36 protein-coding genes and 8 pseudogenes are annotated in these 44,729 nt (G+C 67.8%); 24 read left to right on the top strand and 20 right to left on the bottom strand.

Annotated features, from left to right (window positions below):
- Positions 1 to 599: 599 nt before the first annotated feature.
- Together OG257_RS37165 and OG257_RS37160 are read right to left on the bottom strand one after the other, a co-directional pair.
- Complete coding sequence (locus OG257_RS37165) at positions 600 to 1,187, bottom strand: hypothetical protein (protein ID WP_329203799.1); 588 nt, start codon at positions 1,185 to 1,187, stop codon at positions 600 to 602.
- 3 nt (positions 1,188 to 1,190) lie between these two features.
- Positions 1,191 to 2,540: a helix-turn-helix domain-containing protein gene (locus OG257_RS37160; RefSeq protein ID WP_329203801.1), complete on the bottom strand. Its 1,350-nt coding sequence runs from the start codon at positions 2,538 to 2,540 to the stop codon at positions 1,191 to 1,193.
- A gap of 612 nt (positions 2,541 to 3,152) precedes the next feature.
- On the opposite strand from OG257_RS37160, the gene OG257_RS37155 reads away from it, so the two are divergent.
- On the top strand, positions 3,153 to 4,091 hold the full coding sequence (locus OG257_RS37155) for an SMI1/KNR4 family protein (protein ID WP_329203803.1): 939 nt from the start codon (positions 3,153 to 3,155) through the stop codon (positions 4,089 to 4,091).
- 316 nt (positions 4,092 to 4,407) lie between these two features.
- Here the strand turns inward: OG257_RS37155 and OG257_RS37150 are convergent, their stop codons facing one another.
- The 3 genes and pseudogenes from OG257_RS37150 to OG257_RS37325 all read right to left on the bottom strand — a co-directional run.
- The gene (locus OG257_RS37150; RefSeq protein WP_329203805.1) at positions 4,408 to 5,001 is read right to left on the bottom strand and encodes a hypothetical protein; all 594 of its coding nucleotides are present in this window, start codon (positions 4,999 to 5,001) and stop codon (positions 4,408 to 4,410) included.
- Positions 5,002 to 5,056: 55 nt separating this feature from the next.
- On the bottom strand, positions 5,057 to 5,524 hold the full coding sequence (locus OG257_RS37145; RefSeq protein ID WP_329203807.1) for an HIT family protein: 468 nt from the start codon (positions 5,522 to 5,524) through the stop codon (positions 5,057 to 5,059).
- Positions 5,525 to 5,640: 116 nt separating this feature from the next.
- Positions 5,641 to 6,838 (bottom strand): annotated as a pseudogene (locus tag OG257_RS37325) (hypothetical protein); the annotation flags it as partial.
- Between the two features lie 655 nt (positions 6,839 to 7,493).
- Here OG257_RS37325 and OG257_RS37130 point away from each other — a divergent pair.
- From OG257_RS37130 to OG257_RS37115, 4 genes are all read left to right on the top strand, one after another.
- Complete coding sequence (locus tag OG257_RS37130) at positions 7,494 to 7,997, top strand: GNAT family N-acetyltransferase (RefSeq protein WP_329203809.1); 504 nt, start codon at positions 7,494 to 7,496, stop codon at positions 7,995 to 7,997.
- Positions 7,998 to 8,452: 455 nt separating this feature from the next.
- Positions 8,453 to 8,947 carry an NUDIX hydrolase gene (locus tag OG257_RS37125; RefSeq protein ID WP_329203811.1) on the top strand — a complete coding sequence of 165 codons (495 nt, stop codon included), beginning with the start codon at positions 8,453 to 8,455 and terminating at the stop codon, positions 8,945 to 8,947.
- 354 nt (positions 8,948 to 9,301) lie between these two features.
- Entirely contained in the window at positions 9,302 to 9,850 is a 549-nt protein-coding gene (locus OG257_RS37120) for a DUF4262 domain-containing protein (RefSeq protein ID WP_329203813.1), read from the top strand.
- 520 nt (positions 9,851 to 10,370) lie between these two features.
- Positions 10,371 to 11,885 (top strand): APC family permease, encoded by a 1,515-nt coding sequence (locus tag OG257_RS37115; RefSeq protein WP_329203815.1) that lies wholly within the window; start codon positions 10,371 to 10,373, stop codon positions 11,883 to 11,885.
- A 202-nt stretch (positions 11,886 to 12,087) separates the two neighbouring features.
- Here OG257_RS37115 and OG257_RS37110 read toward each other — a convergent pair whose 3' ends face one another.
- The 3 genes from OG257_RS37110 to OG257_RS37100 all read right to left on the bottom strand — a co-directional run bounded on the left by OG257_RS37110 (position 12,088) and on the right by OG257_RS37100 (position 14,393).
- Positions 12,088 to 13,083 carry a hypothetical protein gene (locus OG257_RS37110; RefSeq protein WP_329203817.1) on the bottom strand — a complete coding sequence of 332 codons (996 nt, stop codon included), beginning with the start codon at positions 13,081 to 13,083 and terminating at the stop codon, positions 12,088 to 12,090.
- Between the two features lie 507 nt (positions 13,084 to 13,590).
- Positions 13,591 to 14,142 carry a trypsin-like serine peptidase gene (locus tag OG257_RS37105; protein WP_329203819.1) on the bottom strand — a complete coding sequence of 184 codons (552 nt, stop codon included), beginning with the start codon at positions 14,140 to 14,142 and terminating at the stop codon, positions 13,591 to 13,593.
- Positions 14,139 to 14,393: a hypothetical protein gene (locus OG257_RS37100; RefSeq protein ID WP_329203821.1), complete on the bottom strand. Its 255-nt coding sequence runs from the start codon at positions 14,391 to 14,393 to the stop codon at positions 14,139 to 14,141. The genes OG257_RS37105 and OG257_RS37100 overlap by 4 nt, the downstream gene beginning before the upstream one ends.
- A 566-nt stretch (positions 14,394 to 14,959) precedes the next feature.
- Between OG257_RS37100 and OG257_RS37095 the strand changes: the two genes are divergently transcribed.
- Positions 14,960 to 16,177, top strand: coding sequence for a CoA transferase (locus tag OG257_RS37095; RefSeq protein ID WP_329214832.1), 1,218 nt, complete (start codon positions 14,960 to 14,962; stop codon positions 16,175 to 16,177).
- A gap of 62 nt (positions 16,178 to 16,239) precedes the next feature.
- Here OG257_RS37095 and OG257_RS37090 read toward each other — a convergent pair.
- Together OG257_RS37090 and OG257_RS37085 are read right to left on the bottom strand one after the other, a co-directional pair.
- Positions 16,240 to 16,527, bottom strand: a pseudogene (locus OG257_RS37090) (transposase); the annotation flags it as partial.
- Between the two features lie 188 nt (positions 16,528 to 16,715).
- Positions 16,716 to 17,891, bottom strand: coding sequence for an LUD domain-containing protein (locus tag OG257_RS37085; protein WP_329203823.1), 1,176 nt, complete (start codon positions 17,889 to 17,891; stop codon positions 16,716 to 16,718).
- Positions 17,892 to 18,041: 150 nt separating this feature from the next.
- Between OG257_RS37085 and sigJ the strand changes: the two genes are divergently transcribed.
- The 3 genes and pseudogenes from sigJ (at position 18,042) to OG257_RS37320 (ending at position 20,093) form a co-directional block, all read left to right on the top strand.
- Positions 18,042 to 18,998, top strand: a complete 957-nt coding sequence (sigJ, locus tag OG257_RS37080) for an RNA polymerase sigma factor SigJ (RefSeq protein ID WP_329203825.1) — start codon at positions 18,042 to 18,044, stop codon at positions 18,996 to 18,998.
- Between the two features lie 186 nt (positions 18,999 to 19,184).
- Positions 19,185 to 19,439: pseudogene (locus OG257_RS37075) on the top strand (hypothetical protein); the annotation flags it as partial.
- Between the two features lie 534 nt (positions 19,440 to 19,973).
- Positions 19,974 to 20,093 (top strand): DUF5709 domain-containing protein, encoded by a 120-nt coding sequence (locus tag OG257_RS37320; protein WP_443054541.1) that lies wholly within the window; start codon positions 19,974 to 19,976, stop codon positions 20,091 to 20,093.
- A 102-nt stretch (positions 20,094 to 20,195) separates the two neighbouring features.
- On the opposite strand, the gene OG257_RS37065 is transcribed toward OG257_RS37320, so the two are convergent.
- Complete coding sequence (locus OG257_RS37065) at positions 20,196 to 21,515, bottom strand: S1 family peptidase (RefSeq protein WP_329214830.1); 1,320 nt, start codon at positions 21,513 to 21,515, stop codon at positions 20,196 to 20,198.
- 230 nt (positions 21,516 to 21,745) lie between these two features.
- On the opposite strand from OG257_RS37065, the gene OG257_RS37315 reads away from it, so the two are divergent.
- From OG257_RS37315 to pyrE, 10 genes are all read left to right on the top strand, one after another.
- The gene (locus OG257_RS37315) at positions 21,746 to 22,489 is read left to right on the top strand and encodes a transposase (protein WP_443054540.1); all 744 of its coding nucleotides are present in this window, start codon (positions 21,746 to 21,748) and stop codon (positions 22,487 to 22,489) included.
- Positions 22,377 to 26,306 carry a protein kinase domain-containing protein gene (locus tag OG257_RS37055; RefSeq protein ID WP_443054599.1) on the top strand — a complete coding sequence of 1,310 codons (3,930 nt, stop codon included), beginning with the start codon at positions 22,377 to 22,379 and terminating at the stop codon, positions 26,304 to 26,306. Before OG257_RS37315 ends, OG257_RS37055 begins: the two co-directional genes overlap by 113 nt.
- An 80-nt stretch (positions 26,307 to 26,386) precedes the next feature.
- On the top strand, positions 26,387 to 26,632 hold the full coding sequence (locus OG257_RS37050) for a hypothetical protein (protein ID WP_329214826.1): 246 nt from the start codon (positions 26,387 to 26,389) through the stop codon (positions 26,630 to 26,632).
- Entirely contained in the window at positions 26,629 to 28,983 is a 2,355-nt protein-coding gene (locus OG257_RS37045; protein WP_329214823.1) for an ATP-dependent Clp protease ATP-binding subunit, read from the top strand. The genes OG257_RS37050 and OG257_RS37045 overlap by 4 nt, the downstream gene beginning before the upstream one ends.
- The gene (locus OG257_RS37040) at positions 28,983 to 30,323 is read left to right on the top strand and encodes a protein kinase domain-containing protein (protein ID WP_329214821.1); all 1,341 of its coding nucleotides are present in this window, start codon (positions 28,983 to 28,985) and stop codon (positions 30,321 to 30,323) included. Before OG257_RS37045 ends, OG257_RS37040 begins: the two co-directional genes overlap by 1 nt.
- Before the next feature lie 920 nt (positions 30,324 to 31,243).
- Positions 31,244 to 31,774, top strand: coding sequence for a WhiB family transcriptional regulator (locus OG257_RS37310; protein WP_443054539.1), 531 nt, complete (start codon positions 31,244 to 31,246; stop codon positions 31,772 to 31,774).
- 134 nt (positions 31,775 to 31,908) lie between these two features.
- Positions 31,909 to 32,349, top strand: a complete 441-nt coding sequence (locus tag OG257_RS37030; protein ID WP_329214819.1) for a hypothetical protein — start codon at positions 31,909 to 31,911, stop codon at positions 32,347 to 32,349.
- A gap of 276 nt (positions 32,350 to 32,625) precedes the next feature.
- Positions 32,626 to 34,140: an outer membrane protein assembly factor BamB family protein gene (locus OG257_RS37025; RefSeq protein WP_329214817.1), complete on the top strand. Its 1,515-nt coding sequence runs from the start codon at positions 32,626 to 32,628 to the stop codon at positions 34,138 to 34,140.
- A gap of 156 nt (positions 34,141 to 34,296) precedes the next feature.
- Positions 34,297 to 34,512 carry a transposase gene (locus tag OG257_RS37020; protein ID WP_443054538.1) on the top strand — a complete coding sequence of 72 codons (216 nt, stop codon included), beginning with the start codon at positions 34,297 to 34,299 and terminating at the stop codon, positions 34,510 to 34,512.
- Between the two features lie 158 nt (positions 34,513 to 34,670).
- Positions 34,671 to 35,195 (top strand): orotate phosphoribosyltransferase, encoded by a 525-nt coding sequence (gene pyrE, locus OG257_RS37015; RefSeq protein WP_329214813.1) that lies wholly within the window; start codon positions 34,671 to 34,673, stop codon positions 35,193 to 35,195.
- Between the two features lie 26 nt (positions 35,196 to 35,221).
- Here the strand turns inward: pyrE and OG257_RS37010 are convergent.
- The 3 genes and pseudogenes from OG257_RS37010 to OG257_RS37000 all read right to left on the bottom strand — a co-directional run.
- Positions 35,222 to 35,392, bottom strand: a pseudogene (locus OG257_RS37010) (ISL3 family transposase); the annotation flags it as partial.
- A 65-nt stretch (positions 35,393 to 35,457) separates the two neighbouring features.
- Entirely contained in the window at positions 35,458 to 36,003 is a 546-nt protein-coding gene (locus tag OG257_RS37005) for an SMI1/KNR4 family protein (RefSeq protein WP_329214811.1), read from the bottom strand.
- An 879-nt stretch (positions 36,004 to 36,882) separates the two neighbouring features.
- Positions 36,883 to 36,988, bottom strand: a pseudogene (locus OG257_RS37000) (IS5/IS1182 family transposase); the annotation flags it as partial.
- Between OG257_RS37000 and OG257_RS36995 the strand changes: the two are divergent.
- Positions 36,986 to 37,533, top strand: a pseudogene (locus OG257_RS36995) (transposase); the annotation flags it as partial. The pseudogenes OG257_RS37000 and OG257_RS36995 overlap by 3 nt on opposite strands.
- 15 nt (positions 37,534 to 37,548) lie before the next feature.
- Here the strand turns inward: OG257_RS36995 and OG257_RS36990 are convergent.
- Entirely contained in the window at positions 37,549 to 37,875 is a 327-nt protein-coding gene (locus OG257_RS36990) for an ankyrin repeat domain-containing protein (protein WP_329214809.1), read from the bottom strand.
- Between the two features lie 240 nt (positions 37,876 to 38,115).
- Here OG257_RS36990 and OG257_RS36985 point away from each other — a divergent pair, with 240 nt between their 5' ends.
- Together OG257_RS36985 and OG257_RS36980 are read left to right on the top strand one after the other, a co-directional pair.
- Entirely contained in the window at positions 38,116 to 38,475 is a 360-nt protein-coding gene (locus OG257_RS36985; RefSeq protein ID WP_329214807.1) for a hypothetical protein, read from the top strand.
- Between the two features lie 85 nt (positions 38,476 to 38,560).
- A complete protein-coding gene (locus tag OG257_RS36980; RefSeq protein ID WP_329214805.1) occupies positions 38,561 to 39,061 on the top strand; it encodes a hypothetical protein in 501 nt (166 codons plus the stop codon).
- Positions 39,062 to 39,064: 3 nt separating this feature from the next.
- Here the strand turns inward: OG257_RS36980 and OG257_RS36975 are convergent, their stop codons facing one another.
- On the bottom strand, positions 39,065 to 39,220 hold the full coding sequence (locus tag OG257_RS36975) for a hypothetical protein (protein WP_329214803.1): 156 nt from the start codon (positions 39,218 to 39,220) through the stop codon (positions 39,065 to 39,067).
- Positions 39,221 to 39,258: 38 nt separating this feature from the next.
- The gene (locus OG257_RS36970; protein WP_329214801.1) at positions 39,259 to 39,609 is read right to left on the bottom strand and encodes a hypothetical protein; all 351 of its coding nucleotides are present in this window, start codon (positions 39,607 to 39,609) and stop codon (positions 39,259 to 39,261) included.
- Positions 39,610 to 39,725: 116 nt separating this feature from the next.
- On the opposite strand from OG257_RS36970, the pseudogene OG257_RS36965 reads away from it, so the two are divergent.
- Together OG257_RS36965 and OG257_RS36960 are read left to right on the top strand one after the other, a co-directional pair.
- A pseudogene (locus OG257_RS36965) lies at positions 39,726 to 40,814 on the top strand (IS630 family transposase).
- Positions 40,815 to 40,857: 43 nt separating this feature from the next.
- Positions 40,858 to 41,696 (top strand): annotated as a pseudogene (locus OG257_RS36960) (IS5 family transposase).
- Between the two features lie 15 nt (positions 41,697 to 41,711).
- Here OG257_RS36960 and OG257_RS36955 read toward each other — a convergent pair.
- The 3 genes from OG257_RS36955 to OG257_RS36945 form a co-directional block, all read right to left on the bottom strand.
- The gene (locus OG257_RS36955; RefSeq protein WP_307516914.1) at positions 41,712 to 42,083 is read right to left on the bottom strand and encodes a hypothetical protein; all 372 of its coding nucleotides are present in this window, start codon (positions 42,081 to 42,083) and stop codon (positions 41,712 to 41,714) included.
- A gap of 1,020 nt (positions 42,084 to 43,103) precedes the next feature.
- Positions 43,104 to 43,760 carry a transposase family protein gene (locus tag OG257_RS36950; protein ID WP_329214796.1) on the bottom strand — a complete coding sequence of 219 codons (657 nt, stop codon included), beginning with the start codon at positions 43,758 to 43,760 and terminating at the stop codon, positions 43,104 to 43,106.
- A gap of 161 nt (positions 43,761 to 43,921) precedes the next feature.
- A complete protein-coding gene (locus tag OG257_RS36945; protein WP_329214794.1) occupies positions 43,922 to 44,677 on the bottom strand; it encodes an IS3 family transposase in 756 nt (251 codons plus the stop codon).
- Positions 44,678 to 44,729: the final 52 nt, after the last annotated feature.

Below are 44,729 nucleotides of genomic sequence, written 5' to 3'. Positions count from 1 at the left end.
TGACGCGACGGCCCTACGGGCCGTCAAAGACTCCGGGCGCTCCGCGCCCTCAAGGGCCTCCGGCCCTGATGCCTCATCACCTTCGGTGATGAGGCTGGGCCTTCGGCCCAAAGGTCCGGCCTCCGGCCGGCCCTTGGCTGGCTACAAGCAAGGGTGACGGGTCATCTGTTCGATTTGCTCTGTCGGGTGTTACTGGTGATCTTGTGTTCATTCTCAATTTCAGTGTCCGCGGTCCAATCCCACCGCTGGTTCGTGCCGCGCAGCGTGGTTCCGCGTCTGACGTATCGTCAATTTCCTGCTCTTCAAGGACCGTTACCTCCTCCGGAGGTACGTTTCCCGGTGGAGCAAGAGAGGTACGGCAAAGGGAGCCGAATTCCACGCGGACAGATGCGGAAAATGCATTCGGTGGCGCAGCATCGTTCCTCCAAATAGGGTTTCCGGCCTTTGGGCGTGTCCGGTATCCGTACTCGATGAAGGATCGACCTCGATAAGGACGGGTACACCGTCTGCCTCCGCCCGATCACCGACGCAAAGTTGAAAATAATGGCCTTCCGATGACTGGAAAGCCACAGTATTTATGCGTCAGCCCTGTGCGAGTTTCACGCGCCGACTCCGATGGAACCCACATATGCGTAAGCCGCATAGTCGGAGTCGAGGTCGGTGATGATGTCGTCCCAGATTTCGTCCAACGTTTCGAGGTCGCGCTTGGCCCAGGCTTCGACCATGTCGTCCCAGACGTAACGGGCTTGTACCGAGCGTTCGCTGAGGTTGGGCCTGCGGTACTGCTCGGGTACCCGTGACTGGTCGACGGGATAGACCTCGATGCGCCGGCCGCGTCCTTCGTTGTCCAGGAGCCGCTTCAGGGCGCCGGAGCGGACGAGGTTGTGCCGGCGCCGCTCCTGGTATGCGCGGTCGACCGCTTCGAGCTTGCGTCGGCTGGGGCGTGCCCCGTTCTGCCAGGAGCGCAGCAGGCGTGCGCTGATGCCGTGTGAGCGCAGGACTTCGCGGCCTGCGCTGCTGGAGAGGTAGCGCAGGCGGGCGGAGAGGCCTCGTTTGGTGGTGACGGGTGAGGTGATTCCGCCTTCGCGGGCGATGCGGTCGAGTTCGGCGGCGAGGGCTTGGGCTCCGCTGATTCCCTGGGCGCCGTGTTTTTGCCACTCGCCCCACAGGTCTGTTGCTCCGGTCATGGCCTACTCCCCCAGTGTGTAAAGGGACTTGGCTTTGACCTGGGCGAGGTCGCGGCCTTCGGGGAACACCTGCTGCCAGTCCCCGGCGATGTGGAGTTCGTCGGTTCCGGAGATTTGAACCACTGTCAGTCCGGCGGTGTGTGCCTTATAGGCTTTCAGCCATAGGTTCGCGAAGGCTTGGGAGCGGATGATGTGCATCCAGTCTGGGCGCCGGATTTCGCGATTCGCGCTGCTTTCGCCGATGGTGGACACGAACTTAGAATACATGGATTTCACGTATTCGGTGGTTAGTTCGTCGTTCTGGGTTGTAGCTTCCCGGCGTACTTCGGTGAGTGCGCGGCGCATTTTTTCGAGGAGTCCTTCGGATGCGCCGGATGTCAGTGATTCGTGAATGACGGGCGCTTCGCAGAACCCGAGTTTTGCGCAGCGCAGCAGGAGGCGGAGGGTGGGTTCGGTGATCCATAGGGGTCCCGGCTCTTTTCGTGCGCCGAGTGGGGAGGGGAGATCTGGTTCGTTCCATGGTGCGGGGGTGACTCGGTGGACTCCGGAGCGCTTGGGGTCGTGCGGGTGGCCCTCGGTGTGGACGAGTTTGCCGATCGGTAGCCACGCTTTGAGTGCGGAGAGGTAGGCCGCGTTCATGTCGAGGACTGTCACCTCGATCGTGACGTGTCCGCTTCGTGCTGCGCGGTACAGGTCCTCGGAGCGCCACTTGGGTCGGCCTTCCCAGATTTGGTCTGCTCCTTTCTGTGAGGTTTTTTTGAGGATGTCGGCGGTGGGGGGGAATTCGGAGTGTTCGTAGCGGCCGCCGACCCGGGAGGCTGCGAAGAGTGCCATCACGTCGGGCACTGCTCGTTTGATGAGCGTGGCCCGCGTTGTCTCCAGGTCTCCTCCGTGCGCGGCGAGTTCCTGTTTGACGCGCTTGCGGATCTGGTCGGCCAGTGGGCCGGCGGGTGCGGTGACGCGTTTTGGTGCGGCCGGTGGGCCGGGCGTTGTGGGTGCCGGGGTTTCGGCCGGCTCGGCGGGAGCGGGTTCGGGCTCTGGGGTCGGGGGGGCTGTGGGTGGCGGGGTGTCGATCGGGATGAGGGTCTGCGTTGCGTGGGTCGTGACCCGGTCGGCGTGCAGTTTCGCCAGGGCGTGTGTGGGCCCTGCGAGGAGGTCGAGTACGGGCATGCCCCAGTGGGCGGCGAGGCGGTCACAGTCCTGGAGGGTCCATGCGGCCCTTCCATGCTGCCTGCGGCTGATCTGGCTTTGCGTCAGCCCGAGGGCTGCTGCGAGGTCTGACTGTTGTTCACCGGTGCGGTGTGCGATGGCGGTGACTGTCACTCGCAGCATTTCTTCGGTGCTCATCGGCATGAACACATACTAATAGGGGATGCGGTTTCCGCATATTCAATGCGAGATTCGCATGCCGTGAGCGGGTGTCGCAACTTTGCCCATCGCTAGACGGAGACGCTGGCGCCCTATGAAGCAATCGCTTCAGTCACGGGCTCCGCGTCGCCGGACGGCAGCCGCAGGGTCAGCAGGCCTCGGCCGCTGGTCCCCTCGATCTCGACCTTTTCCAGGAAAGCGATACGAACGTCTTGGCGCTCTCCAGCCGGTCGACGTCCTGCACGGTCTGCTTGGCCTGCTTGGCAATCATGTGCAGGTCGACCGTGAGGGTTTGTACGCTGCGGCCCAGGAGGCTTCCTCGCCGGGCTGGCACGGTCCTGCGGCCTGGGCAGCGGCGATCACGAGGCTGTAGTCCACGCATCCCTCGTCGCCTGTGCTGCTGACTCCGTTACGATCCATAACATTCTGGATGAAACCATGACCGGTCTCAAGGTGCGCGCCGCGCAGACCGGCGAGTCCCTCCAGGAATACCTCCTCGAGCTCATCACTCCACGAGGCGCAGCAACGCACCCTGTGGGAAACGGCCGAACGCACCCAGCGGTAAGCCCGAGTCCTACGCAAGGAGCACGCTTCCCAGTGACCGTCAGTGTTGACCTGCCCGACCGCATACGCGCTCGCTGCACGGAGCTCGGCGACGGTGTCCTGTATGCGGTCAAGACCCTGGCCCGGCAGTTGGCCGGCGATCCACGCCTCGGCGAGCGCGCCGGCAGGCTCGGCCTGTACGCGGCGACGATCGACAGCGACACCTTCGATGCGTGCCCGCCCCTGATCGTGCGTTACGCCTACGGTCCGCCCCTGCTGGACGTAGACCGGATCGAGATCCGGGACATCGAGGCGACCGGGCCGCTTCCCGACGCCGGCGACGAGCAGGCTCCCGCGGCCATGCCGGATCCCCGCCTGCAGCAGATCGCCGCGCGGCAGGTGACCGAGGCATGGCGGCGGGTCACCAGCTGGCTTGAGCAGCACGCGCCCGCTACCCATGCGGCGCTGCTGCCGGGCGCGTCCACGTACGAGATTGCCGCGCTGGAGCATTCACTTGGGGTGTGTGTATCCGTGGAGCTGCGGGCGTTGTGGCTGCTGTGCGCGGGGGGCAAAGACACCCCGGGGGCGGGTGTGATGCCCGACTACGGCTGGGCGTTGATGCCGCTGGGCACGGTGGCTACGTCCTACCGGTGGCATGGGGAGAACCAGCGGGAGCTAGGAGGCGGGTGGGGCGTTGGCGATGCGATGGTGTGGAAGCCGTCATGGATTCCGTTCTGTTCATGGTCGGTGACCGACACGAGCTATGGCCTGTTCGTCGACGCCGAGACGGGCAAGGTCGGGCACTGGGACGACACGTCCGTGCGGACTGTCGGGGACCAGACGTTGAGCATGCTGCTGGAGGAGACGGCCGACAAGCTGGAGAATCCGCACCTGGCCACCGGCCGCCTGCCGGGGCTGATCGGCGGCAGGCTGGTGTGGGGGCCGCCGCTCGCCGCGGATGAGGCTGCCCTGTGGGAGCGGTTCGCGGGCTGACGTGGGGGCGGACAGGTTGAGGAGATGCAGCCGATCCTGGCCGAGGCGGCTTCGAGCCGGGTGAGGGTGTCGACGGTGGATGGCAACGCTGGAGTCTCCGTACCTCGTCTCCTCGTCCGTCGGAGGCGTGCCGCGTAGGCGTGGGCAAGCTGGCGGCTGGGGAATGCTGTCGTCCCGTCCGACGAACTCGCCTCCGTCGGTAAGCGCCGCTCTGGCAGGTGCGTAGGCCCTTGTCTGGCCTCCCGGCGTCCCTGCGGGTTCTGCCCTGTCCGTCTGCCGTCCCCTTCGCCCGTTGTCCCGCTGTCCTGCTGTCTGCTCAGTCGTCAAAGTGGAGTTCGGGCCGGGTCCAGAGGGTGAGGTCGCTGCTGGTGGCGACCGCCAGGGTCAGGCCGGAGGGCGAGAAGCCGGCTGCGCGGAGTTCTGAGTACTCGGAGTGGAAGACGTGCCACCATGTCCCTCCCGCCGGCCCTGTGTGGGACCCGCCGTCGGCGGAGAGGATGACGCGGTCGTGGGGCCACTCGGGGCTGACGACGTCCAGGGTCCAGCCGTCCGGTGTGGTGCTGTGCAGGCCGCCGCCGAAGAGCCCGGCGATACGCACCGGCCCGCCTTCGACAGGGCCGAGCCCGGGGCAGGTGAGCTCCGGCGACGCGTCCGGAGTGCTGGTGTCGGGGTCTGGGTCCCTGTCGCGGGCGATCTTCTCGCCCGTGACCGCGTCGAAGAGTCCGTGCCCGTCGCTGGACACGACCATGACGAGGTCGTGCCCGCTGTCGGGATGGACGGCGAAGCCGATGCCGAGCAGACCTCCGATGGGGGTCCTGTGGTCCAGCACCGGCTGCCACGGTTGTGGGGCAGGCATGACGGTGGCGGCGATATAGCGCTCGCGCCGCTTCTGCTGGTACTCGGTGGTCAACTCTTCTCCCTTGGGCTGTCTGTGTCGAGGGTCGAGCTCGGATTCCGTGATCTGGTTACTGAGCGTTCGGGTGCCCATGAAGTTGAGCTCGGAGCGAGTGGGCTATTTGGTCTGCCCGGTCAGCCGTTACTCGCTCCTGCTCCGGTCGCCGAAGCAGCTCGAAAATGCCCGGCCCACGATGCTCTGGTTGTAGATCTGCCATGCGCGGAACGATATGGAAGTGCACGTGCGCGAAGCCTTCGGCTTCGGCGAATTGGATGACGTAGGTCTTGGCACAACCAGTCAGGCTCTGGAGAGCCCGGGAAAGCTTGACCTGCCACACCCCTAGGGCAGATGCCTCAGCGTTGGTGAGGTCATGAACCGCGGCAACGTGGCGCCGAGGCAGCAGCACCAGCCAGCCGGGCACTGCGGTGTTGAAGGCGTGGGCCACCCGCCAGTGCTGGTCATATACCACGCACTCGCGTGGTGGGAGGTTGTCGAAATCTGCTTCCTTGCTGCATGTGTAGCAGTCGGGAGTCGTCATGAACTGAGATCGTAGAACTGTCTCTCGAAACGCCTGTCGGCCTCAGTCACCAGTCGCCTGTCACCAGTCACCCAGTCACCCAGTCACCCAGTCACCCAGTCACCCAGTCACGCCAGGAGAACTCTCTTCCGAAAGAGCTGGAACCCGGCACGTCCGATCATCTGGCGCTTGAACATCATGATTCGGTTGACGTGTCCCTCCACGACGCCGGAGTTCCTGGGCAGGGCGAGAGGCCGCCGATGACGACGTCGCGGTCTCGGTCGATGCCTGCGGCGAGGGTATGGAGGCCGGGCAGGTCGTCTCGGCGGACCGCGTCGAGCCACTCAGGGAGCCGGTGGCCCTGGCGCTCGGTGAGAATCTGGGCGAAGGACCGGGCCTGTCCGGTGAGCGCATCCAGATCGGGACAGTGGGCCAAGACGGCCTTGAGGCGGAGCTGTTCCACCTCGGTGAGAGAGTCGGGATGCCTCAGTATCCAGCCGACGACGGTGCGCGGCGATGGCGGGGACGCGGGGAGCGGGACTGCCGAGAGACGCTTGGCGCGGAAGGAGGCGCGAACTCACTGGTAGCTACCGGTGTAGCCGAGTGGCACGATCTCCTCCCATACCTTCCAGGCGTTGGTGCAGCCATGGTTCCAGCGGTCGTCCAGATAAGGCTTGAACTTATCCAAGACCGAGGGGCGGCCCTGCCCCTGGCCGTGGAAGAGGTCTTCCGGGGTGGCAGCGTCAGCGAGGAGCTTGACGGTGCGGTAGGTCGTGCCGAGCCGGCGTTGGATCGCGCGGCGGCTGTGGCCGTCGGCCAGCAGCGCGTGAACGGCGGCTGATTGGCTCTTGTTCCGGTCGGCCGAACCGGTGGCCGGTCGGCACGGGGAGCCAGGTTCGTGGGTTCTGCTCCTGGACCTGCCCGGGTGGCTCGGGCGCCCTGTTCAGTAGACGGCCGCGGTGGTCTGCAACGCACCGCTCGGCGGCTTCGCCAAGGTTGTTCCGCAGATGCCCAGCGATCAGCGACCTGCACCGTCTTGGGCGCCCCAATGGTGGCGCCCTCGGCGAAATACGGCGCCCGGTCCCTACAGGCCACCTCGATGCCTGGCGGCTCGGCCAGCCAAGCCGCCAGGCTCGACGCCTCCCGGTCGGGCAGCAGGTCCGCGGGTCGCCGGGTCTCGACGTCGACCAGTAACGTGCCGTAATGACGGCCTTTGCGAGTCGCGTTCTCATCGACGACGACCACTTGCGGCGCTGGTGAGTCCGGTTCGGGCAGTGCCGCGACCAGGCGCAGCACGGTGCTGCGGCTGACGGACACCTCGAAGACGCTGGCCATCCGTGCACGCGCCCGGCCAGCGAGCGTGAGGCCCACCGCTGCCAGCGTTGATCGCAGGCGCTCGGTCCACTGGCTGTGCAGACAGAGCAGCACCCGCAGCCCCGCGCTAGGCGTCTGGTGGAAACCGCTGGTAGGAGCTTTGGACCCGGGTGGGCCAGCTTCCGCGACCCGGACAGGCCGAGCCGCCCGTAGTACTACAGGCCTCGGTCCGTGCCGTCTTGTTCATCACGCCCACCGCCAGCACCGACACTGTCCGCGGTCGGCGGGAACAGCAGCTCCTCCAGCCGGAGCACCATCTCTTCCACGGACCCGGACTGTCAGCCACTCGAGATCGCCGCTGGTCGATTTCGGGCGACTTCCCGAAGGGCCGCACGACGGCCAACTGTCACTCACCGTGGCGATGTCACGGAATCTGAGCCGGAACTCGTTCTCGTGGACTAAGCCAGGAGGACGGAGTCGGGGCAGTTGTCGGGTGACGGGTTCCGCACTCAGGCACATCGACCTCGGTACCGGGAGCGGCCACCTGCTCAACAGCGCCCCTGTATCAGCCGCCGGTCTCAGCAGGGTCGTGTGCCGAGGTTTTCGGGTCGGTGGCTCTGCTCGCCGTTGCTCCTCCGGCTGTGGTTCGTGATGATGCGTGGGGCAAAGTGGGAGCATGACTACGTTCGCGACGATGCCGTTCCACCTGGAGACTGAGCGGCTGATACTGCGGCCGTGGGCCGAGTCGGACGCCGCTGAGTTCTGCGCCCTCCTCTCCGAACGCGGCAAGGGAACCCCCACGGTTGAGCACATCCGGACGTCCATCGCGGAGCTGCTCACCGCGACGGCGACCACGGGGATCGCCCTGTTGCCCATCCAGCGCCGTGACGAGGGCGACTTCATCGGCTACTGCGGGCTGATCATCGGCCGCTCCACTGTGGAGGAGCCTGAAATCGCGTATGAGCTGTTCCAGCGTGCTCATGGGCGTGGCTATGCCACCGAGGCGGCCGGCGCGGTGCTCGATGCCGCTGCGGCGACCGGGCGGAAGCGGCTGTGGTCGACGGTCGGTGTGTGGAACACGCCGTCGCTCCGTGTCCTTGAGAAGGTCGGGTTCGTGCGGGATCACGTTTCCATGGAGGAGAACGGTGAAGTGGTCTGGCTGACACGCTCGTTGCTGTGACGCGGGAGTGTGCTGCCGGGGCTTCGTGCTCAGGGTGATCGAGTGCGTTGCGGCGGAGCGCCGGGCGTGCCGGGGTCGGTTGGTGGTCCGGGTGCAGGTCGTGATCTTCGTGTCTGGCCTGCGGCTTGTCGGGGGTGGTGGCTGGCTGGCTACGTTGATGTCTCGTGGTTCTGGCACACATTTCGTGAACGCTCCCGAGTTCACGTCGTCGGGCTCGTGCAGACTGCGATCCGTGCCGGTAGCGCGCCTGGCTCCTCACCTCGACGCAGGGCCGGCAAGGTCATTCACGGAATGTGCCCCGAACCTGAGTTTTGACAGCACTCCGGTTCCTGCCAGGGCAACGTCGAGATGTTCCAGGTGAAAGGTGCTGGTCATGCCGCAGATGTAGGGCTGTCTGCGGCGATCCGGCGTGACCACCGTGCTGGCGAGGTGATTCGGGCCTCTAGTCTGGCGCGGTGACGATACCGGACGAGAGGCTCCCGCTCCGCCTGAGCGCGCGTGTGGTGTTGCTGGACGATGCCGATCGCCTGCTGCTCTTCTCCGCCAGGAACCAGACGGACGGCTCTCTGCGCTGGTTCACCGTGGGCGGTGGGCTGGGGCCGGGCGAGACCCATGAGCAGGCGGCCTTGCGCGAGCTGCGGGAGGAGACTGGGTTGGCCAATGTCGACCTGGGCCCCGAAGTCTGGCGCGGGCGTCCTTGGACCACGACCCGAGACGGCATCACTTACGAAGTCCGCCAGCGCTACTACCTGGCCCGGGTGCCTTCCTTCACGGTCGACACCTCTGGGTTCGAGGAAGTGGAGAGAGCCGCCATCACAGGACACCGATGGTGGACCGCCGAGGAACTGGCCACCACGACGGACTTGCTGAGACCGGCGGGGCTTCCATCGCTGCTCGGTGCACTCATAGCGGACGGCTCACCAGCTCGGCCGATCACCGTTGCCGGCTAGGCAACGGACCGCGGAAGGCACATCTTCCAATGCACGGGGCTGGGCCAGAACTCGTTCACCAATCCGGGGCCTTGCAGTCTTCGATCGGTGCAGGTGGCGCGCCTCGCTCCTCACCCTGACGCAGGACCATGAATATCGTTCGCGGAATGTGTGCCAGAACCTGTCTCGTGACAGCACTTGTGCGCGAGTTCCGGGCGGCTGCCGGTGATCAGCTCACTCCGGATTGTTGACGAGAATTGGGTTCTGGCACAGCTCTTGGGGAGCGGTCGCCGAAGGTGACGATGTTGTTCGATTGAGAGGGTGGCCGTGAACCCCGACTGCCGGACTCAAACGCTCACCTCGTAGCCTCCGCACATGCTTGATGATCCGTTCCAGTGCCGCTGTGTCCTCTGTCATGACTACGGTGACCGGGACGAAGCGGACCGCGTGGATCTGACGATCATCGAGAATGTGCAGCAGCACGGATGGCACGTCGTGATGGTCCCCGAGGACGACATCGGTCCTGGATGCGCCTACACGATCGGCCTCGCGCACACTCACGGCGCGCCTGAACTCGCCATGTTCGGACTCGATATCCATGCCATGCACCGCATGCTCAACAGCCTCGGAGCGAAGTCCGCCGCGAGCTCTGTACTGACTGATGGCCAGAGGCATCCTGACGTTGTCGACGGTCACCAAGTCGCGCTCAGACAGGTCGATCTTCGCTGGTACCGGACCTTCTTCGGGCAGGCCATCGGATTCTACCGGCGGCCTCCTTTCCCTGTGCTGCAAGTTGCGTGGCCCGACGCGGATGGCCGCTTCCACTGGGAGGAACAGGCTGAGGAGAGGTATCGGGAGTCGCAGCCTCAGTTGTGGCTGCCACCGGCTGAGCACCCTGTCGGGGTCTGGTCGACCGAACTGTGACCCCGTGCCGACCAGCGATGGAGCAACACCGTCGCGAAAGCTACTGAAGCAAGATCATTTCTGTGGGCGCTGCAGCGCCGGCGCGCTCGGACAGCGGTCGGCCCAGCTGCGGCCAGTGGTCGTGTCGTGGTGGCTGAGGGCCCTCGTGTGGACCTGGGCGGGGGTTTGGGGGCGGCAGGGTGGCGGGCCGCGGAGGTCCTACTGTGCTGGGGAGGAAGGCCGCTCTCGCGTGGAGTGCTTCCAGTGGGGCTCGGCCGGGGCCGTGAGGATCTCCGGGTTCCGGTAGGGGGCGTAGCGCCGCACCGTCTGGTTGGGCACATCGTTCGTTCGAGCCGGGGGGAGGTGGCGCCGGCTGACCGGGCCGGTGCCGGTCGACGGTGTCCGCGACGGCGGCGTGGTGGGGGCGGGTTGGCATTCGTACGGGTAATGGTGTGAGCCGGGCGGGGGCAAAGGTGTGGAAGATGGTGGAATTGGTGCACTGATCGGTCTTTGCCTGCCGTGGCCGCGGCACTGAAGGGCCATGGAAGGTGAGGTGACCGCGGTGGTGGAGTCCTCGTCCGGTACCCAGGGCGATGCGGGGGCCGTGGAGGCGGGTGGCTACCGGCAGGAGTTGAAGCGGACGCTCGGCTCCTTCCAGGTGTTCGCGATCTCGTTCGCGTTCATCTCGGTGGCGGTGGGTATCTTCGCGACATTCGACGAGGTGCTGCTGACTGCCGGGCCGGTCGGGATCTGGTTGTGGATCGTCGCTGCGGTGGGTCAGACGCTGGTGGCGCTGGTGGTCGCGCAGTTCGCGGCCCGTATCCCGCTCAGCGGTTCCTCGTATCAATGGGCCTCGCGGCTGGCCAGTCCGAAGATCGGCTGGTGGTTCGGCTGGCTGACCTTCTGTTACCTGGCGATCGGTGTGGTGGCGGTGGACAATGCGCTGGCGAGCCAGGCGTTCATGCCGCTCGCCGGGGTTGAGCCGGACGAGGGCACCGCGCGTCTGATCACACTCGTGGTGCTGCTGGTCCAGACCGTGCTGGCCGTGGCCTCCACACGTATCGTCAGCCTGATCAACAGTGTCGCGGTGGGGCTCGAGCTGGCGCTGGTCGTGGTGGTGGCGGTCGCACTTGTCATCGCTGTGGCGGTCACGGGCGACGGCTCGGTGGGCAACCTCACCTCGCGCGGTGTCGTCGAGGACGCTCCCGACTACTTCGCGGTCGGCGGCGGGTTGATGCTTGCGATGATCATGGGGCTCGCGACACTCGTCGGTTTCGACTCGGCGGCGAATCTGGCCGAGGAGGCCAAGGATCCGTTCCGCACGGTTCCCCGCGCGATCGTGGGATCGGTGGTGGCGGCCGGTGTCCTTGGAATGCTGTTCCTGATCACGCTGACGGTCGCTATCGACGACATCCCCCGTGTCAGCGCCGACGGGTCGCCGGTCGCTGCGATCATGCGTGACCACCTCGGTCCGGTGACGGAGAAGATCCTGCTGACCGCCATCACCGTCGCGTTCTTCGGCGCCGGGATCGTGGTGATGGTCGCGTGCTCGCGCCTCGTCTTCGCCATGGCGCGCGACGGGCGTTTTCCTGCCCACCGCCTGATGCGGCGGGTGAACCCCCGTACGAGGACGCCGATCCCGGCAACGGTGCTGGTCTTCGTCCTCGGTCTCGTCCTGATGATCGCGCTGCCGGGGTCCGCGCTGCTGGAGCTGGTCACTGCATCGACGATCCTGCCCGCGGTGACCTACGGTTCCACGATCGTGCTCTACCTGGCGGTACGCGGGCGCCTGAGCCGTAAGAAGGGTGCTTTCGATCTCGGACGGTTCGAGCTGCCGGTCGCGGTCTGCGCCCTGGTATGGACACTCATCGCGTTGTTCGTGCTGGTGGCCCCCGAAGAGGCGTTCGTCTCCGTCGTGATCGTCGTGGGCCTCCTGTTCCTGGGCGGCCTGTTCTTCATCGTGATGCTGAGGCTCAACCGCCAGGTCCTGGAGACGGAACCGGGTGAGGGAGACTCCTTCACCGACACCACCGACCCCGCCGGCCTCAAGGACTGACACCGGGAAGCGCCGCCTCTCCCCGGAACGGCCTGCCGGACTCTGTTCGCGCGGCTCGGTGGCTTTGTCCACGAGAACGGGTTCTGGCTCAGATTTCGTGCAGCAGCGACTGAGGGTTGCGAGCCGGGAGGCGGCTGCGTCGGTGGTCGGGGCTGGATTTGATACGAGTGCCGTCCGTACGGGGCCAGTTCCGGGTAGACGGTCAGTAACGCCGACGGCGGCGTCGGAGAGGCTCTGTCCGGGCCGCCGCCTCGAGAGGCGCGAGGCCCTCCAGGAGCCGTCGGTAGGCGTCCGGGTCCCGCTCGAAGTCCGTCCCGGCCGCGAGGGCGGCCCGGTCGGTGTCCTGCCCCCGGAGCAGGTCGACCGATGCCTGCGCGAACCGCTCCCACAGGCCGTGCCGTTCGGCGTCGGCCAGCAGCCGGCGCAGCTCGATGACCGCCGCCTCGGCGTCGGCCCGGGCGGCCGGTCCGGCCTGGAGCCTGTTCCGCAGCCCGGCGGCGGGGGCCGCCTCCCTAAGCAGCGGGCGCAGCCGGTTCGCGAGGTCCCGGGCGTCCGCCGCCGCCCTGTGTGGCTGCGGCCCGGCCTCCCGCAGAACCCAAAGGGAGCGGACCAGTTCGGGGTCAGGTGCCGCGTCGAGCGACCCGTGGCGCCCGGCGTCCCGCACCGCGTCCACCGCCCGCGCGTAGTCCTCGGCTGCCCACCTGGCAGCCTGGGCCAGCCGGGTCGCGCGACGCACGAGCCGCGCCTCCACGCCAAGGACCCGGGGGAGGGCGCGGAGGTTGCCGCCGACCAGCCCGATCAGGATGAGCAGTACCCCCAGTAGCAGGAGGGTGTCCGAGGTGGTGAAGTCCTCCTCCGAGAAGGCTTCGAAATCGTACAGGTCCCCCCGGTTCGGCCCTTTCGTGAACATGAACCCGGACGCCCAGCCGTAGCCCCGGCTGTCCGGGTAGTTCGGCGCCTTGAGGCTGTCGCTCCGGCCGGCGTCGCAGTGGTACGGCCCCTCCCGCGTCTTCTTCTCGTACGGGTCGCTCCACCGGACCCGGCAGGTGCCGTCAGCCTTCTCATCGACCACCGCCATGTCGATCTGGCGCGTCGCGGGCAGCTCCGGCCCCGACTCGATCGCGTACAGCCCCGCCGAGCACGCGAAGAGCATGAAACCGGCCGTCAGAACCCAGCGAAAGAAAGGTATGTGCTTCATGTCGTCATCCCCCACCGTCAGCCTCGCACGGCGCCTGCAGGTGAGCTAGAGGCCAGCTCCGGCAGCGTGTCTCCGCCGTCCCTGCCCGGGTCCGGCAGGGCGCCGCGTCCGGTCCGCCTCGCTGGCCCTGTCCTGACCTACTGAGCCTGGCCGTCCCTTACGCCGACCACTGCGACTTTCGCGACAGTGGCTGCCGCACCACATGCGCACCAGATAGGGCAGGGAACATCGGTCAACCACGGTCACAACGGCAAGCCGCCATTAGCCACAGACAGGACCGTTGTCACAGGTCAAGCAGGCTTCAGGTACCCAAGTCCCCGTGATTCCCAAACTCAGAGCGCGAGTTCGATTCTCGTCACCCGCTCCATGAAGAACCCCCAGGGCCAGCGGCCGGGGGCTTCCCTATCGTCTGGGCCGGCTAAGCGTCGCGCACCACAGAACCTGCCTGCCCCTGCGCAATTTCCCGTCTTCTGCGGTGTAGGAACTGCACGCTCCCGGCGGCATCGCTCAACAATCTCGCGAGCAGTTCTCAGATTGCGCGTAGAGGCGTCGGGCGAACGAGCCTAGGGATGTTCCGTAACTGACGGTCTCGTCGCCACTGATGTTCACCGCGACGACACTGCCGGCCTCGGCCGCGTCGAGGTCGACGATGTAGGGGCCCCCGCTCGACCCGACGCCCATGACGCAGGGGATCCGCAGCAGGGCACTACCGCGGTAGTCACGCCCACTGTCGCCTTCGCAGTGCAGGAGCCGGTTCGTGTACGGGTAGCCGAAGAAGTGGGTGCGCGTACCCGATTCAGCCGTGAACGAGATCCGCTGGACGCCGGTCACTTCGGAAATGGTCCGTCCGTCGTCGCCTGGGTTCATCTCCAGCACGGCGACGTCCAGGCCCTCGTCCTGCCACTCCTCGGCCATCCGCACCCGGCGCACAGTGAAGCCGCCGTAGGGGCTCTTGCCGTCGTGGTAGCCAGGCACGAAGTAGAGCTGCTGGTCCCACGTCGCCGACCGGGCGGGCTCTCCGGCCTCCGATGTTCTGACGCAGTGCGCGGCGGTTATCACCGTGTGCGGGTGCCGACCACAGTCGCCGTGCAGGCGCCCAAGTCGCCTCCTGCGTTCTGGGCATACAGGCGGCCGACAGTACGGGCGGTGACACCGCCCTCCGTCCATTCGGGCTGCACGTGGTCGCCAATGGCGTCTTCGTGGGCCACGTCCGCGATGCCCGTGCCGGTCCAGTACGTCTCCACCAGCCTGCGATCCTGTTTCGTGACCGCTGCGTCATGAAAAACGATCTCCGGCCCGGCCGTCGACACACCAACACTCCTGTGGCTGTGGCCGATCGTTCCTAGCGTGATCAGTACAACCGCGACCGCACCGGCCCACGCGAGTCTCTTCCCCCTGCCGCTGCCCAGCAGATTCATCGGTCTGTCCGCACCAGCCACAAAAACCCCGCAGGTCAAGAAGTCAAGCCCCTGATCCCCGTGACCTGGCGGCTGACGGATCTTGCACCACCAGCCCATCCCCAAGCAAGGGCTTCACAAGTTCGCCCACCGTCGCCCCGGCACGAGAAGACTGCATCTATGAACAGCACGAGTAAGGGTGTCCTGGCTCTGCACACGAGAACGGGTTCTGGATCAATTTCTGTGGTCGATTACGTTGCGTGATCCTTCAGGGGGCAGCCAAGATGCCGGCCAGCAGCGTCATCCTGGTGGTGTCGCACAATGAGCGGATGACGTATACGGAGGATGCGGCCACCGCACACGCCTGGGCGGCCCTGGGGGGCCGGAGCCGACTGGTTCAGAGCGTGTCCTTCGAGGGGGCGGGTGCTGTCCTGCCGTCGCGTCTGCCGGTGAGGGAACTGGCGCGGGCCAGCGTCGGAGTGGCCTCGCTGGCAGCGGCGGAACTGCTGGCGCTGCGCAACCGCGTGCCGGTGCCCGCAGTGCGGGTGAACGAGGCGGCGGTGGCCACCGCGTTCGTCAGCGAACGCCACCTGCGAATCGCCGGCCGGGCCCCGACGTCTTTCGCCCCGCTGTCCGGGTTCTGGCAGGCGGCCGACGGCTGGGTTCGCACCCACGCCAACTACCCGCACCATCGTGCCCGGCTGCTCAGCGCCCTGGATATCGCAGACACAGGAGGGGACCAGGTGCTGGTGGGTGTGCTCTCGAAGGAGCTGGCATCGCGACCGGCCGGGGAGGTCCAGGAGAGCGTCTACGCGGCGGGCGGCCTTGCCGTGGCCGTGGCTTCCGCGCCCGCTGCGGCCGGACCCGCCCTGGTCGAGACGCGGCACGTGGGTCAGAGCAGCCCTCGACTGCTGGCGCCCGCATCCGTACCGGCCCAGGACGTGCGGGTCCTGGACCTGACCCGCGTCCTCGCCGGCCCCGTCGCCACACGCACACTGGCGCTGCTGGGCGCCGACGTGCTGCGCGTGGACGCCCCCCAACTCCCCGAGGACCCAGATACTCACACCGACACCGGCATGGGTAAACGCTCCACGTTGCTGGACCTCAGCAGCCCCGGTGACCGGCACGCCTTCGAGGACCTTCTCAGCCAGGCGGACGTCGTGGTGACCGGCTACCGCCCCGGCTCCCTGGACCGGCACGGACTGACCCCAGACGTGCTCATGGACCGGTACCCGGGTCTCATCGTGGCCCAACTGTGTGCCTGGGGGTGGTCCGGCACCTGGGCCGAGCGTCGCGGCTTCGACAGCCTGGTCCAAGCCGGTACCGGTATCGCCGCAATCGAGGCCACGGCCGACGGCCGCCCCGGTGTGCTGCCCGCACAGGCGCTGGACCACGGAACCGGGTACCTGCTCGCCGCCGCCGTCCTACGTGCACTGAGCGACCGTCAGACCACTGGCGGCGGACGGCATCTTCGCCTTTCCCTGGCAGGAACGGCCTCCTGGCTGCTGCACGATATCCACCCCACCTCCGGGCAGGGCGAAGCCGACCTCTACGACCCCAGATCCTGGCTCACCGAGACCGAATCGCCCTACGGTCTGCTGCGTCATGCCCTGGCCCCGGTCCACTACGACGGCGCACCCGCGAACTGGAACCGTGCCCCGACCCGGTGGGGTACCGATCTGCCGAACTGGGCCTGAACGGGAGCAAGAGGCACGGCCGAGCCGTTGTGGCTTTTGGTCTCACCTTGGCTGGACCCCCTTCACGCCAGGAGGACCCGTTTCCGGAGGAGTGAGAAGCCGGCTCGGCCGTACATCTGACGCTTGATCATTTTGATCCGGTTGACATGGCCTTCGACGATCCCCGAGTTCCAGGGCAGGGTGAGACCCGCGATGACGGCGTCGAGATCACGTTCAAGGCCGTTGACGAAGGTGTGCATGCTGGGCAAGTCGTCGGTTCGGACCGCCGCCATCCATTCGCGGAGTCGACCACCCTGGAGCTGAGTGAGCATCTGGGCGAAGGCACGAACATGCCTGGTCAAAGCGTCCAGTCCCAGCGGCACAGGCCAGGCGCGGGGCGCGGCGGGGCCGGGCGGGGCGGGGCGGTACGGGGCAGGACGGGGCGGTACGACCAGCGCACCAGTCCCCTGCGAAGCCACCGGCCGGATCGCCGGCGTCCATGACTGGCCTCTTGGCCCGTTGAGCCGAACCGGCCCCGGAGCGGGGGCTGTAGCCGGTGTCAGTAGCCGATGGCTTCTCGCAGGAGCAGCACGGTGCCGCGTCCCGGGCGGGGTTCCGCGTTGAGGATGAGCAGGCGGTTGACGGCGCTGGGCATCCCGTACGCCGCCTGGGCGCGGGCGTTCTCCAGCGGCAGTGCGTGCTCTTGGACGCGGCGCAGCGCGGTACTGAGGTCGGGTACCACTTTCTGCGCGCCGATGATCCAGACCGCGTGGGCGGCGCCGCCCGCGTTGGCGGGGAGTTGGCTGCCGCTGCCCGAGGCGAGGACGAGTGAGCCGGTCTCGGTGACCGCGGCGACGCTGTTGATGACGAAGTCGGGGACGGCGGCCAGCTTTCGGATCTCGTCGGCGCCGGTGGCCCGGTCGATGGTGAGGATGCGTGGCCTGATGGCGTCGTAGTGGCCGCCGGCGTTGATGTCTTCGTCGATGCCCGACAGCCGGAGGGTTTCGCTGGCTCCGGTGAGCACGCTGGCGCCCTCGGGGACCAGGGCCTTGATGCGGATGCGCGCGGATGCGGCGTCGTCGAGGATCTCGACGGTGAAGCCGCCTGTGCGCAGCGCGGCGGCTGCCCGGTTGAGTTGTTCGGCAGGTGCCGGGGCGGTGAAGGATGCGGCCGGGGCCAGGGTGGCCGGGGCCAGGGTGGTCGGAGCCGGGGTGGTCGGAGCCGGGGTGGTCGGGGTGGCTGTCGTGTCTGCCGGGGGTGTCGTGGTGTCTGCCGGGGTGGTCGTGGGGTCCTGGGTGGTGTGGGGCGCCGTGCCTGCCAGCGGGGAGGTGTCGAGGTACCTGACTTCGTACACGCGCTCGGTGAACTTCCAGCCCTCGAGGGTGCGTTGGTAGCGGTCGTGGTAGACGGCGTAGTTCAGGCCCTGGCGTCCGTCGAGGGTGCGCGCGAGTTCCTGGATGTAGGCGCGGCCGGTCGCGGTGTCGCCGTCGAGCAGGACCGTGCCGGGGTGTGTGGTCTGCACGAAGAAGTCCCACTGGTCCTGCAGCCGCTCGCCCCCGGTGCGGATCTCCTCGCGGCCGACCAGCTCGATGGGGATGTTGGGCATGCGCAGGGCACCGTCCGGTGTGAACAGCGACGCCAGGCGGGTCCGGTCGCGCATCATCGCCGCGTCGGTGAACTCGCCGCGCAGTGCCTCGATCTCGACACGGTCCGCGATGGTCTGGAAGGCGTTCATCGGCCTCTCCCTCTCCCTCTCGTTGTCGTCCTCACCGGTACGACACGACAGCCGTCGGGAATGTGAGGCGGCGCGTCGGCCTCACATTGCGCAGGGCTGTCCTGTCGTACCGGGTAGAGGCACAGAACCGAGCGAGGAAGAGGGCCGAGCATGACCACCAGAGCCGGGTTGGGCGACGACCGGAGCGATCCGAACCTCAGCGCGATCATGAGCGAGCGGCGCCGGCTGATCAACCTCGCCTACCGGCTCCGGGGGTCCCTTGCCGACGCCGAGGACGTCGTGCAGGAGACCTACGCCCGCTGGTACGCCATGTCCGTACCCGAGCAGCGGGCCATCGAGTCGCCCGGCGCCTGGATGATGACGGTCACCGGCCGGATCTGTCTGAACCTGCTCGGCTCGGCACGGGCCAGGCGGGAGAACTACGTGGGCGAGTGGATCCCGGAACCGCTGCCCGGGCCCACCGGGTCGGTCACCGGGCGCCCGGGGGCCAGCTCGATCGACCCGGCCGACCGGGTCACCCTCGACGAGTCGGTGACGATGGCGTTCCTGGTCGTCCTGGATTCGATGACCCCCGCCGAGCGCGTCGCGTTCGTCCTGCACGACGTCTTCCGCTACCCCTTCGGCGAGGTCGCCGAGATCGTCGGCCGCACTCCGGCGGCGTGCCGCCAGCTGGCCTCGTCCGCCCGCCGCCGCATCCGTACCGCGCAAAGCCCACAGAGCCCACAGAACCCGAACGGCCCGGGTGCCGGGCGGGCCGGCATCGTCAGGCAGTTCAAAACGGCGTGGGAGGCCAAGGACATCGACGCCCTGATCGGCCTGCTCGATCCCGACGCCACCGCGACCGCCGACGGCGGCGGGCTGGCCGTCACCCATCTCCACCCGATCGTGGGCGGTGAGCAGATCGCACGTGCCTACGCCGAGATCGCGCGTGTAACGGGCGACCGCACAACATTCCTGGAATGCTCGGTCAACGGCCTGCCCGGCTTGATGGCCCGGCAGGACGGCAGCATCGTGACCGTGTTCGCGTTCGAGATCACAGGCGACCGGATCAGGCACATCTGGGCGGTACGCAACCCCGAAAAGCTCCACCCCTGGCAGAACAACTAAGCCACTCCAACCCCGACCCCGGCAAAGCAGCTGAGCCGCTCCGACCCCGGCAAAGCGGAAGCGGTCCCTGTACCGAGGCAAGCACACCGGCCACGCAGTCCTCGCCACCCCGGCCGACCTCACCGTGGCATCCGTCAACGGCCGCCGCGCCGGCCGCCCCGGCACCCACACCATGGAGCGGACCGCATGAGCGACCACAACCCGGCCGCCCCCGACTGGATCCGCGGCATCACCGTCCGACAGCCGTGGACGACCTGCAACCTCACCGGCGACAAGACAGTCGAGAACCGCCCCCGCCACTGGTCATGGCGCGGCTGGCTACTCCTGCACAGCAGCCAGCGCATCGACTCCCCCGCGCTCCGGGACACCCTGGTAGCCCGCGCGATCCGCGGACGCGGCCTGCACACGGGATCGGTCCTCGGCGTTGCCCGCCTCGCCGAATCTCGTCGCGCCGCTCAGTCTGCAGGGGTACCACTGGGCCATCGACTTCACCAAGCGCGACGGGGTCCAGCACAGCGACGAGCCACTCATCGTCTGCGGCTTCGTTCCCATGCAGGGCGACGGCGCCTGGAACGCGAACCGGCGCACCGTCCCTGGCACCGGCGTCCACCAACCCCTGGGAGGACGGCACCCCGCTGCCCGTCGACCAGCTCGCCCCCGCCCTCACCCGCGAGCCGACCGTGGTACACACTCACGTCACCGTCGGCGGCCAGGAACCCTTCGACGCCCTCACCCTCTACCCGGCCGGCGCCCTGCCCGGTTTCTGCCGCCTGTCGGTCGACCCCGACGGCAACAACGGGGTCCTGAACCCGCCGCCCGAGCACTGGCCCGGCGCCGCGATTGTCCGCGGTGCCTCCCTCGCGCGGCTGGTGCCCGGAGGCGAGGGCGAGGCCAGGGACGCGGAGACCGGCGGTGTGTGCGCGGGCCGCCTGACGGCGCCCTACGAGGGCGCCCGTCCCGATACCACCGAGGCTCGTGGCGGACGATCAGGGCATCGACTCGGGCGCCGCGAGTGCGGAGGAAGCCGCCGTGCATGTGGTGGACGACGACCTCCCGGAGGCGGAGGAGGGCGAAGCCCCGGGCGCCGTCGGCTGACGGGGTGGGGCTGTGCGCGTGACCGTGACACCGACGAGCCCCGAGAGCATCCGCCGGTGCTCGGGGCTCGTCCACCGCCCGGTCGCCCGCCGGGGCGCTGCCTCAGTTCACCTGGGCGCTGTCGCCGTCGCCGGTCGCGTCACCACCTGTGTCGTTGCCGCCGACCTCATCGCGGCCGTCAGCACCGGCGTCGCCGCCGCCATTGTCGTCCGCGCCGCCGTCGGCACCCGCGCCGCCGTCCTCCGCTCCGCCCGCGCCGCTGTCGTCACCGGCGCCGCCGTTGTCCGCGCCGTCGCCGGCACCGTTGCCGTCGCCGATCTGGGCACCGACGGCTTCGAGAGCGGTGGTGACCGGCTGGAAGAACGTCTCGCCGCCCCCAGTGCAGTCACCGCTGCCGCCCGACGTGAGGCCGACCGCAGTGCCGTCCGCAGTGAAGAGTGCTCCACCGCTGTCGCCCGGTTCGGCACACACGTTGGTCTGGATCAGACCGGACACCGTGCCTTCGGGGTAATTCACCGTGGCGTCGAGGCCAGTGACCTGGCCGTCGTTCAGGCCGGTCGTGCTGCCCATCCGGATGACGTCCTGGCCCACCGCCGCGTCGGCCGCCTGGGTGATCGCGACCGTCTGTCCGTCGCCGGTGTCCACCGCGCTCGGGGCTTCGGTCCCGGGGTCGTCGTACGTCACGAGTGCGAAGTCGCCCTCGCCGGGGAACACCGCTTCCTGGACCGTGCCGATCGGCTGGCCGCCGGCCTCCTCCGACCACTGCTCGGCCGCGACGCCGCAGTGGCCCGCGGTCAGGAAGCCCGGACTGCCGTCCTGGGTGGTCACGTTGAAGCCGAGTGAGCAGCGTGCGCCACCGCCGAAGATGGCGTCGCCGCCTTCGGCGAAGGTCCTGAACTCGCCTGTGGACCTCTTGATCCGGGCCACGCCGGGCCCGAGATCCGCCACCGCCGATTCGAGCTTGTCCCAGCGCTCACCGGCCACTGTGCGGTCGGCCGTGACGAGGACCTGGTTGGTCCTCGGGTCCAGTGCCCAGGAGGTACCCGGGACGGTGGCCTTCCGGGACAGCGTGTCCTTGGCCGCGGTCAGCTTCACGGCGCTGTTCTGGACGCTTCTCGGCACCGCGCCGGCCTTCTTGACCTGCACGTTGATGTCGTTGTCGTCGCCCACGACGTTCACGACGAGCTGCTGCTTGCCGGCGTCGTAGTACGCACCGCCGTAGGAGTCGCCGAGCTGCCTTACGAGCTGCTGGAGGAGCTCCGAGGCGGAAGCCGCGCTCATGGTCCGGGGCGCCATCGCGCCGGACCGGGCGCCGTCCTGCCCGGCGTACGCCTGGGGGAGCAGGATGGCGGCCGCGGCAATGCCGACCGCTGCGGCTCCCGCCAGAACGGCCTTCCGCTTGGTTATTCGCCTGTGACTCAACTCGTCGCCTCCTGTAGGGGGTACGGAGCCGGTTGCTGGTGTTGCACCCGGGGGGACGCGTCCGCCCTTGGATACGCACGAAGCGCGTGTTGTTCTCATCGCGAGTGCGAAATTATTTTGCTGACAGCGCGCCTGACAACACGTCAAAGGGATTACGGGCGGCCACCGGTGGAGCGCGCAACTAGGCCGCGTATCGAAAGTGGATCTTGAGCGATGGATGATTGTGGTTCATGGCGCGGGGAGATCTCACGGATGAACAGTGGTCGGTGCTGGAGCCGTTGTTGCCGAGGGGGACGAAGGCGGGACGGCCGCCCGTCTGGCCCCAGCGGCAGCTGGTCGACGGCATACGGTTCCGGGTCCGGGGGCAATCCCTCGCCCTGTCCCGCGACGGCCGCTTCGTACTCACCGGCACCGGTGAGGGGACCATCCGGCGATGGGAGCTGGACTGGGAACTCGGTACCCGCGAGCCGGCCGACTGGGACCAGGGCGCGGCCCCCTACCTGGGACGAGCTGCTCCAGCTCCTCCAGCACGCCGGATACGGCTGGCTGCGCCCCGAAGGCATTCGGAGCCGACTCGGCCACATGACATGTCGCACGGGGCGCACCGTCCCGTGGTCGCCCGCGCGTCCAGGGCCGATGTCATCTATCCGGCCCTCAAGGAGCAGCCCCGTCAGGTTGGATGGGAGCCATCGTCCGCCACGGGGGAGTTCATGGGCCTGCTCTATAGTGGGCGATCGTCGATGATCATGGGTGGTGTCGGGGGTGGCTTTGGACGAGGCATTCGAGATGCCGGCGGTGTGGCGCGTCGGCGACGTCATCGATGGACGGTACAAGGTCTCCCTGGTGCACGAGCGCGGCGGGATGGGGTTGGTCTACCGGGTCCGGCATCTCGCGTGGGGGATCGACCTGGCGGTGAAGTGCCCGCGCCCGGAGCTGTTCACGAGCGCGGTCGACCGCGAGCGGTTCGTCGATGAGGCGGAGACGTGGGTGTCCCTGGGGCTGCATCCGAACGTCTGCAGTTGCTACTACGTGCGCACGATGGGCGGCATTCCCCGGGTGTTCGCCGAGTACGTCCCCGGCGGGAGCCTGCGCGAGTGGATCGACGACCGGCGGCTCTATCAAGGGGGGCGCCAGGAGGCGCTGGCCCGGATCATGGACGTGGCGATCCAGGTCGCCTGGGGGCTGGCGCATGCCCATGACCGGGGACTGGTCCACCAGGATGTGAAGCCGGACAACGTCCTGCTCGATGGTCACGGCCCGCAGGACCTCGCAGCCAAGGTCACCGACTTCGGGCTGGCGCGGGCGCGTGCGACCGCGGGGACACGGCTCGAAGGCGACAGGCCGTCGGACAGGACCGTGATGGTGCCCACCGGCGGGATGACTCGTGCTTATGCCTCGCCCGAGCAACTGGCCGGGAAAGCTCTGGGACGGCGCAGCGACATCTACAGCTTCGCGGTGTCGGTCTTAGAGATGTTCACCGGCGGAGTCAACTGGATGATCGGCTCCGTCGCCGGTGAGGTGCTCACCGCCTATCGCGCCGGCGGGCCGGAAGAAGACGGACTGCCGCATGCCCCGGATGCTGTGGCCGACTTGCTCGAGCGGTGCTTGGAGGCGGACCCGGCCCGACGACCCCGGACGATGGCCGAAGTCGCCGGCTCCTTGGCGGGCATGTATCGGGACGTTGCGGGACGCTCGTACCCCCGCGTCCAGCCGGCGGCGGCCGATCTGCGGGCGGACGAATGGAACAACCGCGCGCTGTCGCTGGTCGACCTGGGCAGACCCGCCCAGGCGGAGGAGGCGTTCACGGCAGCGCTGAAGGCGGATCCGCGGCACGTGCGGGCCACCTACAACGCCGGCATGTGGCGGTGGCGGCGCGGCGAGATCAGCGATGTGGGACTCCTGGCCGACATCGAAGCGGTCCGCGCCGACACCGGCGACACGTGGCAGGCACGACACGCCCTCGTCCAGGTGCAGCTGGAACGCGCCGACCTCGACGAGGCGCGCGCGCTGGCCGACCGGCTCGTACGCGAGCAGCCGGCAGAGCCCGAGGTCCAGGATGCAGTACGCACCCTGCGTTCAGGAGACCTCACCGGGGCCGGCTGCGTCGACCGGCGCGACCTGCCGTGGGTCGCTCAGCCGCCCGCCTATCGGACCGCGCTACGGCTCACTCCCGACCTGCGGTTCGCGTTCGTCGGGGGCCGTGACGGCATGCTGCGGCTGTGGGACATCCGGAGCGGGAAGTGTCTGGTGGCCATCGAAGGGCACGAACGCGAGATCCGCTACGTCGACGTGAGCGCGGACGGGCGTTTCGCCCTCTCCGGAGGCGCTGACGAGGTCGTGGGGTTCTGGGACCTGGCCGAGGGTCGCTGCCTGGGCCGCGCAACCATCCCTTTCCTGGAGGGGCGGCCCACCCTGGGCGCGATCCGCCAGGTGCGCTTGAGTGGCGACGCCAGTCTGGCACTGTGCGCAACGTCCTACGGGAAGATCTTTTCCTGGGAATTCCACTCCGGCCAAGGCCGAACCGCTCTCGAAGGCCCGGAGGAGCACGGGCGAACGCTCGTGGTGAGCGATGACGCGCGCTGGGCACTGGCGTCCGGGGGCCTGGGCGGAACCGAGGGTGCCACGGTGCGGCTGTGGGACCTGTCCGCCGGACGGCTCCGGCATGTTCTGCGCGGCTCCGGATTCTCCGAGCCGATGGGCATCAGCCCGGACGGCGCGTCAGCCATCACGAGCGGTTCCGACGGGAAGATCCAGGTCTGGGACATCGACAGCGGCACGTGCGTGCGCACGCTCAGCGGACACTCCACGACAGCGTCGGCGGTGTCGCTGAGTACCGACGGCCGGCATGCGGTCAGCGGCGGACGGGACAAGAGCATCCGCTTCTGGGAGCTGGAAACCGGCCGCTGCCTGCGGACCTTCGAGGGTCTGGAGAGCGAGCCGCTCGCGGTCACGCTGAGCCCGGACGGACGGCACGCGGTCTCCGTGGAAGGGGATAGCCACCGCACCTGGGAACTGCCGGGAAGGCACTCCAGCGTGCTGCTGCCGAGCCGGCCGCGGGCGCACGGCGAGGTGAGCCGGCTGAGGGCCCAGGTGGCGGATCTGGCATCGGAGGCGGAGCAGGCACGCGCGTCCAGCCGGTACGTGCACGCACTCGATCTGCTCACGCAGGCAAGGAACACCCCCGGATTCGAAAGAGATCCCGAACTCCTGTCCGCATGGCGGGCCCTGGGTCGCTCAACGGTCCGCGTAGCCCTGCGGTCCGCTTGGCGGGTCAGGACGCTTCGTGCCCATGACCGCCACCTCAACTCGGTCGACGTGTCCGGGGACGGCCGGATCGCCGTGACCGCCGGCAGCGACGGGACGGCAAGACTGTGGGACCTCGAAAGCGGAGCGTGCATCCGCGTCCTCGGCGGTCGCTCCCACCACAATGTCCAGTCGGTCCGGCTGAGCGCCGACGGGCGGTATGTGCTGTCCGGATGCCAGGACGGCACCGTACGGCTGTGGCGCGCCGATGACGGCGAGTGCCTGCGTGTCCTGGACGGGCACCGCCACGGGGTTTTGTGGATGCGGTTCAGCCCCGACGGCCGCTCGGCCCTGGTCGGCGCATCGGGGAACATGATCCGTTTCTGGGACCTCGAGAGCGGCCGACTGCCGATGACGCTGGTGGCCGAGCGCGGACAGGCGGACACGGCCGGAGCCACGGATGGCGAGCGCCTCGTCGCCCACCACGGATACGCCGCCAATTCCGTACAGTTGTGGGACCTGGACAGCGGACAGGGCCTGCTGACCTTGCGGGGGCACGCCGAGCAGCTGACATCAGTGTGCCTGAGTGCTGATCAACGAACCGTACTCTCCAGCGAGCGGACCATCCGGCTGTGGGACACGGCGAGCGGACGATGCGTGCGGGTATTCGACGAGCAGGGGGGCCGGGCGAACGCCGTCCAGCTCAGCGTGGACGGCCGTTTCGCGGTGTCCGGCCACAGCGATTCCCTCGTCCGCGTCTGGGATGTGGAGAGTGGACGCTGCATTCGCGTCCTCGAAGGTCACCGGACAAGTGTGTCCAGCGTCGCCTTGACGCCCGACGGCCGTTTCGCCCTCTCCGGCGATCAGGACGGCACCGTTCAGCTCTGGGAACTCGACTGGGAACTGGCCGCACGCGAACCGGCTGACTGGGACGACGCCGCGTTGTCGCACGTGGAGACCTTCCTCGCCTGGCACCCGACACCGTTGACCGACCGCGATGTGGACACCCTGCTCGGCCGTCTGCGCGACGCTGGCTACGGCTGGTTGCGGCCCGACGGCGTACGTGCCCAGCTCCACCGCCTGGCGACCGCCCCCGCGGCACCCTCCCGAAGGGATGCACGCGAGGCCCTGCGCACCGTCACCGCGAACCCTGAACCGGAGCGGGCGAACACGAAGCTGAAGCCGGTCGGGCTGTACCGGCAGATGTACGAAGGGTGGCTGCAGCACCTCCCCTCCATCCATGAAGCCCGTACGGGGCACGTGCTCAAGGACCGGGCCCAGGTCATCGCATACATGAAGACCGAAAAGTTCGCGGCGATGGACTACATGTCGGGCATCCTCGACCTGCTCGACCAGAAGGAGTACATCCCTGGCGGGCCGTCCTTGCATACGGACGGAGTGTGGGTCTGGCGAACCGACTCGATCCACTACTTCGAGAATCACCAACTGGAAATTCCCCAGGACTTCCTCCGCCACGTACGTGGAAACGACTACCGGCCGCACACCGATCACGCCTTCGACTACGACGATCTCGACCCGTTCATGTAAGCCTGATGCCGGGGTGACGGACGCGTGACCGGGGAGTTCGTCCGGGGGCTCGGTAAGGAGCGGGACGACGAGGACGCGGTGTGGACGGCGCGGCTGAACTCGGATGGGCTGTTCGCGTTTGCGGGGATACCGAAGGGGGCGTGCATGTCTGGGAGACCGCCGCTGGACGGCACGTCCGGACGTGGGAAGGGCATAAGGAGGACATCTACGTGCTGACGCTGACGCCGGACGACCGCTACCTGCTGTCGGGCGGCGCGGACGGCAGCGTGCTGATGCGGGACCTGGACTGGGAACTGATGGTCGCAAGCGATGGCGGTGCGCCGTGAGCGGGGACGCCAGCTACGCCGACAGCGCGCTGTTCGTGCTGGCCCGGGCCCTTGTCGAGGCGCGTTCCGGCCGGGCGGCCGAAGTGGAGCCCGATCATCTGCTGGTGAGGATAGGCACGTTGTGCCGTCCTGACTTGCCGGAGATCCTCGCGCGCCGTCAGCAGGAGCCAGCTCTGCGACGGCCGATAGAAGCCGACGCCCAGCGCGTCACGGAGTGCTTCGCCCGGGCCGGGATCAGCCCGCGCCGTCTGCGCCGGAGTCTGCGCGAGGCCCTCGCCGTCGAGGGCGGCGCAGTTGGGGGCGAACGCCAGCTGAGTCGTGCCGCGCGCCGGGCCTTCCGCCGCGCCACGGAGCTGGCCGGCCCGGAGAAGGCCGACGCCGTACATCTGCTGCGGTCCGTACTCGACGAGCTCACGCCCATGGGACGCAACGTGCTGAAGTCGTACGGGATCAGCGACGCGCCCGCGGTGTTCTTCCCCGCGGCACCCGACACTCCGCATCTCGACCTATACGGACGGGACTTGAGTGCCCTGGCCCGTGCGGGCAAACTGTCGGCGCTCATCGGCCGAGGCGCCGAACTGCGCACCCTCGCCCGTATCCTTGTCCGCCAGCGCAAGGCCAACGCCGTCCTCGTCGGCCATGCCGGCACCGGCAAGACCGGCATCGTCGAAGGCCTCGCCCAGCGGCTGGCCTCGCCCGGCGCGCCCGCCGAGCTGGCCGGGGCGCGGATCGTTGAACTGTCGATGTCGGCTCTGGTGGCGGGCACGAAATACCGCGGGGAATTCGAAGAGCGGATGCAAGCGGTGCTGGATGAGGCGCGGGCCGCGCCGGAAGTGATCCTCTTCATCGACGAACTGCACACCGTCCTGCGGGTCGGCGGACGCGGGGTGAGCGACGCCGCCAATATCCTCAAGCCCGCGCTGGCCCGGGGCGAGCTGCGGTGCATCGGGGCCACGACGCCCGGCGAATACCGTCGCGATATCGAGGACGACCCGGCGCTGCAGCGGCGTTTCGAGGTCGTCTGGGTCGACGAGCCGGACCGGGACGAGGCGGTGGCGATTCTCACCGGCGTCGCGGAATCGTTCATCGCGCACCACGGCGTGCGCATCGAGCCGGGGGCGGTGGCGGCGGCCGTGGATCTGACCATCCGGCACCTGCCCGATCAGCGGCTGCCGGACAAGGCCATCGACGCCCTCGACCAGGCGTGCGCTGCGGCCCGTATCCGAACGCTGAGCCCGGACGCCGCGCCGGAGCCGGCGCTGCGGATCGGCCGGGACGAGGTGGCGGCGGTCGTTGCCGAACGGGCCCTGCTGCCGTTGCAGCAGGTGGCACGGGGGGAGGCGGAGCGGCTGCTGGCCATGGAGGAGCAGCTGCGTCGCTGCGTGGTCGGGCAGGACGAGGCCGTGCGGGCTGTGGCCGAGGCGGTGCGCACCGGGCGGTCGGGGCTGGGCGATCCGCGGCGGCCGGTGGGGGTGCTGCTCTTCGCGGGGCCGACCGGCACGGGGAAGACGGAACTGGCCAAGGCACTGGCCGAGTTCCTCTACGCCGACGAGCGGCGGCTGGTGCGCATCGACCTGTCCGAGTACAAGGAGCGGCATGCGATCTCGCGCCTGCTAGGCGCTCCGCCGGGCTACATAGGGCATGACCGCGAGCGGCAGCTGAGCGGCCCGCTCCGAGATCATCCGCAGAGTGTGGTGCTCTTCGACGAGGTCGAGAAGGCGCATCCGGAGGTCCTCGACGTGCTGCTGCAGATCTGCGACGAGGGTCAGCTGACGGATTCGCGGGGGCGGCGGGTGCAATTCTCGGAGGCGGTGGTGATCCTTACGTCGAATCTGGGGTCGGGGGCGGTTTCGCGGCGGGCCGGTGACTTCGGATTCGCAGGGGCGTCGCCGGCCGGTGTCGCACCCCGGGGCGACGGGTCTGTGCCCGCCGGGCGGGAGGGCTCGTCCTCCGCCGGGCCCGGGTCTACCGACCCTGCGCACCAGCGGGTCTTCGACGCCCTGCGCCAGTACTTGCGTCCCGAACTCCTGGGCCGGATGGGCCGGATCGTCGTCTTCTCCCCACTGTCCGAGGCTGATCTGCACCCCGTCCTCGACAAGCTCCTGGACCGGGTTCATGCCCGGCTTGCCGCCCGCGCCGTCACCCTGACCCTCACCCCCGCCGGCCGCGCGCTGCTCCTGCGCCACGGCACCGACCGCCGCGCCGGCGCCCGCTTCCTCGAGCAGGCGGTCGACCGCCTGCTCGTCCAGCCCCTGGCCCGCGCCCTCCTCACCGGCGATATCCCCGACGGCTCGATGGTCCGGGCGGACGCCGCGGGCGAGGCGCTGTCCTTGACAACGGAGAACTCCTGATGACACCGCCGCCCGCCACCGTCAAGCTCACGCTCGTCAAGGGGCGGCTGGACCCGGCCGAGTACGTCTACGACGACCGCACCACCTGCGTCCTCGGTCGCTCCTCGGACTGCTCCCCGCAGCTGCCGAACGACGAGCACCACCGCACCGTCTCCCGCCATCACTGCCTCATCGACATCAACCCGCCCGATATCCGCATCCGCGACTTCGGCAGCCTCAACGGAACCTATGTCAACGGCGAGAAGATCGGCCAGCGCCGCCAGGGCCTCACTCCTGCCGAGGCCGCGGGCGATTCGTACCCCGAGCGCGATCTGTCCGACGGCGACGAGATCCGCGTCGGCGAGACCGTGCTGCGGGTCGGTGTCACGCGTCAGCAGTCCACCCGCGTCCTCGGCGCCTGCGCCACATGCGGCCGCGAGGTGGGCGGCCGCGACGGCGAAGTGCTGTGCGCGGTCTGCCAGTCGGAGCCTGCCGCCGTGCTGAAGCTGCTGCTGGACCAGGCGAAGGGCGGGCACGTCGACCTCAAGGCCATCCACGGCTACACGGTGCTGCGCGAGCTCGGCCGGGGCGGCATGGGCGCGGTCTATCTGGCGCGACACGAGTCCACCGGAGCGGAGGTGGCGCTCAAGGTGATGCTGCCCAAGGTCGCTGCGAACGCCACGGCCCGGGCCCGCTTCCTGCGCGAGGTGGGGCTGACACGGGCGCTGCGGCATCCGCATGTGGTGGCGTTGCACGACGCGGGCTTCGCCAACGGCACTTTCTATCTGACCACCGAGTACTGCACCGGCGGCAGCCTCGACCGCCTGCTGGCCGGACGCGGCGGCCGCCTCCCCGTCGACGAGGCCGTCCCCCTGGCCCTGCAGGCCCTGCGCGGACTGGAGCACGCCCATAACCGGGGCGTCATCCACCGCGATCTCACCCCGTCCAACATCCTCCTGGACGGCACCATGACGGCGAAGATCGCGGACTTCGGCATCGGCAAGGCCTTCGACCAGGCCGGCCTCAGCGGCCTCACTCGCACCGGCGCCACGGCGGGGAAGCCGATGTTCATGCCACGCCAGCAGGTCATCAACTTCCGCAAGGCGCCGCCCGCGGTGGACGTCTGGGCTCTCGCCGCCTGCCTGTACCAGACGCTAACCGGAAAAACACCCCGCGAGTTCCCGCCCGCGAAGGACCCCTGGCAGGTGGTCCTGCAGGAGCCGGCCATCCCGATCCGCCGCCGCGAGCCCGGCATCCCGGCGCCCCTCGCCGACGTCATCGATCAGGCGCTGCGTGAACGCCCAGAGATAGGTTTCCGGAGTGCGGCGGACTTCCGGGTGGCGCTGGAGCAGGCCTTTTAATCCTCAGAGGGCGGTATGAGAACTGATGCCCGATTCTTCGTTTCGTGCGGGATAATCGGGCAGGTCACGGCGGCATCGGTCGACGACGGCCGAGGCTAGGTGAAGAAGCCTGGCTCGGTCTCGGCCAGGATCCCGCGGTCGGCGGTCCGGGGCGCTTGAGGCGGACGTCGTCGATGTTGTCGGGGGCGACCGCCACGTCCATCGCCTCGCACACCTGTCGCGCACGCAGCGGATGGTCGGCCGCCGTGGACACCGCCATGATGCCTTCGTTGGAGGCCGTGCGGCCGCAGTGGTGGTGTTCGATGATGGTCAGGTGCGGGCGGCCTGGGCGTCGGAGCGGCATGGGGGCCAGCGGGTCCGCTCTCCGCACAGGTCAGCCACCAGGACCCCGAGGATGCTTTGCCGTGCGACCCGTGGGCCCACCCCGGCGCCCACCACCTCGTGCTCACCGACGTCCAAGCGCTCGCCCTGCCTGTTCCGGCAACCGGTGCACTTGGACCTTGGAAGCCGACCGAGGACCTTGTCGACCAGGTCCTGATGCAGCTCCCTCGCCAACGTCCACCGGCGTCGTGACTGCCCGGCGAACGAATTTCGCTGTGTCGGCACCAGTCCCCCAAGTGACGTTACTGGACTGGCGCGACAGTCTCCACTTCCGCCGAGACACCCCGTGAGTGCTGTGCCAGAACCTCACGCCGCTGCGGTCGCAGTCGCACGCAGGTGAGGCCGTGCACAAGACATGCGCCGAAGCCTGGAACGCCGCCCACCCCTTCGAAGTTCGCTTCGTCTCCGACGCGAAGTCCAAGCGGAAGAGCAACGACGACCGCGCCTGACGACCAGACCGCCAAACTCCACGGTGCCCACGCGGGCCCAAAGACCACAGTCACCCCGCACTCCCGACTTCCGATCGGAGGCCAGCCGCCATGAGCGCCGCCCCCACCCTCGCCGAACAAATCCCCTTTCCCCGCCCCGCGACCCCCACCACGTGCCGGACCTCCCCCAATCTGTTCACACATGAGCCCGGCAACACCACCCCCGCGCGGACCGCCGAAGCCCGAAAGATCTGTTCCGCCTGCCCGCTGGCACCGACGTGCCTGAAGTGGGCGCTCGCCAACCCTGACCAGACACAGACCGGGATCTGGGCAGGCACCAACCCGCTGCAATGCCGGATCCTGCGGGCCTACCTGGCGAACCGACTCGGCACCAACTGGGTGCAGGTCCTCGCTGCCCGGGACCGCGCCCTGGCCCGCACCAGGCCGCCCATTGTCCGCGAGGCTCGCATCATTCAGCTGGACAGAGCCTTCAACGGCCCGATGCCGCACCACACCCCAGCAAGGTGCCTGTGCTGGCGCTGCCGTGCCGGGCCCCGCCGCAGACCTTCGCTGGGTCCTGCCGCGGGCCTCCCCTTGGGGGCCCGCGGCCCGAGTGGCGCTGATCGGCTCATCGGCCCTTGAATGGGGCTGCGATCTTGCCCCTCGCCGAACGCAGCAGCTCTCCTGACAGTGCCGGTTGAGACGATGCGTCCTGCGGCTGGATACGCTGCCCCTGCCCCGTTTAACCGTCAACGGCCCCCTTGGAGACCCCCGTCGTGACTGACCTGCCCTGCGAGGTGACCGCGGCCGAGTTCGCTCAGCTACTGGCGAGCATCGACGGCGCGGCACAGCGCGTCGGCTACGGCCGCACGGACGTCCTCGATGTCGGGGAGATTTCCACAGCAACCACCGTCGAACCGGGGCGTGTGCGTGAGCTCCTCGATGGCGCCGAGCCCGAGCACCCGCCGCGCGCCAAGAAGCCGCGCGAAGAGTACTACCGCCAACTGGTCATGAAGCGGCTGAACCTCCTCCGGGCCGGCGAGAGCTACCGGAAGATCGGGAACTCAATCGGCCTGTCCTACGAGACAGTCGGCAATCTCGTGAAGGGGCTCCGTTCCGCCCAGGTCGACTACAACGGCCCCTCGAGGAGCGCTTCGGCGTCAGCCACGGCTTCCTGTCCAAGCCGGAAGGGATCGCTCTGGCCGACCAACTGGTGAGGGTCCGCAACGGTCTCATCGCGGCCGCGCTGCGCGACCAGTTGCTGGCCCTCGGCGGCGAGCAAGCTGCCCTGCGGCACGCCGGAGACGAGCCGCCCTCGCTGCAGACCCTCCTGGACACCCTGGGACGACCTGGTGGCCCAGCGGCAGCGCATCGACGGGAAGTGGTCCCGCCTCGCTGCTTCACCGTCCCGCAGCCTTACCCACCATCTGCCGCCCGCAGCCAGCCGAGCCTTTCACTATGCCCCACCTGCACCCCCTCCTGAGGACTGACGCATGTCACATCCGCCCATCCCACCCACTCCACCCACAGCCCCGCCCCAGGGCCCTCCCGGGTTCGGTCCCACCCCGTACTCGGGTGGACCGCATGGCACCCAGCCGCCGTACGGTCCGATACCGCCCCACTTCCAGCAGCTCCCCAGCGCCTCAGGAAGGCCGGGCAGGACTGGGAAGCGCAGGGCAGCAGTCATCGCAGGCTGTGTCACTGCGGCCCTGGCGGTCCTGGCCGCCGGCATCCTCGCGTTCTTCCACTTCAACGACGGCCAGCAGTCGGCTGCTGACGGGAAGGGGGGCACGTCAGCAAAGGCGTCACCGGCGGCCGTCTCCACACAGAGCCGCGTACTGCTGAACGTGCCACCACCAAAGGAAGAAATAGGAGATGAGGGGCACCGGGGGGACGGCTCATGGGTGACGCCGCACTCGTACGTCTCGGGCGGCCCCGACGCCGTCCTCGGCTATGACCTGGACAGCGGGAAGCCGACCTGGACACTGCCGCTGGACGGCAATCTGTGTCGCGCGTCCAGGGACAGCACCAGCAAGGGCTACGTGGCAGTCGTGTTCGCCGGGTCCAAGAAGCCGTGGAGCAAGTGCACCGAGGTCGCGGTGATCGACATCAACCGGGGCCGCAAGGTGTGGCAGAAGTCTGTGCCCGAGGCCACTCGCGGGCTCGACCTCAGCGTCGCCATCAGCGAGCAGTTCGCCGCGGTCGGTTGGTCGGAAGACGAATCGTGGGGCTTCGCCGTCGACACCGGAAAAACGGCGTGGGACTCACCGCCGCCGGGATGCGGCTACGAGGAGTACCTCGGCGGCAGCACGCTGGCGGGACTCGCATTCTGCGACGGCCACTTCGCGGTGTCACAGCGCGACCCGCGCACCGGCCAACCGTCGCGGACCGTGAAACTGCCCAAGGACGTGGGATACCCGTACCTGGCCTCGGCCGATCCGCTGGTGGTCGCCTCCTATGTCGGCGACGAGTACAACCAGCTCGATGCGAACAGGCTGTGGACCTTCGACACAGACGGCTCGGTCAAGGCGACCATCAAGGTCGGCGATTACGTTCCCGGCTGCCGGAGCGGCACCGGCACCGGGTGCGGCGCCGTCGTGGCCACGCCCGACACCCTCTACCTCGCCAGCGACAAAGAGCACATCATCAGCGGCAACCACATCGCCGCATTCGACATCAGTACGGGCCGCCTCAAATGGACCGTCGAAGGCGGGGGCATGGCCGAACTGCGGCCGCTACGCGCCGACAAGAAGGGCCTCATCGCCTACAAAAACGCTGGATCAGCACGGGAAGGCAGCGGTGTACTCCACCTGGCTGCCGCAGATGGAAAAGAGACCGTACTCCTGGAGCAGCCCGCCGACTTCAAGATCTCCAACACCGCGGAGCAAATGTCCCCCGAGAGGATGACGGAGCCGATCCTCTACGAAGACGGACGGCTCTTCTTCCACCGAAATTCCGGCTACTTCCAAGATGACATCCCCATGACCTACGCCCTCACCATCCACTGACCCTCCACGGGCCTCTGGCGGTCGCTCCCAGCACGGGAGCGACCGCCTTTGTCGTACCCAGGCCAAAAGGGCGATGTCGCGCAGCCCGTGTCCTTTGTCAACGAAGCTAGTGCTGTGACCGCATTGGTTCACCGGGTCGGTGGCTGTGGCAGCTGGATGAGCGATGACGTTAGCCTCGACGGCCAACGAGAACTCCGGACTCTGGCCAACGGCATGCGACGCGACCGCGCAGCCATCCAGGCCGCCCTCACCACGACCTACACCTCCGGGGCCGTCGAAGGCAACGTCACCAGGATCAAGTTGCTCAAGAGACAGATGTACGGCCGGGCCAACTTCGATCTCCTCCGACGCCGCATCCTGCTCTCACCATGATCAAGAATCCACTACCCCTCAAATAGCGACAGAGCCGATTCCCGTGAATCGAGCACGCTCGGCGATGGCTGATCTTGGTGTGTGTCTGGTCTAGGTTTCCGCGTGCTGGGAACCACCAGCCGCCGAGAGGTGCGGTTGACCTGGGATACTTCCGTCCTGTGACTGCCTCAGAAATTGCCCTGCAGATCCAGGCTGCTTCCCACCTGACGGGTGACTTTGTCCTCCGCTCTGGCCGCAGAGCCTCGGAGTACTTCGACAAGTACCGCTTCGAGAGCGACCCCGTTCTCCTCGATTCCATCGCCCGGGCGATGGCCACGCTCGTGCCGACGGACACTGAGGTGCTGGCCGGCCTTGAGATGGGTGGCATCCCGGTGGTCACCGCGCTCAGCCGGCACACCGGCCTTCCCTGCGCTTTTGTCCGCAAGCAGGCCAAGTCGTACGGAACGTGCCGTCTGGCCGAAGGCGCGGACATCGCCGGGCGGCGGGTGCTGGTCGTGGAAGACGTGGTCACCAGCGGTGGGCAGATCGTGCTCTCCACGACCGACTTGCGTGATCTGGGCGCAGACGTTCGCGAAGCGCTCTGCGTCATCGACCGCCAGCAGGGCGGGGCCGAGGCGCTTACGTCCGAGCGAATCCAACTGCTGTCACTGCTGACTGCGGATGATCTGAGAACTGCTGTCTGAGGGCTGAAAAAAGCCGCCTGGGCCCGTCAGGCGAGGAGGACTCGTTTCCGAAGAAGAGAGAAACCCGCTGGGCCGAACATCCGGCGCTTGAGCATCTTGATGCGGTTGACGTGTCCTTCGACGACGCCGGAGCTCCAGGGCAGTGTGAGGTCGGCGATGGGGGCGTCGCGGTCGCGGTCGATGCCTGCGGCAGCTGGGGCTTCCCCACCAAAACGTTCGAGCCCGACGCACTCTCAGCGCGTCGGGCTCTCTGCAATGGCGGTCAGTCCCACCAGCCGTCGCCGACTTGCCAGCGCTGGACCCACTCCAGGAATCCGAAGGCTTCCGGCCCGGGATATTGGTAGGCGCCCACGTCGCTGACCAGCCAGATCTTGCCCCGTTGTGGCCCATTGACGACGAGTACCCAGTACGAGAGTTCATCGTCGGTGCCCAACACGACGGAACCGTTGCCGTAGACGTCGGCGACGCGTTCATTGTGGTCGGCAGCGAGAGGCTCGCCCTCCCAGGCCCAGGTCTCCTGGAGCGGGAACGGCGCGGCGGGCTTCCGTTCAGCCTGGTAGGGCCAGCCCGGCGTGAGCCAGCCCAGAGGCAGCAGGCCACCGTCCTCCGGCGGCCCGAGCGAGGACCCGTTGGCGATCTCCGCGACCAAGCTCCGGTACGGCTCCGGGAGCACAGCCCCGTTTTCGGCTTCCCACGCCGAGACCGCCTCGTATCCGAGAGCCGGCTCCCGCCACTCCGGCTCGAACGCCGAACGCAGGAACTCCAGGGCGGCCTCATCAGGACGCTGACCAGGTGATCCGATTGTCATGGCGACATGCTCGCAGAAGGGACTGACGAGCAGCTGAGGGTGTCCGTCGACGCCGGGTGGGGCCGCTTCAAACCGTTCCTCAGCCGGGGCCAGACGAAGCCGTTACCCCGGGTCCCAAAGGCACCGTCCTAGACACAGCAGGGGTGCCGTGCCACTCCCCACCGCCGGGGCGGGGCGCAGCGGGTCAGCTGCGCCCCTTGCGCGGGTCAGTCCTGGACGAGTCGCAGGGCGCGGCGCTGGGCGGCGCTGTCGAGTGCCGGGAGGCACCACCCTCCCGGACGACGCTCTGCAAGTACGTGCCGGAGCTGAAAGCTGGAGAACGGCCCACAGGGGGCGGAGCGAGCCCGTTACGGCCCCAGGAAGCCGCTGATGGCGCCAAGGGTCCGGAGTGCCCCTCCGGCCGCCGTCGCGCCGTCCCACAACACCGGCCGAACGCGCCCGTCAGAGCGAGCGCAGCGCCTTGTCACACGTCGGGCAACGAAACCGACTCACGCCCGCTACCACGACTGACCGGCACGAGAGGGAGAACACGGGTGCCGCTCCATCCCCTCCGTGGACAGACCGCAGAACGTCTTGCCGCCGGGGTCCCCAAGGATGTCAGAATCAGCCGGGGCGGCATGCACGGCCTCCCCACGCGTCACCGCTTCCCCGGGCCCGAAATCATCACCCAGCGCCCTGCGCAGCTCTGTAAGAACGATGATCTTCATGCATCCACTGTCCGGCCGTCCTGCAGAACCCGCACAGCGAGCGCCTGGTGCCGACGTGGGCGGGTACCGCTCGGAGTCCGGTGTATGAGCGGTAGCCGTCTACGGACAAAGGGCATGACGATCTCAGTCAGTTGGCTGCGGTCGTCATCGTTCTCGAGGCTGCGCAGTCCGGGGACGTGGGCCTTGGCGCCGGAGTCCTCCCACGCCTTGCAGTCGTTGCGGTGCCCGGCGAGCGGCCGGCCGACCACAACGACCAGCCGGGTGCCGGCGTCGAGGACATCTTCGCCGCGCTGGACGAGCAGACCGTGACGGTTCCGGGCACGGAGGCGGCCGCGCTGATCGTTCCGAGCCTGGCCGCTTCCCTGACGGCCGTGCTCGACCAGCGGAAGCTGCCGGCCGGGCGGATCGAGGAACTTCTGGAGGTCCACCCTCTTTCGAAGGTCCTGACGTCGATGCCGGGAGTCGGCGTCAGGACCGGAGCCCGGATCCTGATCGAGGTCGGTGACGGCAGCACCTTCCCGACCGCCGGCCACCTGGCCGCCTATGCCGGTCTCGCCCCAGCGACCCGGATTTCGGGCTCCTCGATCCGCGGTGAACAACCGTCTCGGCGGGGAAACAAGCAGCTCAAACGGGCCTTCTTCCTCTCCGCGTTCGCCGCCTTGGGCGACCCGGCAATCCCGGGCCTACTACGACAAGAAGATCGCCCAGGGCAAACACCACACCCAAGCCCTGCTCTGCCTCGCCCGACGACGAGCCGACGTCCTCTTCGCCATTGCTCCGAGACGGAACCTTCTACGAACCTCAACCTGCAAAGGCGTCCTGACCTGCAGAAACTGCACTACGAGGAAGGAAACTCCCCGAGATGCACCGCAGCATCTGAACCAATGCGCCAGCCAGCAAGACGCCGGGGACTCACACCATGAAAATTGTCCCTGCCCGGATCGGCACCGGCCTTGACCAGCAGCGACAACACCGCACCATCGCCTCGATACGTGAACACGGCTAGCCACAAAGGCGTATTGCCCTGCCCATCGGGTGCGTCCACCTCCGCGCCCGCCGCCAGGAGAGAACCGACAGCTGCGGCATCCTGCTCATCTGCGGCGAAGTGCAGCTGCGTCCAGTCCTGGCGGCTCTCACGATCCAAGCCCTGATCCTCATCCGTCATGCCCGTCATCATCACGATTGCTTGACGAAGGAGATAGGGGCACCCCGCGCCCCCGGATTCGCCCCCGAGCCTGTCAGCAGCTACGGCCTTGGTACTGGTGGGCTCGCGTATTCAACTGTCGCGAGTACTGCTGCCAAAGCGTCGGCGGAGTCACTCTGCGTGTTGGGGACGCCGCAGCGCCGCAGGGGCATGGTCTGTGCTGGCAGCACCTCGCGTTCTGGCCGTGGATAGCCTGCTCTCATGCCGGAGAAGGTGCCCAAAGCGATCAAGCGTGTGAACAAGCAGGACCTCGTAGAGCTGAGTTCGAAGAGCGAGCGCCTCAACCTCGGCAGGGGACGCGAGCCTGGATGGCTTGATCAGCACCTAGCCGACGATGCGACCGGGTCTCTGCGAGCGATCCTCCTTGAGCATCCTCCCAAGCCCTGTTATCGCTGCCTCGTCCTGATCAAGCAGGCAGACCGGGAAGTCGAGCACTTCCTGCTCGACGTGCTGCCGGAGGATTTCGACCGGCTTGAGGACATCGCTGGCGAGGCTCTGCTCATCTTCACCCGCTGGGCGTTGTCCCAGATCCCGTTGAGTCCTCTTCGTGCGGAGTACTGAACTTGAATGGGTGTTGTCGGGGAACGTTGAGCATCGTGTTACCCCGGGCTGGCTCCCTGGGCGGGCGTCGCGGCAGGATGAGCGCATGACCGAGAGCGCAGCGGATCTGCTGGTGTTGCTACGTGAGCTCGATGATCCGGATTGGCTGGAGTGGCCGCGGAACTTTGACCGTCGCGAGATCGCTGTGCGCTTCGGTCTTCTGGTGGACCGACTCGAAGGTGACTTCGCAGTTCACTGCACGACCGTGGCCGACCGGCAGACTCAGGACTCCAGCGAGTACGGACGTATCTTCGTGCCCGGGGACGCGACTTTGTGCGGGACCCGGATCGTCGTCTGTGTGAGCCAGTTCGGCTCGCTGGCATTGGTGTGCGCGGACAACCCTGGTGCCTTTCTCGGGACGGAGGAGGCGCAGGCTGAGGGCGAGCTGGACAGTGCTGACCTCGCCAGGATCAACCGAGCCCTGGACGAGCTCGGCTACGTCGTGGTTCCCGAGGAACTACTGGAGAGCGACTACGACGGGCCGAGTCGACTGCCCTCGCATGCCAGGCGGCCCAACTGGTGGGATCGCTTCTTCGGCTACTTCTGACGATCACGCCGACAGGGTCAGGCCGGTGCCAGCCAGGCAGCCGTTGATGACTTCCGGCCGGTACTGAAGCATCTCCGGGGCATAGGTCGGTAGCTGGAACACGGTGAGCCAGCTGACGTTGGCTTCGAAGACGTCCCGCAGCGGCGCGACCAGGTGCATGTGCAGGTTGTCTGGTCCGCCCACTGAAGAGCAGGCATTCAAGGCCGGAGGCACTCTCCCTGCGGATCGAAGCAGACGAGGCCTTGCTCGCGAGCCAGTGCAGCGGCGTACTCGGATACTTCCTCAGCTTTGCCGTACGACATAAGCAGGTACACGATCGGGCCCGATGCCTCATCGATGACCGGGGGCGACACCCACACGACACTGTGATCAACGTCGTCCGGGTATCGCGCGACAAGGGCTTCCACATACGCCATGATGCGCGACGCCGGAGGCACGACGACATCGTCCGACTCCAGATAGCGCTCGTAGAGCTCGTCATACCTCGAGCTCGCAGCACGGTTGTCGAATGGACGGTCGCCGTCCCACACAGCAAGGTCATAGCTCACAGGCGCATCGTCGCAGGCACAGTTCCGCCGCCACCAGCTGGCCCTGCGACCCCTTTGTCAGTGATCCGTAAGCGAGCTCCTAGTGACCTGAGTCAGAGATTTGTCGTTGGTTGGGTATGAGTCGCCCTGGACCGAAGATTCCGCCGCTGTCGATAACTGATGCTCAGCGAGAGGGGCTTGAGGGATGGGTGCGTAGACGGTCCACTGCTCAGGCTCTCGCTCTGCGGTCGCGGATCGTTCTCGAGTGCGCCGAAGGGCACTCAATCATGGAGGTCTCGCGTCTGTTGCGGATCGCACCGGAAACGGTACGCACCTGGCGGCGGCGCTTCCTTGACCGGGGCCTGGACGGCATGAGTGACGAACCGCGGCCGGGCGTCCCACGGAAGATCACCGATGCCGATGTCGAGAGGGTGATCGTCAAAACGCTGGAGGAGACACCGAAGAACGCGACGCACTGGTCGACACGGTCGATGGCCCAGGCCACGGGAATGTCGCAGTCGGCCATTTCACGGATCTGGCGGGCTTTCGCCCTGGCACCGCACCGGTCCCAGACGTTCAAGCTGACCACGGACCCGTAGTTCATCGACAAGGTCCGGGACGTTGTGGGTCTGTATCTCGATCCGCCGGAGAAGGCACTGGTCCTCTGCGTGGACGAGAAGTCGCAGATCCAGGCCCTGGACCGGTCCCAGCCAGTCCTGCCGATGATGCCCGGAGTGCCTGAGCGCCGCAGTCACGACTACGTCCGCGCCGGCACCACCACGTTGTTCGCCGCCCTGGAAGTGGCAACGGGCAAAGTCATCGGCTCACTGCACCGCAGGCACCGGGCCGCCGAGTTCAAGAAGTTCCTCACCAAGGTCGACAAAGAAGTGCCAGCCGACCTGGTGCATCTGATCCTCGACAACTACGCCACCCACAAGACACCAGCGGTCAAGAAGTGGCTGTTGGCGCACCCGCGCTTCCACCTGCACTTCACACCCACCAGTTCGTCCTGGTTGAACCTGGTGGAGCGGTGGTTCGCCGAACTCACACACAAGAAACTCAAGCGTGGTGTCCACCGCTCCGTGCAGGCCCTTGAACGCGACATCCGAGCCTGGCTCGCCGACTGGTACGACCACCCACGACCCTTCGTATAGACGAAGACAGCCGACGACATCCTCGACAAGGTCGCCGCCTACTGCCACCGAATCTCTGACTCAGGTCACTAGGCCGTTTCCTTCGGATCATCCGATCGTTTGTTGATGTGCGTCATTGACTGACGCCCAGTGGGCAAGGATCGAGCCGTTGCTGCCGGACCGGACGCCTCGGCGGGGTGGGCGGTGGCGTGATCACCGGCAGGTGATCGACGCGATTGCGTTCAAGTACCGCACTGGGACACCGTGGATGGACCTGCCCGAGCACTTCGGTTCATGGAAGGGCGCCCACAACCGACTGCGCATGTGGGCGGCCAACGGCACCATGGAGAGGGTCTTCACCACCCTGCTCGCCCAGGCCGACGCCGAGGGCGACCTCGATTGGGTCATCGCGGTCGACTCAACCGTCGTCCGCGCGCACCAGCACGCCGCCGGGGCCCGTCAAAAGGGGCTCCAGCCGGTGAGCCGGACGACCATGCCCTCGGACGCTCCCGTGGCGGACTGACCACCAAGATCCACCTCGCCGCCGACAGTCGCTGCCGGCCGCTGGCCTTCGTGCTCACGCCCGGACAGGCCGGGGACGCACCCGCGTTCTCCGAGGTCATGGCCCGCTTACGGGTGCCCCGGCCGCTCGGTCGGCCCAGGATCACGCCGGACGTGGTCCTGGCCGAAAAGGCGTAGTCGTCCCGCGCGATCCGCACCCATCTTCGCCGACGTGGGATCCGGGCCGTGATCCCGCAGCCCGCCGACCAGGCCGCCAACCGCAAGCGTCTCGGCAGCCAAGGCGGCAGACCACCGGCCTTCGACCGCGACGCCTACAAGCAGCGCAACACGGTCGAGCGGTGCATCAACAAGCTCAAGCAGTGGCGAGGACTGGCCACCCGCTACGACAAAACCGCCACCATCTACCTCGCCGGACTCCACCTCGCCGCCATCTTCATCTGGTCAGCGAGGTGATGCCAGTCGAGCTGCCTAGACCCAGCCTTCGTCAAGGTGAACCGTCCAGGTGTCTCCCACTGCCCGGTGCAGTTCAACCAAGACCGCCACATTCGCGATGGCCGCTGGCGCGTCGGACAGCCGCAGCGGGGAGTCAGGAACGCCGCTGCGCAGGTAAGTGGGCAGCTCGCCGTTGCAGTTGAAGGTGTGAAGCGGCGGGGGACCATCGTCGAACCACGCGGGGCAGTTCTCTTCCGCCCACGCAGCAGCGGCATCGACACGATCCACATGCGCCAGCAGGTGCTCCGGAGCAGGACCATCGCTGAAGTGCACGAGGAAACCGTGAGCGTCCACCGCCCACCAATCCCACGTGAATCCAGGCCGAGGGTGCCGCAGGATCGTCGTCATGCAGCCACCGTATCCAGGCTGCACAAAGACCGGTGAGGTTGATCCACAGGAAGCGTCCTAGGCCTGCAAGTCGCCGCGACCGCCCGCGAGCACCGCCGCCCCTACCGGTTTGAGCGCCACGGCACCGTTGCCGACCCGTTCACCGGGGTGGGACCGTGGTTGACATGGTCGACACTCGCTCGCGAGGTTACGAGACAGCCGCCCGCAGGATGTTCTGGTCCGGCCTCGCCCTGATGCTGCTAGGTCTAGCCGCTCTCGCGGCCGCGCGGACGGACGGCACCCAATCGTGGGTATGTAACCCGGGCTGCCACCCGGCGGAGAACACGACGTGGGAGATCATCAGAACGCTGGGTGCGGTGGGCGCCGGCCTGGGCGCGCTGCTTTGGGCCACCGCCGTGCTCATGGCCACCCTCCGCCGCCCGCCGACGCCTCCCTCGTCGTAGCGCAAGCGTGCGCCGGCCCCGACCCGCCCGCCTCCCGTGTCATCGGGGCAGGGAGCAGCAACATCCCCTGCGTCCGGGCGTCCAGAAAACCCGCGCGGGATCGCTTGAACGGACAAGTTCGACGCGCTTACCCCCCGCAAGGAGCTGTCCCATGGTGGCCGCAGGCCTCCTGCGGGCGGCGGTCGGCCTCTCAGCAGGAGTAGGGCGGCCTGCCGTCAGGTCGTCGGTTTCGTTGCGGTCCGGAGCCCCTGCATCGGGCCGGGAGAACGGGCCAGCGCAGCGCCCCCGCTTCCCCGAGACCACGCCCGCCCCACCAGCCACCACCACCCCACCCTCACAGCAGGGCAGGCCAGGTAGAAGAGGGGAAGTCGGCTGCGCGTGCGGCCGACGGACCATTCACCGGCTGATCTCTGGCACCGGCGCCTCGTGGTGAGTGGCAGCACACGCCGCTGACCTGCCGTGGTGAGTCGTCGACCGAAACTCATCACGCCTCCGAGGGCTTACTCACCACAGGGTCGCGTCCACTCACCACGGCTATCACCACCGCAGGTCAGCGGTGGTGATTGCGCAGTCGGGGTCAGCCGTCTGGCCGATAGCCGGCATCGGCAAGGATCTCGACTGCAGGACCTTCGACCAGGAGCTTGACCAGCCCTAACTCTCGGGCGTGGGTGGTGTCCGCGCAGCTTCCGGGCTTGGTTGGGCTGCAGAACAGCAGCCGCCCGTCCCCGTCGGTGAAGACCATGGCCTTCACGGCGTTCTGCTTGTTCTTGCCGGAGATGAAGCGATCCCGGTCCTTATGGCCAACGGCCGGGCGGCGGACCCGGATCTCGGTGCCGTCGATGATGCCGGTCTTCCCGGCCTGGCCGAGATGATCGACGACCTCGGCCAGGGTTCGCAGCCGCACGTCGGGGCTGATGGTGCATCCTCGCTCCGCGAGTAGGGGCCGCACCTCGCCGATGGCACGGGTGACAGTCGAGCGGTCCACGCCGAACCAGCAGGCCAGCACATCATGAGTAACCCCATGGCGAAGGTGCACGAGCGTGGCCAGGAACCGGTCGACGAAGACCATGCGGTGCTTCGCGCCGGCGCCCACCGCACGCTTCCGCGACCGGGACGCAAGCCTGGCCTGGTGCCGCTCATGCCACAACGGTCCCACCTCAGCAACGAGTTCAGCGATCACAGCGGCCGACAAGCCCGTGATCCTCCGGTCGCTGATGATCGCTGTGCGCGTCACGTTCCCCACCACGCAGCCATGATCGCCGATCCGAGATCGACGTCTCACCGCTAACCGTGCACGAGCTCGTTAAGGAGCTGCGGGCAGGGAAGTTGCCTGAGCTCGTGCGCTACCCGTCTCTACACGCGAGGGTCTGATGCAGGGTTGGGTGACAGGTGTGGTCACGCGGCCCGGAGGGCCGGTGTGGTCATGACGATCTCGAACTCGACGGGGGTCAGTCGGCCGAGTGAGGCTTGTCTGCGGCGTCGGTGGTAGGTCCTCTCGATCCAGGTGACGATCGCGATCCGCAGTTCCTCGCGGGTGGCCCACTGCCGGCGGTCGAGGACGTTCTTCTGCAGCAGGCTGAAGAACGACTCCATGGCCGCGTTGTCGCCCGCCGCCCCGACTCTCCCTATCGAACCGGCCAGCTGATGGCAGGCGAGGGCCCGGACGAACTTCCTTGACCGGAACTGCGATCCGCGATCGCTGTGGACAATGCATCCGGCGATGTTGTCGCGGCGGGCAACCGCGTTGTTGAGGGCTGCGACGGCCAGTTGGGACTTCATCCGGTCGTCGATGGAGTAGCCCACGATCCTCTTGCTGAAGACGTCCTTGATCGCGCAGAGGTACAACTTGCCGTCCCTGGTGGGATGTTCGGTGATGTCGGTGAGCCACAGCCGGTTCGGGCCGTCCGTCGTGAAGTCGCGGCGACCGTGGCTGTGGCGTGCCGCCACGTCAGCTGCTTCCCAGGCTTCGATGAAATGGCGTGCTGAGCGGTACAGGTCGGCGTACGCCTCACGCTGGGCCGTGCGTCGAACGGCGTCTACCGGTCCGTGGTACGCCCCGCGGCTCTGTGCACGACCAGCCGCCCACGCTGCGGTGGCAGTGATGAGGACCGCGGGTGTGGCGATAAGCGCCGCTATGACTTCAGACTCCATGAGCGCGGAGTTTGCCAGCCCGCAGCGCAAGCCGTGGCCGTTCCTACGGTCC

It is taken from the genome of Streptomyces sp. NBC_00683 (assembly GCF_036226745.1).
GTDB lineage: Bacteria > Actinomycetota > Actinomycetes > Streptomycetales > Streptomycetaceae > Streptomyces.
This window is presented reverse-complemented; position numbering and strand designations above follow the sequence as displayed.

What these genes read in the sequence shown, in the direction of transcription:
- OG257_RS37165 (WP_329203799.1), bottom strand. Translation starts at nt 1,187, where the DNA reads ATGACCGGAGCAACAGACCTGTGGGGCGAGTGGCAAAAACACGGCGCC.
- OG257_RS37310 (WP_443054539.1), top strand. Translation starts at nt 31,244, where the DNA reads ATGAGCGCCGCCCCCACCCTCGCCGAACAAATCCCCTTTCCCCGCCCC.
- OG257_RS36980 (WP_329214805.1), top strand. Translation starts at nt 38,561, where the DNA reads ATGACCGAGAGCGCAGCGGATCTGCTGGTGTTGCTACGTGAGCTCGAT.
- OG257_RS37145 (WP_329203807.1), bottom strand. Translation starts at nt 5,524, where the DNA reads ATGACGACTCCCGACTGCTACACATGCAGCAAGGAAGCAGATTTCGAC.
- OG257_RS36955 (WP_307516914.1), bottom strand. Translation starts at nt 42,083, where the DNA reads ATGACGACGATCCTGCGGCACCCTCGGCCTGGATTCACGTGGGATTGG.
- OG257_RS36990 (WP_329214809.1), bottom strand. Translation starts at nt 37,875, where the DNA reads ATGACGGATGAGGATCAGGGCTTGGATCGTGAGAGCCGCCAGGACTGG.
- OG257_RS37315 (WP_443054540.1), top strand. Translation starts at nt 21,746, where the DNA reads ATGGCGCGGGGAGATCTCACGGATGAACAGTGGTCGGTGCTGGAGCCG.
- OG257_RS37055 (WP_443054599.1), top strand. Translation starts at nt 22,377, where the DNA reads ATGGGGTTGGTCTACCGGGTCCGGCATCTCGCGTGGGGGATCGACCTG.
- OG257_RS37120 (WP_329203813.1), top strand. Translation starts at nt 9,302, where the DNA reads ATGCTTGATGATCCGTTCCAGTGCCGCTGTGTCCTCTGTCATGACTAC.
- OG257_RS37110 (WP_329203817.1), bottom strand. Translation starts at nt 13,083, where the DNA reads ATGAAGCACATACCTTTCTTTCGCTGGGTTCTGACGGCCGGTTTCATG.
- OG257_RS37040 (WP_329214821.1), top strand. Translation starts at nt 28,983, where the DNA reads ATGACACCGCCGCCCGCCACCGTCAAGCTCACGCTCGTCAAGGGGCGG.
- OG257_RS36975 (WP_329214803.1), bottom strand. Translation starts at nt 39,220, where the DNA reads ATGCACCTGGTCGCGCCGCTGCGGGACGTCTTCGAAGCCAACGTCAGC.
- OG257_RS37160 (WP_329203801.1), bottom strand. Translation starts at nt 2,540, where the DNA reads ATGCCGATGAGCACCGAAGAAATGCTGCGAGTGACAGTCACCGCCATC.
- OG257_RS37020 (WP_443054538.1), top strand. Translation starts at nt 34,297, where the DNA reads ATGAGCGATGACGTTAGCCTCGACGGCCAACGAGAACTCCGGACTCTG.
- OG257_RS37115 (WP_329203815.1), top strand. Translation starts at nt 10,371, where the DNA reads ATGGAAGGTGAGGTGACCGCGGTGGTGGAGTCCTCGTCCGGTACCCAG.
- OG257_RS36945 (WP_329214794.1), bottom strand. Translation starts at nt 44,677, where the DNA reads ATGGAGTCTGAAGTCATAGCGGCGCTTATCGCCACACCCGCGGTCCTC.
- OG257_RS37025 (WP_329214817.1), top strand. Translation starts at nt 32,626, where the DNA reads ATGTCACATCCGCCCATCCCACCCACTCCACCCACAGCCCCGCCCCAG.
- OG257_RS37005 (WP_329214811.1), bottom strand. Translation starts at nt 36,003, where the DNA reads ATGACAATCGGATCACCTGGTCAGCGTCCTGATGAGGCCGCCCTGGAG.
- OG257_RS37085 (WP_329203823.1), bottom strand. Translation starts at nt 17,891, where the DNA reads ATGAACGCCTTCCAGACCATCGCGGACCGTGTCGAGATCGAGGCACTG.
- sigJ (WP_329203825.1), top strand. Translation starts at nt 18,042, where the DNA reads ATGACCACCAGAGCCGGGTTGGGCGACGACCGGAGCGATCCGAACCTC.
- OG257_RS36985 (WP_329214807.1), top strand. Translation starts at nt 38,116, where the DNA reads ATGCCGGAGAAGGTGCCCAAAGCGATCAAGCGTGTGAACAAGCAGGAC.
- OG257_RS37130 (WP_329203809.1), top strand. Translation starts at nt 7,494, where the DNA reads ATGACTACGTTCGCGACGATGCCGTTCCACCTGGAGACTGAGCGGCTG.